At 47.4% G+C, this 57,671-nt stretch carries 48 protein-coding genes and 1 riboswitch (1 of these 49 cut by a window edge); of the genes, 28 read left to right on the top strand and 20 right to left on the bottom strand.

What is annotated here, in order from left to right:
* Positions 1-11 precede the first annotated feature (11 nt).
* Positions 12-2,096, bottom strand: a complete 2,085-nt coding sequence (locus tag AC5YBZ_RS13300) for a M13 family metallopeptidase (protein WP_494543019.1) — start codon at positions 2,094-2,096, stop codon at positions 12-14.
* Positions 2,097-2,367: 271 nt separating this feature from the next.
* Positions 2,368-2,922: a sugar O-acetyltransferase gene (locus AC5YBZ_RS13305; protein WP_494543020.1), complete on the bottom strand. Its 555-nt coding sequence runs from the start codon at positions 2,920-2,922 to the stop codon at positions 2,368-2,370.
* Between the two features lie 141 nt (positions 2,923-3,063).
* Here AC5YBZ_RS13305 and rsuA point away from each other — a divergent pair, with 141 nt between their 5' ends.
* On the top strand, positions 3,064-3,753 hold the full coding sequence (rsuA, locus tag AC5YBZ_RS13310; RefSeq protein WP_494521107.1) for a 16S rRNA pseudouridine(516) synthase RsuA: 690 nt from the start codon (positions 3,064-3,066) through the stop codon (positions 3,751-3,753).
* Positions 3,754-3,859: 106 nt separating this feature from the next.
* Here the strand turns inward: rsuA and AC5YBZ_RS13315 are convergent, their stop codons facing one another.
* Positions 3,860-4,297, bottom strand: a complete 438-nt coding sequence (locus AC5YBZ_RS13315; protein WP_494543021.1) for a DUF3069 domain-containing protein — start codon at positions 4,295-4,297, stop codon at positions 3,860-3,862.
* A 19-nt stretch (positions 4,298-4,316) separates the two neighbouring features.
* Positions 4,317-4,814 (bottom strand): phosphatase PAP2 family protein, encoded by a 498-nt coding sequence (locus AC5YBZ_RS13320; RefSeq protein WP_475517033.1) that lies wholly within the window; start codon positions 4,812-4,814, stop codon positions 4,317-4,319.
* Between the two features lie 406 nt (positions 4,815-5,220).
* On the opposite strand from AC5YBZ_RS13320, the gene queG reads away from it, so the two are divergent.
* Positions 5,221-6,447 carry a tRNA epoxyqueuosine(34) reductase QueG gene (queG, locus tag AC5YBZ_RS13325; RefSeq protein ID WP_494543727.1) on the top strand — a complete coding sequence of 409 codons (1,227 nt, stop codon included), beginning with the start codon at positions 5,221-5,223 and terminating at the stop codon, positions 6,445-6,447.
* Between the two features lie 46 nt (positions 6,448-6,493).
* On the opposite strand, the gene AC5YBZ_RS13330 is transcribed toward queG, so the two are convergent.
* The gene (locus AC5YBZ_RS13330; protein WP_110457480.1) at positions 6,494-6,706 is read right to left on the bottom strand and encodes a dodecin; all 213 of its coding nucleotides are present in this window, start codon (positions 6,704-6,706) and stop codon (positions 6,494-6,496) included.
* Between the two features lie 151 nt (positions 6,707-6,857).
* Between AC5YBZ_RS13330 and AC5YBZ_RS13335 the strand changes: the two genes are divergently transcribed.
* Positions 6,858-8,414: a glutamate synthase-related protein gene (locus AC5YBZ_RS13335; protein WP_494543022.1), complete on the top strand. Its 1,557-nt coding sequence runs from the start codon at positions 6,858-6,860 to the stop codon at positions 8,412-8,414.
* Between the two features lie 168 nt (positions 8,415-8,582).
* On the opposite strand, the gene AC5YBZ_RS13340 is transcribed toward AC5YBZ_RS13335, so the two are convergent.
* Both AC5YBZ_RS13340 and metE read right to left on the bottom strand, forming a co-directional pair.
* On the bottom strand, positions 8,583-9,116 hold the full coding sequence (locus AC5YBZ_RS13340; RefSeq protein ID WP_494543023.1) for a GlcG/HbpS family heme-binding protein: 534 nt from the start codon (positions 9,114-9,116) through the stop codon (positions 8,583-8,585).
* A 556-nt stretch (positions 9,117-9,672) separates the two neighbouring features.
* Positions 9,673-11,943 (bottom strand): 5-methyltetrahydropteroyltriglutamate--homocysteine S-methyltransferase, encoded by a 2,271-nt coding sequence (gene metE / locus AC5YBZ_RS13345; protein ID WP_494543728.1) that lies wholly within the window; start codon positions 11,941-11,943, stop codon positions 9,673-9,675.
* A gap of 205 nt (positions 11,944-12,148) precedes the next feature.
* Between metE and AC5YBZ_RS13350 the strand changes: the two genes are divergently transcribed.
* Complete coding sequence (locus AC5YBZ_RS13350; RefSeq protein ID WP_494543024.1) at positions 12,149-13,060, top strand: LysR substrate-binding domain-containing protein; 912 nt, start codon at positions 12,149-12,151, stop codon at positions 13,058-13,060.
* 91 nt (positions 13,061-13,151) lie between these two features.
* Here the strand turns inward: AC5YBZ_RS13350 and AC5YBZ_RS13355 are convergent, their stop codons facing one another.
* From AC5YBZ_RS13355 to AC5YBZ_RS13365, 3 genes are all read right to left on the bottom strand, one after another.
* Positions 13,152-13,880: an HDOD domain-containing protein gene (locus tag AC5YBZ_RS13355; RefSeq protein WP_475514633.1), complete on the bottom strand. Its 729-nt coding sequence runs from the start codon at positions 13,878-13,880 to the stop codon at positions 13,152-13,154.
* A gap of 423 nt (positions 13,881-14,303) precedes the next feature.
* Positions 14,304-14,915 (bottom strand): GDSL-type esterase/lipase family protein, encoded by a 612-nt coding sequence (locus AC5YBZ_RS13360; RefSeq protein ID WP_110457476.1) that lies wholly within the window; start codon positions 14,913-14,915, stop codon positions 14,304-14,306.
* A gap of 215 nt (positions 14,916-15,130) precedes the next feature.
* Positions 15,131-17,104: a TonB-dependent receptor gene (locus AC5YBZ_RS13365; RefSeq protein WP_494543025.1), complete on the bottom strand. Its 1,974-nt coding sequence runs from the start codon at positions 17,102-17,104 to the stop codon at positions 15,131-15,133.
* Positions 17,105-17,204: 100 nt separating this feature from the next.
* Positions 17,205-17,421, bottom strand: a riboswitch (cobalamin riboswitch).
* Between the two features lie 353 nt (positions 17,422-17,774).
* On the opposite strand from AC5YBZ_RS13365, the gene AC5YBZ_RS13370 reads away from it, so the two are divergent.
* Positions 17,775-19,943, top strand: a complete 2,169-nt coding sequence (locus AC5YBZ_RS13370) for a cation:dicarboxylate symporter family transporter (protein ID WP_494543026.1) — start codon at positions 17,775-17,777, stop codon at positions 19,941-19,943.
* 9 nt (positions 19,944-19,952) lie between these two features.
* On the opposite strand, the gene AC5YBZ_RS13375 is transcribed toward AC5YBZ_RS13370, so the two are convergent.
* Both AC5YBZ_RS13375 and AC5YBZ_RS13380 read right to left on the bottom strand, forming a co-directional pair.
* Positions 19,953-20,732, bottom strand: a complete 780-nt coding sequence (locus AC5YBZ_RS13375; protein WP_475514637.1) for a CLCA_X family protein — start codon at positions 20,730-20,732, stop codon at positions 19,953-19,955.
* Between the two features lie 106 nt (positions 20,733-20,838).
* The gene (locus tag AC5YBZ_RS13380) at positions 20,839-23,076 is read right to left on the bottom strand and encodes an acyl-CoA dehydrogenase (RefSeq protein ID WP_475514638.1); all 2,238 of its coding nucleotides are present in this window, start codon (positions 23,074-23,076) and stop codon (positions 20,839-20,841) included.
* Positions 23,077-23,527: 451 nt separating this feature from the next.
* Between AC5YBZ_RS13380 and AC5YBZ_RS13385 the strand changes: the two genes are divergently transcribed.
* The 3 genes from AC5YBZ_RS13385 to AC5YBZ_RS13395 are packed head-to-tail and all read left to right on the top strand — an operon-like array spanning position 23,528 to position 26,231.
* Positions 23,528-24,271, top strand: coding sequence for a (Fe-S)-binding protein (locus tag AC5YBZ_RS13385; RefSeq protein WP_475514639.1), 744 nt, complete (start codon positions 23,528-23,530; stop codon positions 24,269-24,271).
* Between the two features lie 9 nt (positions 24,272-24,280).
* Positions 24,281-25,660, top strand: coding sequence for a lactate utilization protein B (locus AC5YBZ_RS13390; RefSeq protein ID WP_475514640.1), 1,380 nt, complete (start codon positions 24,281-24,283; stop codon positions 25,658-25,660).
* A 1-nt stretch (position 25,661) separates the two neighbouring features.
* Positions 25,662-26,231, top strand: coding sequence for a LutC/YkgG family protein (locus AC5YBZ_RS13395; RefSeq protein WP_494543027.1), 570 nt, complete (start codon positions 25,662-25,664; stop codon positions 26,229-26,231).
* 148 nt (positions 26,232-26,379) lie between these two features.
* Here AC5YBZ_RS13395 and AC5YBZ_RS13400 read toward each other — a convergent pair whose 3' ends face one another.
* On the bottom strand, positions 26,380-27,273 hold the full coding sequence (locus AC5YBZ_RS13400; RefSeq protein WP_494523823.1) for a LysR family transcriptional regulator: 894 nt from the start codon (positions 27,271-27,273) through the stop codon (positions 26,380-26,382).
* A 242-nt stretch (positions 27,274-27,515) separates the two neighbouring features.
* On the opposite strand from AC5YBZ_RS13400, the gene ppiC reads away from it, so the two are divergent.
* The 4 genes from ppiC (at position 27,516) to AC5YBZ_RS13420 (ending at position 31,587) form a co-directional block, all read left to right on the top strand.
* Positions 27,516-27,794 (top strand): peptidylprolyl isomerase PpiC, encoded by a 279-nt coding sequence (gene ppiC / locus AC5YBZ_RS13405; protein WP_494521095.1) that lies wholly within the window; start codon positions 27,516-27,518, stop codon positions 27,792-27,794.
* A gap of 577 nt (positions 27,795-28,371) precedes the next feature.
* Complete coding sequence (mgtE, locus tag AC5YBZ_RS13410; RefSeq protein WP_494523824.1) at positions 28,372-29,727, top strand: magnesium transporter; 1,356 nt, start codon at positions 28,372-28,374, stop codon at positions 29,725-29,727.
* Between the two features lie 1,060 nt (positions 29,728-30,787).
* The gene (locus tag AC5YBZ_RS13415) at positions 30,788-31,129 is read left to right on the top strand and encodes a hypothetical protein (RefSeq protein ID WP_494543028.1); all 342 of its coding nucleotides are present in this window, start codon (positions 30,788-30,790) and stop codon (positions 31,127-31,129) included.
* A 20-nt stretch (positions 31,130-31,149) separates the two neighbouring features.
* Positions 31,150-31,587: a hypothetical protein gene (locus AC5YBZ_RS13420; protein ID WP_494543029.1), complete on the top strand. Its 438-nt coding sequence runs from the start codon at positions 31,150-31,152 to the stop codon at positions 31,585-31,587.
* A 236-nt stretch (positions 31,588-31,823) separates the two neighbouring features.
* On the opposite strand, the gene AC5YBZ_RS13425 is transcribed toward AC5YBZ_RS13420, so the two are convergent.
* Entirely contained in the window at positions 31,824-32,708 is an 885-nt protein-coding gene (locus tag AC5YBZ_RS13425) for a mechanosensitive ion channel family protein (protein WP_494523829.1), read from the bottom strand.
* A 136-nt stretch (positions 32,709-32,844) separates the two neighbouring features.
* Positions 32,845-34,104, bottom strand: a complete 1,260-nt coding sequence (locus AC5YBZ_RS13430) for a hypothetical protein (protein ID WP_494543030.1) — start codon at positions 34,102-34,104, stop codon at positions 32,845-32,847.
* Between the two features lie 491 nt (positions 34,105-34,595).
* On the opposite strand from AC5YBZ_RS13430, the gene AC5YBZ_RS13435 reads away from it, so the two are divergent.
* The 6 genes from AC5YBZ_RS13435 (at position 34,596) to AC5YBZ_RS13460 (ending at position 40,961) form a co-directional block, all read left to right on the top strand.
* Positions 34,596-34,772: a hypothetical protein gene (locus AC5YBZ_RS13435; protein WP_494523830.1), complete on the top strand. Its 177-nt coding sequence runs from the start codon at positions 34,596-34,598 to the stop codon at positions 34,770-34,772.
* A 3-nt stretch (positions 34,773-34,775) separates the two neighbouring features.
* Positions 34,776-36,272 (top strand): sodium/proline symporter PutP, encoded by a 1,497-nt coding sequence (putP, locus tag AC5YBZ_RS13440; protein ID WP_494523831.1) that lies wholly within the window; start codon positions 34,776-34,778, stop codon positions 36,270-36,272.
* A gap of 14 nt (positions 36,273-36,286) precedes the next feature.
* The gene (gene proB, locus AC5YBZ_RS13445; protein ID WP_494523832.1) at positions 36,287-37,384 is read left to right on the top strand and encodes a glutamate 5-kinase; all 1,098 of its coding nucleotides are present in this window, start codon (positions 36,287-36,289) and stop codon (positions 37,382-37,384) included.
* 2 nt (positions 37,385-37,386) lie between these two features.
* Entirely contained in the window at positions 37,387-38,634 is a 1,248-nt protein-coding gene (locus AC5YBZ_RS13450; protein WP_494521089.1) for a glutamate-5-semialdehyde dehydrogenase, read from the top strand.
* Complete coding sequence (proC, locus tag AC5YBZ_RS13455) at positions 38,612-39,589, top strand: pyrroline-5-carboxylate reductase (RefSeq protein ID WP_494521088.1); 978 nt, start codon at positions 38,612-38,614, stop codon at positions 39,587-39,589. The genes AC5YBZ_RS13450 and proC overlap by 23 nt, the downstream gene beginning before the upstream one ends.
* A gap of 481 nt (positions 39,590-40,070) precedes the next feature.
* Positions 40,071-40,961: a dienelactone hydrolase family protein gene (locus AC5YBZ_RS13460; RefSeq protein WP_494543031.1), complete on the top strand. Its 891-nt coding sequence runs from the start codon at positions 40,071-40,073 to the stop codon at positions 40,959-40,961.
* 86 nt (positions 40,962-41,047) lie between these two features.
* Here the strand turns inward: AC5YBZ_RS13460 and AC5YBZ_RS13465 are convergent, their stop codons facing one another.
* The 4 genes from AC5YBZ_RS13465 to AC5YBZ_RS13480 form a co-directional block, all read right to left on the bottom strand.
* Complete coding sequence (locus AC5YBZ_RS13465; protein ID WP_494523834.1) at positions 41,048-41,545, bottom strand: VF530 family protein; 498 nt, start codon at positions 41,543-41,545, stop codon at positions 41,048-41,050.
* A 195-nt stretch (positions 41,546-41,740) separates the two neighbouring features.
* Positions 41,741-42,421: an energy-coupling factor ABC transporter permease gene (locus AC5YBZ_RS13470; RefSeq protein WP_494543032.1), complete on the bottom strand. Its 681-nt coding sequence runs from the start codon at positions 42,419-42,421 to the stop codon at positions 41,741-41,743.
* Between the two features lie 97 nt (positions 42,422-42,518).
* Positions 42,519-43,721, bottom strand: coding sequence for a GGDEF domain-containing protein (locus tag AC5YBZ_RS13475; RefSeq protein WP_494523836.1), 1,203 nt, complete (start codon positions 43,719-43,721; stop codon positions 42,519-42,521).
* A 553-nt stretch (positions 43,722-44,274) separates the two neighbouring features.
* Positions 44,275-44,397, bottom strand: coding sequence for a hypothetical protein (locus AC5YBZ_RS13480; protein ID WP_494521083.1), 123 nt, complete (start codon positions 44,395-44,397; stop codon positions 44,275-44,277).
* Positions 44,398-45,432: 1,035 nt separating this feature from the next.
* On the opposite strand from AC5YBZ_RS13480, the gene AC5YBZ_RS13485 reads away from it, so the two are divergent.
* The 7 genes from AC5YBZ_RS13485 to AC5YBZ_RS13515 all read left to right on the top strand — a co-directional run bounded on the left by AC5YBZ_RS13485 (position 45,433) and on the right by AC5YBZ_RS13515 (position 55,088).
* A complete protein-coding gene (locus tag AC5YBZ_RS13485; protein ID WP_494523837.1) occupies positions 45,433-45,837 on the top strand; it encodes a GreA/GreB family elongation factor in 405 nt (134 codons plus the stop codon).
* Between the two features lie 812 nt (positions 45,838-46,649).
* Positions 46,650-47,099: a hypothetical protein gene (locus AC5YBZ_RS13490; protein ID WP_494543033.1), complete on the top strand. Its 450-nt coding sequence runs from the start codon at positions 46,650-46,652 to the stop codon at positions 47,097-47,099.
* Between the two features lie 342 nt (positions 47,100-47,441).
* The gene (locus tag AC5YBZ_RS13495; RefSeq protein WP_494523838.1) at positions 47,442-48,509 is read left to right on the top strand and encodes a PepSY-associated TM helix domain-containing protein; all 1,068 of its coding nucleotides are present in this window, start codon (positions 47,442-47,444) and stop codon (positions 48,507-48,509) included.
* 434 nt (positions 48,510-48,943) lie between these two features.
* On the top strand, positions 48,944-51,013 hold the full coding sequence (locus tag AC5YBZ_RS13500; protein WP_494543034.1) for a M13 family metallopeptidase: 2,070 nt from the start codon (positions 48,944-48,946) through the stop codon (positions 51,011-51,013).
* 488 nt (positions 51,014-51,501) lie between these two features.
* Positions 51,502-52,443 carry a TAXI family TRAP transporter solute-binding subunit gene (locus tag AC5YBZ_RS13505; RefSeq protein WP_494543035.1) on the top strand — a complete coding sequence of 314 codons (942 nt, stop codon included), beginning with the start codon at positions 51,502-51,504 and terminating at the stop codon, positions 52,441-52,443.
* 188 nt (positions 52,444-52,631) lie between these two features.
* Positions 52,632-54,578: a TRAP transporter permease gene (locus AC5YBZ_RS13510; protein WP_494523840.1), complete on the top strand. Its 1,947-nt coding sequence runs from the start codon at positions 52,632-52,634 to the stop codon at positions 54,576-54,578.
* A gap of 189 nt (positions 54,579-54,767) precedes the next feature.
* Positions 54,768-55,088, top strand: a complete 321-nt coding sequence (locus AC5YBZ_RS13515) for a DUF1840 domain-containing protein (protein ID WP_494523841.1) — start codon at positions 54,768-54,770, stop codon at positions 55,086-55,088.
* A 4-nt stretch (positions 55,089-55,092) separates the two neighbouring features.
* Here the strand turns inward: AC5YBZ_RS13515 and AC5YBZ_RS13520 are convergent, their stop codons facing one another.
* Positions 55,093-56,037, bottom strand: coding sequence for a LysR family transcriptional regulator (locus tag AC5YBZ_RS13520; protein WP_494521075.1), 945 nt, complete (start codon positions 56,035-56,037; stop codon positions 55,093-55,095).
* 135 nt (positions 56,038-56,172) lie between these two features.
* Between AC5YBZ_RS13520 and AC5YBZ_RS13525 the strand changes: the two genes are divergently transcribed.
* The 3 genes in view from AC5YBZ_RS13525 to purE are tightly spaced (at most 9 nt apart) and all read left to right on the top strand, a layout consistent with a single transcriptional unit that may run on beyond the window.
* Complete coding sequence (locus tag AC5YBZ_RS13525) at positions 56,173-56,433, top strand: hypothetical protein (RefSeq protein WP_494523842.1); 261 nt, start codon at positions 56,173-56,175, stop codon at positions 56,431-56,433.
* A gap of 1 nt (position 56,434) precedes the next feature.
* Entirely contained in the window at positions 56,435-57,367 is a 933-nt protein-coding gene (locus tag AC5YBZ_RS13530; protein WP_494521073.1) for a sodium-dependent bicarbonate transport family permease, read from the top strand.
* Positions 57,368-57,376: 9 nt separating this feature from the next.
* Positions 57,377-57,671, top strand: the 5' portion of a protein-coding gene (gene purE / locus AC5YBZ_RS13535) for a 5-(carboxyamino)imidazole ribonucleotide mutase (RefSeq protein WP_494521072.1). It continues 188 nt past the right edge of the window; the window shows 295 of its 483 coding nt (coding positions 1-295); the start codon lies at positions 57,377-57,379; its stop codon lies beyond the right edge, outside the window.

Genomic DNA, 57,671 nt, shown 5'->3' on the forward strand with positions numbered 1-57,671 from the left:
GCCTTACAGACTTACCAAATTTTCACCTGCTTTTCAGGCGCAATATACATAGCGTCGCCCTCTTTAACGTTAAAGGTGGTGTAAAACTCGGGCATGTTTGACAGTGCTCCTATCGCACGGAATTTAGCGGGTGAATGAGGATCGGTAGCCACTCGATTACGCATCGCTTCCTCTTTCATCTTAGCGCGCCAAATTTGGCTAAAGCCGATAAAGAAGCGCTCATCACCACTCAAGCCGTCAATAACCGGCGCTTCTTTGCCATCGAGTGACATCTTGTAAGCCTTGTAGGCGATGGTCACTCCCGACAGATCGCCAATGTTCTCACCCAGCGTCAACTCACCGTTGACTTTAAGGTCGTCGAACACCGCATAGTTATTGTACTGTTCGACTAAGGCTTTACCGCGCGCGGCAAACTCTTTTAAGTCTTGCTCTGTCCACCAATCACGCATGTTGCCTTCACCATCAAACTTAGCCCCTTGGTCATCGAAACCATGGCCCATTTCATGGCCAATTACAGCGCCAATGCCACCATAGTTAACCGCATCATCGGCCGCCATGTTAAAAAATGGCGGTTGTAAGATAGCCGCAGGGAAGACAATTTCATTCATCGTTGGATTGTAGTAAGCGTTAACGGTTTGCGGCGTCATGTGCCACTCCCACTTCCGAATCGCTGAGCCGAGTTTTTCTAGCTCTTTATCATGGCTTAAGGTACTGGCGCGCATGGCGTTACCCACTAAGTCATCACTTTTAATGGTCAGCTTAGTGTAATCTTCCCAGCGATCGGGATAGCCGATTTTAGGGTCAAATTTAGCCAACTTATCTTTAGCCGCCACTTTGGTGTCTGGACTCATCCAGCTTAAGTTTTCGATACTTTCGCCGTAGGCGCCGCGTAAGTTTTCAACCAAACCTTGCATGCGCTCTTTAGCTTCAGGAGTAAAGTGACGCTTAACGTACACCTTGCCGACAACTTCACCTAAGACTGAATTCACCGCGCCCACGCCGCGCTTCCAACGAGGCTCTTGTTCGGCTTGGCCATTAAGGGTCTTCGCGAAAAACTCAAAATTCTCTTTGTCGAGATCTAAGCTTAAATTACCGGCAAAATGGGTGAGGGTTTGCCAAGTCATATAGGTCTGCCATGTGGCTAAATCATTAGCCTTAAGCACCTCATTGAAACCTTCAATAAAGCTAGGTTGGTTAATGATAATGTCTGCTTGCTGGTCGGCACCTAAGGTTTTGAGGTAACCGTCCCAGTTGATGTCTGGTGCTAAGCTAGAGAGCTCAGCCACTTGATACAGGTTATAGGTCTTAGTGCTATCACGCGTTTCGACCACATCCCAATGACGGCTAGCGATTGCGGTTTCTAGGGCTAACACCTGTTCAGCGCTAGCTTTAGGATTAGGTAAGCCTGCCAACGTGAACATTTTTTCAATGTGTTCGACAAACGCCTGACGGATCTTAACGAAGCGCTCTGCCTCGTTAAAATAGTAATCTTTTTCTGGCAAGCTTAAGCCATACTGCCAAATATGGGTGGCATAACGGCTAGAATCTTTGGCGTCGATGTTGATGTAAAATGCTAGGGGTGTGCCCCCGCCAATCACTTGGCTATGGGCAAAATACTCGACTAATTCATTTTTATTTTGCAGTGCGGCAATCTTATCTAGTTCAGCCTGAATAGGCTTTATCCCTAATGCGTTTAAGGTGTCTGTGTCCATAAATGAGCGATACAGATCGGCCACTTTTTGCTCGTCACTGCCCGCGGTAAGATTAGGCGTTGCAGCCACTTCTTCAATAATGGCTTTAACGTCATCACGAGACTTTTCACGTAAATCATAAAAGGCGCCCGTGCTGGTACGGTCGCTTGGGATCTCGGTGTTATTGATCCAGGTGCCATTCACATATGAATAAAAGTCGTCTTGCGGACGAACCGATTTATCAAAGTTGACAAAGTCGATACCCGACGTCAGCGCCTGCTCAACGGCAACCGCGGCTTCTGTTTTGGCCATCTCTGGCGCACTAACTTCGACGTTATTGTTATTACAGGCGCTAAGGCCCACGATTAATGAGGCGCAAAGTCCGCCTACGAGCACTTTCTTCATCTGAATTCCTTGGTATTTGCTGATTGAATTATTGTTTTGTTGCTATTTATTGTTATGTCGCCATGTTGAACTGTACTTAGGTGACTATCACACTAGTATCTTGCGGCGCTTATCATCGAGTTCAAATGGGTTACTTGCTGCAAACCATACATGTTAAATTGTTTGGGCCAATGTAAACAAGTTAATCTCCCATTCTACTGACGTCATTGCACCACAGATATGTAACTAAAGGTTTCATATCACAGGTGCCATATAACCCATAACCCTGCCGTTAAAGCTGTTTAATCTCTCTCGCTGGATTGCCGCCGACAAGGGTTTTAGCCGCCACATCTTTGCTCACCACAGCCCCCGCGGCAATCACCGCCTCATTACCAATCGTCACCCCAGGGAGAATAATCGCCCCACCGCCAATCCACACTCGCTCACCAATATCAATCGCCTTAGCGGTTTCCCATCCCTGTAGGCGGCGCTCGGCATCCAGTGGGTGGCTGGCGGTGTAACACTGCACATTGGGCCCTAGCATAGTATTACGACCAATATAGATGGGGGCATTGTCTTGCAAGGTGACATTGGCATTAATAAACACCTCGTCGCTTAGGTGCACATTGACCCCGTAGCTGATAAAGAATGGAGATTGAATATGGGCGCTGGGGACAATATTGGGCAGCAGTTGCCTGTCGAGTTGGCCTGTGCGATTAGCCACCTGATTAAGTTGTTGCTGCTGTTGCCAAAACGCTTGTAATTGCGGTTCTAAGCAATAATATTCCTCGCCATTAATCATCTGAGTAAATGGACTATCAGCCAAGTCTGTAAGTGTTATTGTCATGGGTTATCCTTGCAAGCGTTAAATCTCGACATCATCGTAATGGTGGCTAGTGACGTCGAGCGAATTACTACGCTACCCCTTTCCCTTTGACGGCGCTAGCCTCATAATGTCTGCCATTATGATTTTATTGCCGAGTAACCTGTGCGTTTAGACAAATTTATCTGCGAGTCCACCTCTTTAACCCGCTCACTGGCCAAAAAAGCCCTGCATCGAGGCGATGTGACCTGCGATGGCACCATAGTCAAAGACTCCGGCTTTAAAGTGACTCCACACCATCAAATTTGCCTTAATGGTGAAGTCATCTCAGTGATTGGTCCTCGCTTTATCATGCTCAACAAGCCAGTCAATACCATCTGCTCTACCATAGATGAAGAGTACCCGTCGGTGCTGAGCCTTATCGATGTCGCCAAACCAGAAGAGCTGCACATTGCTGGTCGCTTAGATGTCGATACCACAGGGCTGGTACTGATCACCAGCGATGGCCAATGGTCACATAAAATCACCTCACCAAAAAAAGAGTGCGGTAAGCGCTATCTGGTTCAGCTGGCCGATCCAATTGGTGAAGCGCTCATTGCCGAGTTTGCCCAAGGCATAGCACTGAAAAATGAAGATGGCCTAACTAAACCTGCCACCTTAGAGATTATTGACCCGCAACAGGTGCGACTAACAATCACCGAAGGTAAGTATCATCAAGTCAAACGCATGTTTGCCGCTGTGGGCAATAAAGTTGTGGGCTTGCACCGCGAATGTGTCGGCCATATCGAACTGGACGAGGCGCTCGCACCTGGCGAGTGGCGCTACTTAACCGCCGCCGAAATCGCCTCGGTTTAACCGCTTATCCCGCCCTAAAAAAACGCCCATCATTAACCGCGTTAATGATGGGCGTTCATTTTCTCTTAGTGGCACTCACATGTCGCATCGTCATGGCGACACCTTATCACTCGCCGCCAATCACACTCTTGATGCTGTTGAGCAAGGCTCTGTCGGTACGCGCTTTTTTAAGCTTTTTAGCACTTTCTTTTAATGACGCATCCGATAAACGCGTAAAAATATTGTTGTACTCTTTTTCATCAATCGCTTCATCACTGTCTGCCAGCTCGGCAATATCTTGCGCCACACGACTCAGTTGCAACCAAGCGTTAGCGATATAAAAACCATGAAAATCGGCTTGCGGCAATAATGCACTGGCACTGGCTGGTAGGCCATCCCACACGGCTGCAAATTTTTGGTCTTTATCTTCAATCAATTCCTGACAAAGATTGGCATAAGCTGCCATCAAATTAGCCGGCACCTTATCCATAGGGATAACGCTATTGCAGACGTTTAACGCCACCTGTTGTGCCCGCTGTTGATAGGCTTGGCTCTGATAATTCATATGTTTGTAAACCCTTTAGTTAAAATGTCCCGCTGATATAAATGCCATAGTTATCTTTACCGGCAATCGGGCTGATGGTGATACCTTTATAGGGATCGGTAAAATAGAGTCCCGACACTATGCCAATCGCTGCGCCCGCTAACACATCTTCCAGATAGTGTTTATCACTCGCCACCCGGGTATAACCAACATAACCGGCAGCCACATAAGCCGGGATCGCCCACTGCCAACCATAGCGTTGCTGCACAAAAGTAGCCGCGGCAAAGGTATCGGCGGTGTGTCCAGAGGGAAAAGAATCATCGCCCGATCCATCTGGACGCTGTTTATCGATGGCATATTTTAAGCCTTCGACCGCCACACGCGAGACCACGCCGCTTTTAATCAGCTGCCAACTGCCCTGATAATCATCTTCAACGGCAATAGAGGCCCCTAAAGTGACCGCAGGTAACAACAGATGCAATACATCCCCCGACTGTTCAAGGCTAGATGCGCTGCAGTAAGATGAACTTAGCAGCATGACAATACTTGCGCATAATCGTTTCACTATAACTCGCTTAAAATAGATATCGGGAAAAGGCTGACTTTATACCTGTCGCGCAGACGAAAAGCAAAACTGAGTGCCATAAACCCCATATGAGTTGCCTGCCACGCTTCATCGACGCCCCCAATCGGTCCCCCACTAAGCTGCACTCAGTCATTTGCGCCCAATGATTTGTACCCAGTCGTTTGTACTTAGTCATTTATAACTAGTCATTTGTAACGAGTCTGTACGCCCAGTGCTACGCTACGACCTCACGCTACTGCTGATACTAATTCTGATACTAATTGCTGATTAAGCTTGTGAGCCACTCAAGGTGTTGCCACTGCGGCTTAACTGGTATTATGTGGCAGTTAGCCATCATCACTATGTCGATACCATTACCATGCAAACACAGCCAACAGCGCTATCTCAACTCAATAGCAGCCAACTGCAACAACTTGCCATCAAGATAAAGCAGTGGGGCAAAGCGCTCGGATTTGCACAAATAGGCATTACCGATACCGACTTAACCCAAGAAGAGCCCAAGCTACAAGCATGGCTCGACAAGGGGTATCACGCACAGATGCACTACATGCAGGCCCACGGGATGATGCGAGCCCGCCCGCAAGAACTCCACCCCGGCACCTTAAGAGTTATCTCGGCGAGAATGGATTATCTGCCACCAGAAGCTGGCTTTGCTACCCATTTACGCGACCCGAATATGGCCTATATTTCTCGTTATGCCGGAGGCCGTGATTACCATAAGATGATCCGTAATCGGCTCAAAAAATTGGGTCAACAGATTGAGGCAGAATTAACCAGTTTAGGCATGGAAAAACCCAACTTTCGTCCTTTTGTCGATTCAGCCCCTATTCTTGAGCGACCATTAGCCGAGAAGGCGGGCATTGGTTGGACGGGAAAACACAGCTTATTGCTCAATCATCAGGCCGGCAGCTGGTTCTTCTTAGGCGAACTGCTTATTGATCTGCCGCTGCCGATAGATGTGCCCATTCAGGCCGATTGCCAAACCTGCGTCGCCTGTATCAAATCGTGCCCCACCAATGCCATAGTTGAACCCTATGTTGTCGATGGCGGGCGCTGTATCTCTTACCTAACCATCGAACTGCAGGGCGCGATCCCAATCGAATTTCGGCCGCTGATCGGCAACCGTATCTACGGCTGTGACGACTGCCAACTGGTGTGCCCCGTCAATGCGCAGGCACCATTGACCCAAGAGAGTGACTTTCACACTCGCGACCCACTTAAACACCCGCAATTGCTCACACTGTTTGCTTGGAGTGAAGCCGAGTTTTTACGTTACACCGAAGGCAGTGCCATTCGCCGTATTGGCCATAAGCGCTGGCTTCGTAACATTGCCGTGGCGCTGGGCAATGCGCCGCATTCGGATGCCATTATGGCCGCGCTGCAGCACAGACGTATAAGCGATGAGGTCGATGAGATGGTAATAGAACATATTGACTGGGCGTTAATGCAGCAGCAGACAAAAGCCAACCCACCCGCCGATGAGACCAGCACATTAGCGGTACAAATGGTCGCCGCGCAGCACCCTAACCGCAAGACCCAGCGTGTGGTCCGCACCATTGAAAAAGGCTTACCAAGAGATGCGTAAGCCTTAATATGAGCCTTGGCGCAAACCACCTATCGCCTGCTTTCCTTTATCTGTCAGTATCTAAGGTAAAACCCACCTTAACCGTGACTTGCCAATGGGCAATGAGCCCCTCCTCTAAATGGCCACGGGTCTCAACCACCTCAAACCAACGTAAATGATGTAACGACTGACTCGCTTCGGCGATGGCATTCTTTATCGCTTCATCGGAACTGATGGGTGAAGATCCGACAAGCTCGATGATCTTATAGGTGTGACTCATAATGATTCTCCCAAGTTAGTTGGTCGTCTACTTTGAGTATAGAAAGCTTTTTTACCTCTGCGCGTAAAAAGCCCACTATCGGCATTAATGGCAAAAATCTCCTAGACTGAAGGCAATCAAATCGCCGTAGTTCATCTGCATAGGAGCTCGAATGGACAAGCCAATTATTGCTGACAACAAACCCAAGAAGGTCGAATTAACCCAAGGTAAAGAATACTTTTTTTGTGTCTGTGGCCGCTCTAGCAACCAGCCATTTTGCGATGATTCCCACCAAGGCAGCGGCTTTGAGCCAAAAGCATTTACGGCAAAACAAGATGGCGACGCCTACCTTTGCGCCTGCAAGCACACAGGTAATGCCCCTTTTTGCGACGGCAGTCATAAGCAATTTACCCAAGAGCAAGTCGGCACAGAAGGCCCAGGCATCTCCGCGGCGCCCAGCAATGATGAGATGCCAAGCGCCATCGCCACAGCAGAAGAGCCCAGCGTCGCCCTCATCCACCAGCTAGCCAGAGAAGGACTAAGCACACTGGGACATCACGGCCCTATAGTCGCCATGGGGGTGCCGCGCCAACAGTTGCCCCATTGGGACGATATCCAAATAATGACCGCGCAGATGGCAACAAAACCGTTATTTGAAGATGAGAAGGTACACACAGAGCTTATCATCGGGCCCGAAGCACGTAAGCCGCTGCAACTCAGCATCCCCTTATTGGTCTCTGATATGAGTTTTGGCGCCCTATCTGAAGAGGCGAAAATCGCCTTAGCCAAAGGTGCAGAGCTTGCAGGAACAGGCATCTGCTCTGGTGAAGGGGGCATGTTACCTGCCGAGCAAGCGGCCAACTCACGTTATTTTTATGAATTGGCTAGCGCCAAATTTGGTTATAAAGAGGCGCTATTACACTCGATTCAGGCATTTCATTTTAAAGGGGGCCAAGGCGCTAAAACCGGTACTGGCGGCCACCTACCTGGCATCAAAAATCAGGGAAAGATTGCCGAAGTGCGAGGGATAAAAGCCGGTGAAGATGCCATCTCGCCACCGACTTTTCACGACCTGCGCACGGTCAGCGACTTCAAACGTTTTGCCGATCGCGTACGTGAGCTCAGTGGCGGCGTGCCTATCGGCTTTAAACTGAGCGCCAACCATATCGAGCAAGATATCCAGTTTGCCCTCGACGCCAGCGCCGACTACATCATCTTAGATGGTCGTGGTGGTGGCACAGGCGCCGCACCACAAATATTTCGCGACCACATCAGTGTCCCAACCATCCCGGCACTTGCTCGGGCGCGTCGCTATTTAGACAGCCAGGGCGCTAGCGGGCGCGTCACCTTGATTATCACTGGCGGCCTTCGATTGCCGATGGACTTTGTTAAAGCCATGGCCTTGGGCGCCGACGGCGTCGCTATCGCAAACAGCGCGATGCAATCCATTGGCTGCGTAGCCGCGCGAATTTGTAATACCAATAACTGCCCAGCAGGTATCGCCACCCAAAATGCCTCTCTACGCCAGCGGCTTAATATCGACACCTCAGCGCGGCAACTGGCCAACTTTCTTGCCGCCTCAACTGAGCTGATGCAGGTGATGGCGCGCGCCTGTGGTCATCATCACCTAAGTGATTTTAATCCTAATGACTTAGCCACATGGCATAGAGAGATGGCGCAGCTATCGGGCATCAACTACGCCGGTATCATGCCGATTAATGACAACTGAGCTAGGCTGAGTGATGGGCAAAAAAGAGGTGAGCCGCTTAACGACTCACCTTCATGCGGTATCTTATGTAAAGCATTGAATTAAAATACTAATACAGCAAATCCAACTCTAAAAAACTCATTCCAAACAATTAAGCCAGAAACAACAGAGCTCGAAAATTCAACCGACCTAGTTAACTGCCGCCAGCGCTTTTAAACCCGCTTCGGCGATGCGCACATCTTCACTGCCGTGGGCACCGCCCACGCCAATGCCGCCAACAACGACATCATTAATATAGATGGGGATGCCGCCGTCCATTGCTAAAATATTTTCATCCAAATACCTGATATCTTCAGGAATGGTGCCCTCTTTAATCCCTTTGGCAATCACAGCGGTCGGTCTTTTTTGCGAGTTAGCCGTGTAGGCCTTTTTATAACTGGCACGAATGGTGTGAACCCCAGCTTGATGATCTCTAAGCACGGCTAAGGTTTGTCCAGATCTATCGACCACAGTGATAGACACCGCCAATTGATCTTGTTGAGCTTGTAAAAATGCAAAATTAACTATCTCTTGCGCCATTTTTCCAGTTAAAACTGGCAGCATAGTAACTTGCTCGGGCTTATTTGCAGCACGTTCATCTTGGTGGGCTTGCGCCGAGTCAGCATGCCCAGTAAAGGAGACGGTTGAAGCCGCAAACGCAGCCGACACTAATAATTTGTTCATGTTTCACCCTACATTTGAATTGACGAATAACGATAGGAATATGGACGAAAGCCAAGTAATTAAGCGAAGTCTAACGCAATAAGATTTAATTTAATACCTTGATATAATTTGATTTAGTTCAGTATTAGATTTTAAATAAATTGCAATAGGTGCTGTGATGTGTGCTTTGATACGGTCATATCATTTAATGATCAAGCAACTGCTATACAACTTAAGCCGCTTTTATAAGCCAGCCAGATATCGCCATTTGCCAATCAAGCGAATGCTATGGCGCTAAACGATTTCCCTGCCGTGTTATTGTGTTATCGAGAAGCACTTATCGGGTCAATCCCTTTACAGCACACACAGATGATAGCCTCGGCAGATGGACGCTTTCATAAATAGCCCTTACTTCTTACTTCTTACTTCCTAACCTCTTAATCTCTTGCCCACCATGAATGACACTTGCTGCGCATCATTTTTGCAAAAAAATAGGTGGCTCACTTAAAGCCACCTATCTTACCCGGTCATTTATTGCACGAACATTGACATCCAAGACAACATCAAGCTCATCACATTAACCCAGTCTGCGTCTTAGCTCCTGCGTGGCCGTCACCATATTTTGCAACGCAGGTTCAACTTCATCCCAAGTGCGCGTCTTGAGCCCACAATCTGGATTAACCCACAATTGGCGAACAGGAATTTTAGTCACCGCCTTGTCAATAAGCGCAACCATCTGCTCGACGCTGGGGATATTCGGGCTATGGATATCATACACGCCTGGGCCTATCTCGTTGGGATAGTCGAAATCTTCGAAGGCATTGAGCAACTCCATATTTGAGCGCGAAGTTTCAATGGTGATCACATCGGCGTCCATGGCAGCAATCGATGCGATGGTGGCATTAAACTCGCTGTAACACATATGGGTGTGGATCTGGGTGTCATCCTTAACGCCGGCGGCGCTGAGTTTAAAGGCGTTTACAGCCCAATCTAAGTAGGTTTGCCACTGTGATTGTTTCAGCGGCAACCCTTCGCGAAATGCCGGCTCATCGATCTGGATAATCTTAATCCCCGCGTTTTGCAGATCAACCACTTCATCACGGATGGCCAAGGCCAGTTGGTTCGCGATCACCTCGCGGCTAATATCTTCGCGGGCAAATGACCAATGTAAGATGGTTACCGGGCCAGTCAGCATCCCTTTGACGGGTTTATCAGTCAGCGATTGGGCATAGGTGGCCCAGTCTAATGTCATCGGCTTAGGCCGTGAGACATCACCATAAATTAAGGGCGGTTTAACACAACGTGAGCCGTAACTTTGCACCCAGCCAAATTGGGTAAAACCGACGCCATCTAACTGTTCACCAAAATATTCCACCATGTCGTTACGTTCGGCTTCACCATGAACCAACACATCGATACCCAGTTTCAACTGCCTTTGTATGGTGTCGCGAGTAACACCTTGCAACTGGGCAATATACGCCGCTTCGGTCAACTCACCTTTACGCCAGCGACTGCGCAGTCCTCGTATGGCTGGGGTTTGTGGAAACGAGCCTATGGTCGTGGTCGGCAGTAAAGGCAAGCGCAGGCGCCGCTGTTGCAATACTTGCCGCTGGGCAAAACTGCTTTGGCGCTCAAAATCGCGAGTGGTTAATCCAGCGACGCGCTCATTCACCTGCGAATTAGCCGCCTGCTGTCTGGCCTCGCGGCGCGCGCGGCAGCGCTGGGCTGTAGCCAAAGCTGGCTCTGAGTCTGGCTCGAGTAATAGGGTACGCAGCTGGCTAAGCTCATTGAGTTTTTGTTTGGCAAAACTGAGCTGCTGACGCAGCGCTGTATCAAGCTCGGTTTCCACATCAAGATCCACCGGGCTATGCAGTAACGAGCAAGACGGCGCTAACCAGATCTGCTTGCCTAAATCGGCCACCACAGGGGCAATATCTGCGGCAATCTTATCTAACTCGGCCGCCCAGACATTACGACCGTTAATCACCCCTAGGCTCAATATTTGCTCGGGCTGTAAACTGCCCGCAAACAACGATAACTGCTCTGGCGCACTGACTAAATCCAGATGAATACCCGCCACCGCTAAATTCGCAATTAGCCCATGGTGATGTGCCACCGAGCCATAATAACTGGCCAGTAACAGCTTAACCTGCGCGCGGCTCAATGAGGCATAGGTTGCGGTGAAGGGCGCTTGCCACTCAGGCGTTAACTCTAATGCTAAGATGGGTTCATCAAGCTGCACCCATGTCACCCCTTGGGCTTTAAAGCGAGCAAGGATCGCCTGATAAACCTCAATCAATTGGGGTAACAAACTCAACTTATCAAATGCTTGCCCCTCGCATTTTGCCAAGTAGAGGTAAGACAGTGGCCCAAGCAACACAGGTTTCACCTGATGACCCAAGGCTTTGGCCTGCTCCACCTCATCAAACAACTGTTCATAGGCAATACTGAACGTTTGATTTTGACTCAGCTCGGGCACGATATAGTGATAATTACTATTAAAATACTTTTTCATTTGCGAGGCGCTGCTGGCTGTACCTGTTGGGGCGCGCCCTCGTGCCACTCTAAATAGGGTATCTAAATCCACCTTGTCGCCATCACGATGGCGAGCTGGAATAGCATTAATGGTGGCGCTTAAGGTAAGCACCTGATCGTAGTAGGCAAAGTCACCTACTGGCAGCAAACTCACTCCCGCATCGGCCTGCCACTGCCAATGAGTTTGCCGTAAAGTGCTGGCCACCTCATGCAGCGCCGCTGGCGTGATCTCTTGGCGCCAATATTGCTCTAACGCAAATTTAAGTTCACGCTGACGCCCAATTCTAGGAAAACCTAATGACGCGATATTGATAGTTTGCATACTGATACCCTTCTAAATGAGATAAGCCAACGAGTGATGACCCCTACACCGACATCACAACTCAAGCTTGATTAACCATAAATACGCCACAAGCAAAACAGGCGTCTGGACGTCTAGAAGTTTATTGTGTTAATCTGTTGGTTCGCAATGGAATTGATTTCAACCCCAACATGAGCAAGATTCATCTGAGGTAAAAATGATAGAGCTTAGGCATTTACGAACATTAGTTGCACTCAAGGAAAGTGGCAGTCTTGCTGGGGCTGCAGAGAAACGCTTTGTCACCCAATCGGCTTTATCCCATCAAATCAAAGAGCTGGAAACTCGGATTAACTCAACCATCTTTATCCGTAAGAGCAAGCCGCTGTCGTTTACTCAGGAGGGAGCGCGGCTACTGCACCTAGCCGAAGAGATATTGCCTAAGGTGACAGAGACCGAACTTGATCTTAAAAATGGTCTCAATAGTGACAATACCGATCTGTTTGTGGGGATTGAATGTCACAGCTGTTTTCGCTGGTTAATGCCGGTTATCACTGAGTTTAATGCCAGCTTTCCCCACAGTAATTTAGAGCTATCGAGCCGGCACCTATTTGATTCGCTAACGGCACTCAAGCGGGGGGAATTAGATGTGGTACTGACGTCAGATCCTATTCCAGATCATGATATTACCTATCAGCACTTATTTGATTTTGAAGTAAAACTTATTTGTGCCGCCGATCATCCCCTAGCAACGCAGCCCTTTGTCAGCCCAGCTCATTTAGCTCAGCAAACCTTGCTCACCTACCCTGTGCCGCCCGAACGTTTAGACATTTACCGCCACTTTATGGAGCCTGCGGGCGTACCTATCGCTAAACAAATTCGATGCGATCTCACCTCCATGCTACTGCAACGCATCGCCTGTAAAGATGGCGTCTCCGCCCTCCCCACATGGTCGATTAACCAAGCCCACGGCTTGTCACTTAGCGCGCTACCATTAGGCCGCGACGGCTTAAAACGCCCGCTATTTGGGGCCTATCGCCGAAGCAGTAGCAAAACTCGAGTGGCGCAACACTGGTTGCAGTTAGTGGCTAGCGAAGGGATGGTAAAACAAGAAGATGCAATAATGGCTTAGCTGATATGATGATGCCCATTTAGACACTAAAAACCTATTTTTTACTAAAAAAAACAGGTTTTTAGAGTTTATGATTAACAATCGATAATGATTAAAGTGGCTTGAGCAACTGATTACGCATCGCCAATACTCGGCGTAAAATCAGGCCGGGTGAGTCACTGTTACGTGTCTGACGTAAGTTGTGCGCGATCATAAACTCTTGACGTAATTCCTCATCTAAATCGAGTGACTCAAAAGCATCGAGGGTGAGGGTCTGTTTATGATTATCAATAATCGATTTAATGATAGACAGGGGTAGAGACTGTTCCGATTCAGCGTTTAAATACGCAAAGGCGGTTAAGGCGACAATTTCGCCAAACACGCTAAACAGCGCCAAGGTTTGCACTTCATCAGGGTCAATATTCACCCCTTCCATTTGGTGTAAACTGTCGACCGATTCTGCTGCAATGCTTTCGGTGAGTGTCCAGTAACCCGTCACCAACTTTTTATACAGCTGAGGCAACTCATCGAGTCGCTCTTTGAGATAGAAAGTAAATGCGTAACGATAAATGTTAATTTGGCCTAAACGAACCAAGGCATCTTTGAGGGAACGGTTTTTAACGGCGGCAGCACAGGGGGCGGCGGCCGCATTGCTGCGGTACAGCATGTGAGCTGCTAATGCAGGATCGGAGGAGACAATATCAATGACATTACGAATATCGCCGTCGGCAATAATGGCTTTTTTTAACGGGATAAGAATACCACGGCGACCAATGACCTGCTCTTCATTGCCGATAATCGCACGTACTTGAGTGAATACTTGATGCTCAAGATCTGTCATGAGAAGTTATTAACCTGATTAATCGTTGTGGCAAATCGCCAATTGTTACCATCGAATTTACCCATAAAACGCCCGCTGCGGTCAAGTCGATTTGCCACAAAACACTACTTTAACGCAAATAAATCGATAAAGCAGAGCACGTCAGCCATAAAATCCTATTATGCAGCGCGTCATAGCGCTACGAAGTTACAAGCCACTAACAAGCGTTACAATTTGGAACGCAAAATAACCTCAGTTCGAGGTAATAAAGGCATTTAAAATGGCTTTTTATCCCGCTAATTGCAGGGTATTGACGTGTAAGAGACTCCCTATATAGCGGTAAATAGCTTTTATGAGTAAAACTCATGATAAGTTTGAGATGAAATCATAATGAGTAATAAGCAATAAGCAAAATTGACTACTTACAATCTCAACATCACCCACTCAAATAGCTCCCGCCTGCTGTAAACGTTGATGCAGATGCTCAGCCAACTGACGATAACCGGCATTATTGAGATGAATCGCATCAGATTTTAGCTCGCTCGATTTAAGTAATTCTGCCAGTTTGTCTTCAATAAGGAGTAAGCCATATTGCTCACTTAAACGCTTGTAGAGACTAGCAGGTGTCAGCCAAATCCCTTTTTGAGGCACAGCAATTAAAACAATGGCAATATCACGCTGCTGGGCTTGCTCAATCATTTGCGCTAAATTTCGCTCAACTTGCTGCTCACTCATATTACGTAAAAAATCGTTGCCGCCTTCCAGCAATAACACTAAATGAGGTTGGGTGGCATCTAACACCTGTGCAAATCGCTGCGCCCCTTCGCCGCTGGTTTCGCCAGAAATGCCAGCATTGACCACCTCAAGGCCGGTTAAGTTAGCCAGAACACTGGGATAATCGGCTCCGGCACTGGCGCCTACGCCTTGGGTGAGGCTGTCGCCAAAGGCCAAAATACGCCCATGCTGCGGTAATGTTGCTAACGTCTCGCCCTTTTGAGGCAGTAGCCAGGCCAGCAACACGATGGCGATACCCAAGAGTAGCCATTTTAATTTCATCTTTTAACTCCTTGTTTATCGCTTTGCCACTCACAAGACTAACCTGTAATGATTAAGTCTGGCTTAATCAATTTAAGGAGCTGTTAAGCCTGAACCTCACGAGTAATGCTAGCGCTAGCATTACTTACGATAAAATTGCGGTCATAAAAAAGCCAATCAGCAAACCTGATTGGCCTTATCTTACTTTAAGTCACCTGGCGTGCACGCATTACCGCTTAAAAGCGGTAGCTCGCGGTTAAACGCAGCGCGCGGCCAGTCCCCGAGTAATAACCGTTGCCCCATGCACTGTAATAACCTGCGCTAACATACTCTTCATCAAGCAGATTATCGACTCGCAAGCTGGCTAACCACGAGCCGCGAGTATAGTTAAGCGCGACATTGGTGAGCAGGTAATCCGCTAGCTTAGGATCAACATTGGCGTTATCGCCCTCGATAAAGCGCTCCCCCGTATACAGACCTTCAACAAACAGTTGCACATGTTCACTGATATCGTAACTGATATAGCCACGACCCGAATGCTTCGCCACCCAAGAGAGTGACTTACCATCATTAACGCCATCGGTAAATTCGGCATCAATGTAGTTATATTCAAGCCCCAGCAGCACCTGCTGCATAACTTGCCAATCCCAATCTAAACTGACACCATAACGACGTGATGCATCGGCGTTCACGTTAGCACCAGGGAAACTGCCGCCAGTTGGGGTGTCGGCGCTAGGGTCGAATACGATTTCATCTTCTAGATCGAGGCGATAGGCACTCACTCGCAGTATTTGCTGCGCTAGCGTCCAGTCCCACCCCGCTTCATAAGAACGGCCAGTTTGCGGCTTAAGCCCCTTCACATTGGCCGGGGTATAGGCTTGCTCATCAACCTTGGCAAAGCGGAAATTGTCGTCGGCGCGCAGGTAAAAACGCTGAGCGTCCGTGGGGCGATAGTTAATCCCAAGTTCAAATGCGTGGGCATCCTGATCCAGCTCAATGCCGTTAGCATAGGCGCTGGGGTCACGCAGATCGTCGGTCACCTCAGCATAACGACCACCCACAATGTAACTCACACTTTGAGTCAGAGGCACTGTGGCTTGCACATAGGCACTGGCCTGCTTTTGCACGTTTTCACGGCCACTGCTAAACACTGACTCACCGCGGCTTAAATCGAGCCCGGTCACTAGGGTTAACGGGCCGTTTTCAGTAGTAAAGTTAGCAGTCGCCTTAGGGTTAAACTCTAGTAATGAGCGGGTATCGCGGCGGTTACTGCCCCAGTTATTGAGCCCTGTGATTAAGGTGTCGGCATAATTGATATCCGCCCCAAGCTCCCATTGCTGATTGAGTTGACGCTGGTAGCCCGAACGCAGCGCCGTGGTCATCTCATGCAGATAACTGTCATAGGCACCTAGTGCGCTGGCATCTGATTGGCGTGGATCTTGTTCAATCTGCTCGAGGGTTAATGCGCCAGCCAATTCTCGACGGTTGTCATAGTAACTGCTTTCGGCAAAAAAGTGCTGCGCATCGTCTTGATACTGCAAGCGCCCTAATAACGATGAGGTTTCATTCGCGTTATGGTCGCGATAGTTATCCCCTTGGTTATAACTGGCCGCACCATAAAAACGCCAATTAGCATTTATCGCCCCTGACACATCAACGTTACCTTCATAGGTATCAAAACTGCCCCCTGAAAGCTGCACGCTGCCACCACTGCCCTGTGGCGCTTTGGTGATGATGTTAATCACACCACCCACCGCCTGATCGCCATATAGCACCCCCGCACTCCCAGACATGATCTCGATACGCTCAACTTGATTAAGGGCAATGGCGCTAATGCTTGGGGCGGCAATGTCGATATTGTTTAGTCGACGTCCATCAATCAAAATCAAGGTATTACTCGCCGCTTGGCTAGCACTAAAGCCCCGCAGTGCAAATACGGCTCCGGTGTTTGAATCGGAAATCTGTATACCGCTTTGACCGCGTAACACTTCGGTTAAACTCGTTGCGCCACTCATCTCAATCGCGGCGGCATCAATCACATTGACGTTAGCGGCAATATTGAGAGGGGTACTGACATTGCGACCAATAACGGTAATGGTGTCGTCGATATTGATTTGCGCAGAGGTGGCATTTTGCGCCGTCACTGAAAACGCAGAAAAACTAAATAAACCGCCAATTAACAGGGCGATAGCTGTAGGTTGTGTACCCATTTACCTTTAACTCCTAAAAGGGAAACGGGGCAAGAGGTCACGACTTCACGCCGCCGAATAGGCGATATGAGGTCGCATTTCGAGATCTGCCCGCCGAAATCTCAAAATCACCTTAAGGGCCGGTCTCCGGACTGAGGATAGGTATAAACCCAAACTGCGGTTGATACGACAAGACTGAGTTTTTTTAACGCTTAGTTATAGCAAGCGCACCCAGCTTTCACCTTTCACCGTTGCGGGGGCAGTGCCAGATTTTCACAGGCTTCCCGATTATCCCATTGCGACTGACGCAACTGGGCACCACAAAAGATTGACTCGAATTTGGTTACCTATAATGGCAATGCACAACTGTTATTCCATACAAAGTGGCATCGCCGTCAAGACCGCGGGCATTATAGACGTCTAAACGGATAAAAGTCTAACAAAGCATGTTAAGTCAGTGTCATACAAATCACCGCTCACATCTGCATACGACAGTAAGTCGTTTCGCCATTGACGTTAGTAATGATAGTTTTTAACACAAATAAATCACCATACTGACAATAATCACTGTTAACCCTTTATCCTCCCTTGCTACAGACCCTATAATAAACAACCAGTAAGCGATTATTTACCCACCAGTCATTGTCGTCATCTAGCCTGGCGTTATCGACTACTCAAATGGAATCAACCTGTGCTAACAAAACTGCGCGCGATGCAAAGCTCCACCCAGATGATAGTGGCCATGTTTATAGGCTTTGGCGTGGGCTTGTTTTTTGGCGAGTCCGTCGGCTGGCTCAGTAATATTGGCACCAGCGTCATTCTGTTAATGCAGATGACGGTGCTGCCCTTTATTTTGGTTTCTCTCATTGGCGGTATCGGCAAACTTAAGCGCACCACCGCCAGTTTAATTTTTAGCCGCGCTGGCGTCATCATGTTACTGCTGTGGCTTATGGGCTTAGTGCTGGTGGCCCTCATGCCGCTGTCATTTCCTTTTGTTGAAACGGCCTCTTTTTTCAGCACCAGCATTGTCGAGCCCACGACTCCTATCGATTACTTTAAGCTGTATATTCCGGCCAACCCGTTTGAGTCGATGGCGGCGGGCTATGTGCCTGCTATGGTGGTATTCAGTATCGCCATGGGGCTGGCGCTCATTGGCATGGAGGGCGAAAACAAACAGCTTATCATCACCTTTATGCATACCTGTAGCGAGATATTCTCTAAGATCACTCAGGCGCTGGTACGGGTCTTGCCGATAGGCATTTTTGCCATGTCAGCCTCGGCGGCGGGCACTATGGGAGTCGATGAATTTGCCAGTATGCAGGTGTATCTCATCAGTTATTTTGTGCTTTGTTTACTGCTCACTTTCTGGCTGTTGCCGTGGATCATCGCCTCACTCACCCCAGTGACCTATACCCAGGCGCTGCGCATCGCGAAATCGAGCGTGGTCACCGCATTCGCGACCGGCAATATTTTTATCGTGATCCCTGTGATTGTCGACGAATGTAAGCAGATCATGCGCGAACATGAAAGTCTCAGCGATGACGCCGAAACCCTAATTGAAATTTTGGTGCCCATCGCCTTTACCTTTCCCAATATCGGTAAACTGACGGTCATTTTGTTTGTGCTGTTTGCCGGCTGGTTTAACGGCACTCCGGTGGACATTAGCGAGCTTCCGTCATTGTCGATTAGCGGTCTGCTCTCTTTGTTTGGTAGCGTCTATGTCGCCATTCCTTTTATGTTGGACTTACTGCATCTGCCGCAAGATCTGTTTCAACTGTTTGTGATGTCAGGCTTTATTACCGGAAAATTTAACTCTATAGCCGCCGTTATGTACCTATTTGCCTTAACACTACTCACGGTATCCCTGTTTGAGCGGCGTTTAAGACTGCGCCCACCACAACTGCTGAAATTAAGTATTGGCGTCGTCGTAGGAGTCGCCTTGACCTTAGTGGTGAGCCGAGTGGGTATGGGCATGTTGATCCACAGCCCTGATGTCACCAGCGGCGTGATTGCCAATATGCAGGTGGCCGATAAAGTGCCGACTATCGTTAAAAAACAGTTTCCTGTCCTAGGCAAAACGCCAAGCGCCCCAATCGCCAATGTGCAAACTATCCGCCAACGCGGAGTATTAAAGGTGGGTTACATCCCCAGCAATGTGCCTTTTAGCTACTATAATAATGCCGCCCAACTAGTGGGATTTGACAGCGCAATGGCCAGTAAACTCGCCGAAGACTTAGGGGTAAAAGTGGAGTTTATTCCTTTTCATAAAGATCACTTGGCCGAGTCACTCAAGGCGGGGTTTTTCGATATTGCCATGTCAGGCTTAGCCATGGATATCAACCAAATGGATGAGCTGAGTTATGTTGACCCTGTGCTCAAATTAAATTTAGCTATCGCCACCAAAGACCATAAGGTCAACAGTTTTAAACGCAAACAATCGATTTTAGCGCTGCAAAATACCACCATCGCCTATGTAGAGCACAGTGACATTATCGAAGAAGCCAAGGCCAACTACCCCAACCTCACCTTTGTTAAAATCGACGGTTATAAAACCTTTTTTAGGCAGAAATCCGATAAATATGATGCGGTAGTCATCAGCGCCGAAGCCGGTTCAGCTTGGACCTTATTCTTCCCCGGTTACGGCATTGCCTTGCTCGAAAGTAAGGTGCAATACCCGGTGGCTTATGCGGTAGCCCAAGACAATCAATCACTACTCAATTACGTCAATAACTGGCAGAAGCTACGCAAAGTCGATGGCCACCAGCAGCGGCTGTATAACTATTGGATGCTAGGCCAAGGCGCCATAGAAGATAAACCGCGCTGGTCTATCATTCGTGATGTCTTACATTGGGTCGAGTAATGAACGGCCTTATTGGCGCGCTAATGCTTCGCCTAGAGGTTCAAAATAGTTAAGCAATTGCTGAAAAATCTGCTCGCGGTGCACCAGATCAGGATAGCCTCCGCTGTTCGCGAGATCTGAATTTAAGGTTTCATCGACTAAGTAGGGGTTGTCGACCTCTGGATGGCTCTCAATACAGGCTTCAAAGGCCCGTGCCATCAACTCGGTTGGCTTAGCAAAATAGTAGCGCTGATACTGTTTATCTAAGGCAACGGCACGGGTCACAAAGTCGTGGCTGTCTTGGCCATCGGGACTTAATAAACAGGTTTGAAATACATGGGCTAAGCGCTGATTTAGCGGGTGGTTAATCGGCTCGACATCGGCTAACCAACAACTACTGGCAAAGGCGATACCAGCGGTGCGCACCTGATAGGCTTTCGGCGCAATATAATGGTCAAAGGCATGCCAAAACTCATGGGCAAGCGCCCCCGCGCCAGCATTTTTTGCCAGCGCTAACTCTCGGTGAGCTGGCATATAATGGGCTTGAACGCCCATTTGACCACCAGTGCCAAAGGCTAAGTTAAGGCTTTGGCGCAGCCCCATTGCGCAAGGCGGCAGCTTGAGCATAAAGGCCAGATCGGCAAAGGCATCAAAGATCAAATTGGCCGCCTTATGCTTTTCGTCGGTCTCAACCCAACTGCCAAGGCGAATATGATTAAGGCCAAAGACCTCTTTAATGTCATTAAAGCTGACCTGTTCACCACCGCGGTAATCGGGCCCTCGCCTTCGATAGGCTTTACGGCTTAACACTGAATATCCTTCAAATAAAAATCAAATTGTAACAGCGATAGCGCCCAGTAAAAAGCCGCCCTAGTGGCGGCTTGGTATTAATGGCATGACAGCTTATAACAAGCCATTAATTTGCTAATTTCAACTCGACTCTGTCATCGACTAGGTTCATGTTGAAATCAAACTCATCGACACGGATCGCGCGCTCACGCTTGAGGTTATAATCTTGCAGCTGCTTATGTTCACCCGGGGTGATAACACCGGCATCAAGCGCGGCATCTAAGGTTAAGGCAAACTTCACGCCGCTTTTAAAGGTGCGTTGTTTCAAGCCCTTTTTCACCTTAGCCAGTAGCGGCAAACAAGCAATCTTGGCTAAATAAGCCTGCTCGTTAATGTAGTTACCATCGCCCGCTACAGGTTTAACTAGATGGGTTAATTGACGCTTAAAGCCAGTATTTAACTGCGCCTGATGAGCCAACTCGCGCACGAGGTCATCATTGATTTTCCTCATCTTAGGTGAGTATGTCACTGTGATGAGTTTCATCAATTGACGCGTCGGCGCCGATGGGAAGTTATCGAGGAAATCCAGCAAGGCTTTTTCTGCATTGCACAAGGCCCAGCGGGTCGCGTAATGGAAATACGGCGCGGCCTCAGCGCGGCTCGCGGCAGACACCTTCTGCTCGTAATAACGGATAGCAGCCATTGCCGCATACAGGTAGCTCATGACATCGCCCAAACGGGCAGACAACATCTCAGCCTGCTTGAGCTTGCCACCCAATACCAGTAACGAGAAATCGGCATACACCGCCAGCTTAGAGGCGAGCTTATGAACCGACTTTTCATATTCAATCACCTCACCCAAACCGGATGTCGCATTAGCTGTAAAAGGCAGCAAACCAAGACGGAAGGCGCGCAAGCTATTGTTAACGCTATAACCCACCGTTTGTCTAAATATACGATTAAAGGTCTTATCGGCATCGGCGGCATCGCTATGAATCGACTCCACCATGCTTTGCAAATGGGGATGACAGCGCATCACACCTTGACCAAAAATCATCAAGTTACGAGTAAGAATATTGGCACCTTCAACCGTAATCGCGATAGGCTGCGCCACATAACCTGACGCTAGGGTATTTTGTGGGCCACGCTGAATCGCTTTACCCGCCTGAATATCCATCGCCGAGTTCAATACATCACGGCCGATCTCGGTCATATGGTATTTGGCTATAGCGGTAACAACCGATGGTTTTAGCCCAAGGCCTAGGCCTTCGGTGGTCAATACACGCATCGCCTCTTGCAGATAGGTTTTACCCGCGATATCGGCCAGCTTCTCTTGAATACCCTCAAACTGACCAATGGATAGACCAAACTGCTCACGCACCGCGGCGTATTCAGCCGACGACTTAAATGCCGCCTGACTGACTGACACCCCAAGTGCGGGTAATGAAATACCACGCCCAGCGCCCAAACACGCCACTAGCATCTGCCAACCACGGCCGATATTTTGTTGGCCACCGATGATAAATTCCATCGGAATAAATACGTTCTCGCCGCGAGTCGTGCCGTTATAAAAACGGCATCCCATAGGATCATGACGATTACCCAGCTGCACGCCCGGATGCGACTTAGGAATAAGCGCACAAGTGATCCCGAGCATCTCTTTACCGCCGAGTAACCCTTGGGGATCATGCACCTTAAACGCCAAGCCTAATACCGAGGCGATAGGTGCCAGGGTGATGTAGCGTTTATCCCAAGTAACCGACAAGCCTAAGACTTGCTCGCCTTGGTACTCGCCCATAGTGACAGTACCGACGTCCGGGATCCCGCCCGCATCCGATCCCGCTTCAGGGCTCGTTAAGGCAAAACAGGGGATCTCTTGACCATTAGCAAGGCGTGGCAACCAGTAATCGCGCTGCGCATCGGTGCCGTAATGCATTAATAATTCGCCAGGGCCTAATGAGTTAGGCACCATCACGGTAACCGCAACCGCAGAGCTTTTAGCGGCAATGGTGGCCACAATGGTCGAATTAGCATAAGGACTAAATTCCAGCCCGCCATAGGCCTTAGGAATGATTAGAGAGAAAAACTTATTCTCTTTTAAAAAGTTAAGAATATTATCTGGCAGGTGAGTGCTATTTTGCAGCGCGAAATCATCGACCATTTCGATCAACTGCTGCACAGGGCCATCGAGAAACGCTTGCTCATCGGCAGACAGGCTGACCGCAGGTACAGCGCGCAGGGCGTCGAAATCTGGCACACCTTGGTAGATAGACCCTTCTAGCCACACATCCCCCGCATCGAGCGCCTCTTGTTCTGTAGTAGAAATACTCGGCAGTACTTTTTTAAATTTTGTTCTTATACTCATCTTCAGACTCATCCGACCATTTAATTTGTGTGCATTACGTCACAAAATTCGAAGGAGATCAAACATTCTGAGAACAAAAAAAGCCTTTATTTAACAGTTACAAGCGACGACGACGATTAAATATATGCCTTTTCAAAAAGTTACAGCTGTACGCTTAAATAAAAAAATTTAAACAGTCGTTTTATATTGTCGTTTGAAAACACCATTTATTGACCTAGCACATAGAAATTTTACCAATAAAAACAGTCGAACATAGACTGTTTCATTTATGAAAAAATGCCGTTTTATATTTACTAAATTAGCACTACTTATTGTAAGGATATACGCTTAAATTATCGGCACGAACAATTCCTGCAAGATGGGAAAGATTCATTGCTTGTGTAACGGCAACTCGAGCATCTCCTTGCCAGTACATAGGTTCCCATGCAGTCACTGAATAAGAGAGCGCTTCATGAAGATAGCACTGTTTATACCCTGTCTGGTTAATCAAATGATGCCCCACGTTGGTATCGCCACCGTTGAACTATTGGAAAAACTAGGTCATCAGGTGATCTTACCTAAAGGGCAAACCTGCTGCGGCCAACCAATGACTAACTCGGGTTGCTTTGACGAGGCTAAAAAAACCACCCTCAAACTGCTTAACGCCTTTAAAGGCGTCGAGTGCGATGCCATCGTCTGCCCCGCCGCTTCCTGCTTAGTGGCCGCAAAAGAAAATTTCCACGAATTTGACAGCAGCCCAGAAGCCCAAGCTGTGATCAACAAACTGTATGAATTGACTGAGTTTCTTCACGATGTAGCGCCTATCGGTGCCTTTAACAAGCCGTTTAACCACAAGATCAGCCTACAACTGAGCTGCCACGGCATACGTATGCTCGACTTAGCCACTCCAAGTGAACAGATGGGGCCACGCATGAACAAAGTGGAAGCGGTACTTAAGGACATCCCTAATATTGAAATCGTCTACCCAGGCCGTCACGACGAATGCTGCGGCTTTGGTGGTACGTTTGCCGTCGATGAAGGCGCGGTATCAGCCAAGATGGGCAAAGATAAGGCGCAAGCACACGCTGAAACGGGGGCTAAATACGCAGTAGGATTCGATCCCTCATGCTTGTTACATCTAGATGGCATGATCAGGCGCCAACAGCTGCCAATCGAAACCTTACATATCGCCCAAGTTATTAACGCCGCGCTTTAGGAGTACATTATGTCTACGAGTCATACTACCGCCTCGCATGCGAAAAAAGCCGAAATATTTTGCCAAGATGAACCTCGCGTCGATTGGCACTCTAAAGCGTTATGGACACTGAGAGAAAAGCGCGATCGCGCCGCCGGTAGCCTACCCGAATGGGAACAACTGCGTCAGTTAGGGTCTGAGCTTAAGTTGCACACCCTTACCCATTTGGGCCAATACCTAGAAGAGTTTGAAAAAAACTGCCAAGCCAATGGCATTCAGGTGCACTGGGCTAAAGATGGTGTGGAACACAATCAGATAGTGCATAAGATTTTGGCCGAAAAGCAGGTCAAAAAACTAGTCAAATCAAAGTCGATGCTCACCGAAGAGTGTCACTTAAACCCCTACCTTGAAAGCCATGGCATTGAGGTGATCGACACCGACTTAGGCGAGCGCATTATTCAGCTTGCCAAGCAACCACCGTCACACATTGTGGTACCTGCTATCCACCTTAAAAAAGAGGAAGTGGGCGACCTATTTCATGACAAACTCGGCACCGATGCTGGCGCATCAGACCCACTTTACTTAACCCGAGCGGCCCGTGCTCACCTGCGTGAACAATTCCTGTCAGCCGATGCGGCCATGACAGGGGTGAACATGGCCATTGCCGATAAAGGCGCAGTGGTGGTGTGCACTAACGAAGGTAACGCCGATATGGGCGCTAACCTGCCGAAGTTGCAGCTGCACTCTATGGGTATCGATAAGGTGGTTCCCGATCTCGACAGCGCCGCCGTGCTACTACGCACCTTAGCACGCAATGCCACCGGCCAACCTGTCACCACCTACAGCTCATTCTACCGTGGACCACAGACTGACGGTGAGATGCACGTGATCATCGTCGACAACGGTCGCACCAAGATGCTGCAGGATAAAATTTTAGCCGAAGCACTAAAATGTATCCGTTGTGGTGGCTGCTTAAATACCTGTCCAGTGTATCGTCGCTCGGGTGGCTTTAGCTATAACTACACTATTCCCGGCCCTATTGGTATTGCCGTCGGCTCACAACATGACGCCACCAACTCTATGCCTTGGGCGTGTACCTTGTGTGGCAGCTGTACGTATGTCTGCCCCACTAAGGTGCCACTGGATAAGATTATTCACCACCATCGTCGCCTCAAAGCGCAAGCGAAGCAGCTGCCTTACGGCAAGAGCAGCTACATGCCACTTGTAGGTAACTTTATGGCCAGCGAAACCATGCTCAACTGTTCAATGAGCGTTGCTCGCACCGCACTGCGGATCTTACCTGGTGCCCTATTAAAGCCTTTCTCAGGGGCATGGGGTAAATACCGCGAATTACCGGTCGCGCCAAACTCCAGTTTCGAAGCCTGGTTTAACAAAAATAGAGGTCAGTAATATGTCAAGCAAACAATCTATCCTGCAGGCGCTCAAAACCGTTGCGGTTGAGCCACAAGCGATGCCGAATATCGATGTGAGCCCCCGTATTGACGACGTTATTGGCCAGTTTGAAACCAATCTTGCCACTGTAGCGGGCACACTGCATCGCCGCGCTGGACTCGAAGGCTTACAGGCTAAAGTGGATGAGCTGATAGCCCAAGGCTTACAGGTGATCTCGACGGTGGAGGGGATCAAAGGTAATCGCGCTGTCCCTGATACCGCCCACGAGCTCAAAGATATCGATTATGCGGTGATCCCAGGCGATCTGGCCGTCGCCGAAAATGGCGCTATTTGGGTTAATAACAAAAACCTAGGCCATCGCGTGACCCCCTTTATCTGCGAAAACCTGTTCTTAGTGGTCGAAGCCGACAAAGTGGTCGCCAATATGCACCAAGCCATCAAAAAGATTGGTTTAGATGCGGGTGAGTTTGGCGTGTTTATCGCGGGTCCATCGAAAACCGCCGATATTGAACAAGCCTTAGTGGTGGGTGCACATGGGGCATGCAGTTTGAATGTCTATCTAGTTTAAGACCGCGGCGCGATGCGCCTCTGGGCTTAAATTAACAATTATCGGGTCAGCAATTGACCTTCGAGCCAGCTGCCATCGACGCCTTGTCGGTGGCAGTTTTTTTATTTACTCGCGCTTTAATCAACTATCCATTTAATCAACTAGCCGTTTAATCAAACAGCTTGCTGGCCTTATCTTGCATAAATTCAATAAACAGTTTGACCTTTAATGGTTGCTGACTGCGTTGATGATACAGCAGGGAAATGCGCCGCTGCTCGCCACGCCAGTCGGGCAACACCCGCTGCAATGCTCCGCAGGCTAATTCGGGTTTCACAAATAGCGATGGACCATACAAGATGCCGCCATCATCCACAGCAGCCTTGACCGCCCCATGCAGATCGCCAAGGGTCAACTTAGCCGGGCCTTCATAGTAAAAATCCTCTCCCTCGATATGTTTAAGTGACCAGTTAAACAGCGGCCACACTTTTATCAAGCGATGTGCAGGCAATTGCACCGGATGAGTAATTCTAGGGGCTTGGTTCAAATAACCGCTTGAGGCAAACAAACCATAATCGAGCACTCCAAGCGATTTCGATACCCAAGAAGAGTCCGGCTGCGCGCCGCCAACAATAGCGACATCGACCCCTTCATCAATCAAATCTATGCTGCCGTTATCTTGGGTTATGTGCAGTTGAATATCGGGATAGGCTTTGGAAAACGCGTTAATCGTCTCGATAAAGATCATCGACACAATGGACACAGGCGCGGCGATACGTAAGGTGCCCTCGGGTTTATCTAGGCGCGCTTCGGCGCAGCTATCAAACTGGGCCACCACGTTTTGGTAGCGAGCAAATAGCGCGCTACCCTCTTCGGTCAAACGTAATTTACGCGTACTGCGCATAATGAGCTGAGTATCGAGCAGGGCCTCTAGCTTGGTCAGTTTACGACTGACGGTCGACACTGGCATGCCTAATTCTTTAGCCACTTGAGAAAAACCGCCTGCATTGACTAAATGCACAAACAGATGAATAAGTTGCAGCTCTGTACCAACACAACGCACCATCGAGGCCAACCTTACGCTATAACATCATAATGTGGCGCGCATTATAGCAAATTCACTCGCGCCACACAGCATTGCAACGTGTCTGTGACGAATGCACCTGCGGTCATATTCTCTACGGGTAATATTAAGGCGATGAATATCGCGGCGGTCATTGCTATAATTGCGCCACAAAACCGCAGCCAATTTGACTTTAAAGCCACAGTGGCTGGCGTTATCCTTTTGAATACAGATGAGTTTACATCATGGCAAGAACCGCAGCAGCGTTACACATTTTGGTCAAACACAAAGAGCAAGCCGAAGCGATCATGCAGCAACTGGCTAAAGGCGCTAAGTTTGATCTGCTGGCAAAGAAACACTCCACATGTCCGTCGGGCAAGAAAGGCGGCAGTTTAGGCGAGTTTAAACAAGGCCAAATGGTGCCTCCCTTCGATAAAGTCTGCTTCTCGGGTGAGCTTATTACGCCCCATCTGGTTAAAACCAAATTTGGTTGGCATGTAGTGAAAGTGCTATATAGGACATAAATTAACCAGCCAAATTGCTGGCAATGCTCACGTTACCAAGGTGCTTTCCCGTACTTAATCTCTGGTCACGCAGACTTCATCGCTCGGCAATCTCAACCCGCTGGCGACTATCAATGTGGCGTCAATTGTCCGTAAATCATGTTTGTCAGACATCTCTATGGGCGCTGGCGCGCCCATTAATCCAATATTAACGCTAGTAATCTCCCTCTGCTGATATTCACGCTAAAAATCACCGTCTAAGCCAAGGTGGCTGGGGCTTACAACCTCAACTTAATTGGCATAAAAACGAGCAATAGGGTATGGTATTTCAAATAATTAGCTTAACTACCTTGCTCAGCATTAGCCAGAGACACTCTTTCATCACAGCTATGTCCTGCGCGGCAACTCACGTGCGAGTCATAAATAGGTCACCATCTAGGTCAACACGATAAACGGTAACCATTACGCTATAGGTTACCCTTCAACTAGACTCACATAATGGCGACGGCACTAAACTCTGTAGCAAAGTAATTTTACCGACCTCGCAATGAAAACTGGATTTTAGCGCGACATTTACCCCCCACAGGAACAGGTCTCTATGACGCAAAAATTTCATCATCTGATCAACTCTCTCGATCAGGCTATGACGCAAAATGATAATGAAACAATACAGACCATATTAGCCAACGCATCGGCCGCCGAAGTGGCCCGCGTGATTGAATCCTTGCCACAAAAAGAACGTCTCACCTTGTGGCCCATGGTCCCCACTGCACTCTACGGCAAAATATTATTAGAGCTACACCCAGAGCTACGCCGTCCGTTGATTTCACAAACAGATGAAGATGAGCTTATCGCTAGCCTCAGCGCCATGCAGATGGATGAATTAGCCGATATCGACAGCGACTTACCCATCACAGTGATCTCGGCCATGGTGCAAGCCATGGACTCACAACGCCGCGAACGTTATGAGCAAGTCAAACACTATCCCGACGAAACCGCTGGCGGCTTAATGGATGTAGACATCACTGCCGTGCGCGCCGATGTCTCGATAAAAGCCGCCCTGCGATACCTGCGCCGCCTAAGGCAACGTGAAGGCACCTTACCCGATCACCTTGACAGTTTAATGGTGGTTGACCGTAACAACATATTGCTCGGTATCGTGCCGTTAAGTCAGCTAGTCTCTAACGAACTTGACCTTAGCGTGCGACAAGTGATGCTCACCGAAGTCACCAGCTTTACCCCATTTACCTCTGACACTGTTGTAGCGCAGGTGTTTAAAGATAAAGACCTTATTTCTGCCCCCGTGGTTGATGAGCAACATAAGCTTATCGGCCGTATTACCGTCGATGACGTCATTGATGTTATCCAAGAGGAGGCCGATAAAGAGGTCTTTTCACGCGCGGGCTTAAACAACCATCCCGATATGTTCGCTCCTGTGCTTCAAAGTTCGGCGCGGCGTGCTATCTGGTTAGGCATCAACTTGTTAACCGCCTTTTTAGCCGCTTGGGTCATCGGCCTATTTGAAGCGTCAATTGAAAAAATTGTCGCCCTCGCCGTGTTGATGCCCGTGGTCGCAAGCATGGGAGGAGTTGCTGGCAGTCAAACCCTCACCATGGTGACTCGCGGCTTGGCGCTCAATCAGGTTAACAGCAAAAATATGCTTAAACTGATTGGCCATGAGTTTAGTATCGGCCTATTAAACGGCATGCTGTGGGCTGCTATTGTCTCCATCATCGCCTTTCAATGGTTTGGCGATTGGCAGTTGGGCTTGGTCTTTGGTTCGGCGATGATTATCGTCTTGCTGGCTGGCGTTTTGGCGGGCACTACCATTCCGCCACTGCTTCGCAAAATGGGGGTTGACCCCGCACTCGCCGGCGGCGTGGTGTTAACCACAGTCACCGATGTTGTTGGCTTTTTTGCCTTCCTCGGATTAGCGACGATCGTGATATTGTAGGTGATGTCACCTCACCTTGGGATGAAGGTTTGGCATTTTTTAAAGTTTGCTTGAGCAGCGTTATACTGAATTTTCACTTATTGATTGGCTTTGAAAGCACACTTTCATGGCTGTTAATTGCCTGCCGCAGGTGCAGTGCATGGATGCGCAAATGTCGTGATCACATGGATGTGACGGAGCGACCTAATGTGTAATCGCTCTTTTGGCTCGGTGAGTGAAGCATAGCTTCGTGCTTATGAACGAGAGACAGGGATTGTCGAACTGGCTTTTAGATAGGGATATCGTTGTGAGCCGTCCATGGACGCTCCACGGCGGCATCTGACCTCCATGGATGGAGGGAATGCCAAAAAATGTAAGGAACATTTTTAGCCATGCCGCCAAGGGCCAAAACCGCGCTTACACCTATCTCTAACGCTTCTTCGATTGGACTTCATTTGATACGAATAGTCAGTTAAAGGCTAAGAAGCTTTTGCCCCAAAGTGTGCTGGTCTTGGAATGAAGAACGATGACATTTGTTTGAGTAGCGGCTGGCTGTATTTTCATTTATTGAAAGTGTTTGAAGGTCGAAACTTCACTGTTATTAATCGCCTGTCCGGCGGGGAATGTGCAAGCGCTCTTTTGGCTCGCCGCAAGCACGTCCGTGTGGGCTCTGCGAAATCATCCATGATTTCGAAGGCCAAAACCGCGCTTACACCTCTACCTAACGCCTCTTCGATTGGACTTCATTTGATACGACTAGTGAGTTAAAGGCTAACGTACTTTTGCCCCAAAGCGAGTTACATTCGGTAAGCTACTTAGGTAAATAACCTGTTAATTGGCCTAGCTTCACTAATCCATTTATAGGCACTAACGGCCTTGCTTTCTGCAAGGCCTTTGTATCAATGCGCATTTTTCGATTAAGTGTGCTCGTTTTTTCTTCGCCACCCTGATAGGGTGCTTATTAATCAATAGCTTTGCCAAATTGCGGCTTAGATAATAGGTTTATTAAATGTGCATGCGCGTTTTACCAAATATACGCGCATGCACACTATACAAACGTTATGTTTAAAGGGAGTATATATTGAGCATTTCTGAAAAATCACCTTCTCCACAAGAATTTCTTATTGAAACGCCACTATATGAAATTGTTTCATATGATGAAGTTGATTATGAAAAAGGGAGGAAACTATTTTATTTTGATGAGACGTTTGACTCTTATTGTCCTGAATGCAACTCTCATAGTATTTTTGAGCGCTATTGGCAATATTCTAAAAGCATAAACTACACCCCTGACAGTTGGGTTGACTATGGTGTTTTTTCAATAGAAATTCAGTGTTCAAGGGATAAAGAACATAGGCAGTTATTTCTTTTTAAAGCTATAAATGCCCGACAATTCAAAAAATTGGACAACTACCCTCAATAGCAGAATTGAACTTATTTGATGTGAAAAAATACTCTAAAGTTTTAGATAAACAGTACTTTAGTGAACTAACTAAAGCAATAGGTCTGGCTTCACATGGAGTTGGTGTTGGATCTTTTGTTTATCTAAGAAGAATTTTTGAGTTACTCATTGAAGAGTCTCACTTAAAAGTAAGTAAGCAAGAATCTTGGGATGAAGACGCTTACAAACGAGCAAGAATGAATGAAAAAATAGAAATGCTAAGTAGTGATCTCCCAACATTCTTAGTAGAAAATAAATCAATGTATTCAATTTTAAGCAAAGGTATTCACGAGTTAAGTGAAAATAACTGTCTTAAGGCATTCCCTGTAATTAAAATAGGGATAGAGATTGTTCTCGATGAGAAAATTGAAAAAATGAATAAACGAAAAAAGTTAGCTGAAGCCCAGAAAGCTCTAGCTGCATTGAGTAGTTCAATTTAAACATAAAAAACTGTTTAATAAGGATTACCTCTGCACGAAAGGCATGCTGCAGGCAATTGGTTGCTATAAAGGTTAACGCTACCATCAATAAATAAAAACCAACTCGACTAAATGCTACAAGCAAAAAATGCCTACACCTTCATTCGAAGACCAACACACTTTTGTCCAAAAATAATTTAGCTTTTAATACCCAGAATGAAACCTAGTGGGGAGTCGCTTAGATCACCACGCAAAACCTACTTATGGGTATCCGCAACAACTGCCGAGCGTTGCAAGCTAATGACTCCATCGAGGTGAATATCTCGCTGCGGATAGGCAATGACAATCTCATGCTCGTCAAACAGTTGATAAATTCGAAAGCGAATATCGCTGCGGATCTTACGAATATCGGCTTCAGAATTAGCACACAACCAAAATATACCATCGAAAATTAACGCATTATCACCAAAATCTTCAAATATGGCAATGGGCGCTGGAGACTTTAAAATATCATCACGTTCATCGAGTGCCTGCTTAATCAAGCGCGCCACTAGCGTCACATCGACGCCATAAGAGACCCCGACCCGCACCGTCGAGCGGGCGTTGTTGTCGATTAAGGTCCAATTGGTGACCGTGTTTTCCAGCAAGTGGCTATTGGGCACTAACATATGCACCCCGTCGCTGCGGCGGATAAGCGTTGAGCGGGTATTGATGCTCTCTACCACTCCTTTGGTTTCGCCTATCTCTAAAAAATCACCGATACGGATCGGCCGCTCCCACATTAAAATCCAACCGCTGATAAAGTTATTAATGATATTTTGCGCGCCAAAGCCCACACCAATCGCGACGGCGCCAGAGACAAAGGCAAAGGCTTTGATGGGGATATTAAGGATCTCGAGACTGGTGACTAAGATAACCGCGATGGCCAACACCAAATAGATGCGCGAAAACAGATGCACCGCATCGGGTGCCACCTTACGTGATAATAATGATCGCCGGATCAATTTACCAATACGGGTAACCACAAACCAGGCTAACAGCAGCAGCAATGGCACCTGTAGTACCTGCGAAACGGTAATGGGTGAGCCATCATAGGTAAATAACACAAAAGAGAGTAACTCGTTAATACTTTGCCAGCTCATCGGTGTCCCCAAGTAATGGTAATGAATACTTGAGTATAACAGCCTGATTTGAAACTGGTGTTTCAAATCAGGCTAACAAAGCGGAAACCATAAGCTGAGTGGCTGGCCCAATATATTCTTGCCGCTCACTGTGAGTTTATGTTGCGGTGAGCGGCTTAATCACCTTATGTTCAATCACCGTCGATAAGATAAACATCACGAGGTAACCGCTGCCCAGCGCGAGGATCACTGCCACCACATTGTCGGTTAAACGGGTGTAGCCATAGTAGCTGCCAATCAAGGCTAATATGCCGCTTATTCGAATGAATAAACTGTGTAAAAACAACCCGCGCGCCTTGATATAGGCCAGCTGATAGCCATTGAGCATCATAAAAATAAAGAACATTGAAAAGTGCATCAACACCGGGGCCGCCTTGCTATAGGATGCCGGAAACAGCGTATCGACCAGCCATTGGCCACATAGCAGCATCGACAAGAAAAAGCTCAGCGAGACCAGTATCGACACCTTATACACCCAGCGCTTGATCAGGCGCACTTGTTCAACTTGCTGCTGGCGAACACACACCGCCAGTTCGGGTAACACAAATCGATAAATAGGAAATACAAACAACAAGGTTAAATAGGCAATCACAGGCCGAACCACCACCTGAAAGTCGCCTAACTCATCGACACTAAAGTGGCCGATGGTGAGCAATACAGTAATGTAGATCATAAACAGGCTGGCGCCCGCCTCTAGCGCCGAGGTAAAACTTTTTTGCATAAAGTTTTTCAGGCTTGGGGTCATGCTAACCGACCCTAGTGGTGTAGTAGCAATAAGTTTGCGACGCCTAACAAACATATAGCCTGCCACCGCTAGCGATGACAACATCAAGCTGTAAAACAGCGAGGCGATGGCGCTCTGGCGCAGTAGGTAATAACAGATCATAAACGCCACCACCTGCCCTAAGGGCTCTAACCAGGTGACCTTATTTGAAATGTTGTACATACGGTACATGGCAATTTGATTGGTAAAATAGACCTTAAGGCCCATCCCTAAAATAATGCCCACCAGATGAAAATAGGCCACATCGATATGCAATTTATGCTTGATATAGGGCAGCACCACTCCCCAAGTCAGTAGTACCATCACTATTAAGCTGTATCGAAATAGGTTAGTGATATCTTTATCGTTTTGGGTTTGCGAGTAGCTCACCACCATAGAGGCGCGAAAACCTGTCATCAAAATTAACGACAGCGAAATAATATCAACCACAGTGTGGTACAACGCCAAATCGGCTTTAACCACCCATTGCGCTAACCAAATTTTAAATCCAAATCCAATCGCAATACTGACAAGTGTCGCCCAAATCCCAGCAACAAAAGCGCTTTTCACACGCTCAATGGGAGCTAACTGCATGATATCCTCTGACTATGGCGGCGCTGCAACGTTTGATGAATGGCTAACCATCTTGCCAAACCCACTTAAGTACAGCCAACTCAAAAAGGCCTGATGATGAGGCGACTCGCCAATCGGCTTGGCGAGAACATTAATTAAAAACAACGCATAAAAGTGACACAAAAAACATCCCAAAAAAGTCACGCGGTATTTTAGCAAACAACGACTTAGCAAAACGTGAGCTGGCTAAACCCTCGAAAAATAAGTTATCCCTAAAAGCACCAACCATACCGACCGACACAGCACCGCCACTAAATCAGCCCCCAAATTAATTACCATTCAAACAATGTAAAACCCTCTGAGTAAGTCCAAGCTGCTGAAAAATTAGCTCATAACTGGAATCTTTAACTTCAATAGTGTTAAGATAGTTAGACCACTAACTATTAGCACTCTAACTACTTGGCGTGCAGCTAGTGTTACTTAACCACACTATTTATGCTCAGGAGGGCACAATGTCGTCAGACAATGCAGCGGAAGAAAATCTCATTACCACCATTTGGCAGAAGGCAAAAACTACATTAAAGGAGGGAGTCGAATTGATGTGTTTGATCGCGATTTTAAGCACCTATCTCTTTGTCATGTTGAAACCTAACGGGATTCATAATAACAAAGCGTTAGGAGGCCAATAATCCATGCATTACCTCACTTATGTATCGCTGGCCATCTATTTTATTGCCATGCTCAGCATCGGGTTATTCGCGTATAAACGCTCTACCAGTGACGTTTCGGGCTACATTCTCGGTGGCCGAAAAGTCAGCCCTCAGGTAACCGCTCTTTCGGCGGGTGCCTCTGATATGAGTGGTTGGATGTTGATGGGTCTGCCAGGGGCGATGTTTTTGGTTGGTTTTGAAACTATTTACATTGCACTTGGACTCTTACTCGGTGCGCTTGTTAACTACTTAATTGTTGCACCTAAGCTTAGGGTTTACACCGAAGTGGCGGGCGATGCGTTAACCATCCCTGAGTTTTTTGCCAAGCGATTTCATGATCCCAGCAGTAATATTCGTATTATTGCTGCCATCATTATCGTGATCTTCTTTACCCTCTATACCTCAGCCGGTTTAGTGGCGGGCGGAAAACTGTTTGAGTCGGCCTTTGATGTTCAGTATGAGTTTGGCCTTATCATTACCTTAGGTGTGGTGGTCTCTTATACCCTGCTGGGGGGCTTTTTAGCCGTCAGTCTAACTGACTTTGTTCAGGGGTGTATCATGTTTGTCGCATTGATTTTGGTGCCCGTTGTGGCCTACCAAGAGTTCACCACTGCCGATAATATGATGAATTTTGCCTATGAATCGATCCCTCATTTTGGTGAAGCGATGCAAAATATCACCTTACTTGGGTTGATATCTAGCCTATCTTGGGGTTTGGGCTACTTCGGTCAACCACATATTATTGTGCGCTTTATGGCGATTCGCTCGGTATCAGACATTAAAGTCGCTAAGCGAATTGGTATGAGCTGGATGACAGTTACCATCATTGGTGCCTTAGCGACAGGCCTTATCGGTATTGCCTATGCGAACAAGTTTCAGTTAAAACTTACCGATCCTGAAACCATCTTTATTGTCTTTTCAGAGATCTTGTTCCATCCAATGATCAGTGGCTTCCTGTTAGCCGCTATCCTAGCCGCGATCATGAGTACCATCTCATCGCAGCTGTTGGTGTCATCAAGTTCACTTACGGAAGACATTTATCGTGTGGCATCAAAAAAAGAAGCAACCGAAGAAGAGATGGTCAAAATGGGCCGATTCGGTGTAGCCGGTGTTGCTATCGTCGCCAGCTTATTGGCCATGGATCGCTCTAACAGCATCTTGTCGTTAGTTAGTAATGCCTGGGCAGGGTTTGGTGCCGCCTTTGGTCCACTCATCCTGTTTAGCTTGCACAAAGAGGGCTTAACCTATAAAGCCGCCATTGCCGGTATCGTTTCGGGTGCCGCTACCGTACTGTTTTGGATTTATGCGCCAGTACTTGCCGATGGCCAAGCCTTAAGCAGCGTCATGTATGAAATGCTTCCAGGCTTTATAGTCAGTAGTTTGGTTATCTGGATCACTAGCATCTTCTCTAAAGATCCTTGCCATAAAACGGTGAAGACCTTCAATAAAGCCGGACGCGTGCTAGCAGAAGAAAGATAATTGGGAGAGGCAACATGGCAGATTTACACTGGAAACGCATTGTCGTTAAAGTGGGTAGTGCCTTAATTGCACCCCACAAACAAGGCTGTAGCAGCCACTATCTATTGGGTATCGCGCAGTTTATTGCAAACTGCCGCGCCAATGGATGCGAGGTGGTATTGGTTTCATCAGGTTCAGTCGCCGCAGGCTGGCATCGATTTAATGGCATAGATAAGCCGTCGGTATCGGTAAAAAAAGCGATGGCCGCTGCGGGGCAAGCAGACATGATGGCAACGTGGGATAAGTTATTCGACTTTCCCACCGCACAGCTGTTAGTGACCCATGGCGATTTACGTAATCGTGAGCGCTACATCAGCATTAAAAATACCATCTTTAGTTTATTGGATCATGGCTTGCTGCCTATCATCAACGAGAACGATGCAGTGACCACCGACAAGTTAAAAGTCGGTGATAACGACAACCTCTCGGCGATGGTGGCCGCCGCAGCCGACGCTGATGCGCTGATCATCTGTTCCGATGTAAAGGGCTTGTACACCAAAAACCCGAACATCCACGACGATGCCAAGCTGATAAAACAGGTCAGCGACATCAATGACAATATCTATTCGATGGCAGGCGGCGCCACCAGTGACGTAGGTACTGGTGGCATGCGCACCAAAATTGAAGCTGCAGAAAAGGCCATCTCTCACGGCATCGAAACCGTGATAGTTAATGGCTTTGACGGCGACACCTTTACCCAACTGCTTAAAGGGCAAAATCCCGGGACATTATTTACCCCGTTTGAACACCCAATGCAGGAACATCTGCACTGGATGACCCATACCTCGCAAGCACAAGGTGAACTAATCGTCGAAAATGATTTCGATGGAAACTTAGACCAACATACACCGCTGACCAGCGACGATGTAGTTGCCGTAACAGGTAACTTTTCCGTCGGGGATACGGTATTAGTGCGCAAAGGCGATGGCACTAAACTGGCGAAAGCCCGATCCAACTACAGCAGTTGTCTACTGAATTTTATTGCGGAACAAGAAGATCGCGAGTTTGCTAATGATGTCCAGCAAAAAACTGGCGCGATCATTTCCGACAAAAATATCGCCATATTGGAGTAAATATGAGCTTAATTAAAACCTTATCTCAAGATGCCGCGTTAGCAGCACAAACCCTTGCGGTGCTTGATGAACAGTTAAAAAATACCGTGCTATTGGATATGGCACGCGCTATTCGTGCCCACAGTTATGAGATCCTCAGCGCCAACATGATTGATCTGGCTAACGCCGATGCCGACAAACTTGGCGCCGCTATGATAGACAGATTAAGCCTCAACCCAGAGCGGGTGGAGGCCATGGCCGAAGGCATTGAAACCATTGCCTCACTGCCCGACCCTATCGGTGCTGAGCGCGACATGGGCAAGCGTCCCAATGGCTTAAATATCCGTAAAATGCGCGTGCCACTCGGGGTGGTTTGCATGATCTATGAGGCGCGTCCGAATGTGACTGCCGATGCCGGAGCCTTATGTTTTAAATCGGGCAATGCCGTTGTACTGCGTGGCGGTAAAGAGGCGCTGCAAACCAGTAAGGTGATCGCCTCAATTATGCAAACGGTATTGACTCATTATGGCTTGCCGCCTGCGTTGATTACCGTGGTGCCCGACCCCGATCGCGCCCTGATGTTAGAGTTGATGCAACAACGCGATTATATCGATGTCATTATCCCTCGGGGCGGCGAAGGCTTAATTAACTTTGTCACCGACAACAGTAAAATACCTGTCATTCAGCATTTTAAAGGTGTTTGTCATCTGTATGTCGATAAAGATGCCGACCTTGATAGTGCCTTAGCCTTACTGCTTAACGGTAAGACCCAGCGCACCGGGGTGTGCAACGCCTTAGAAGGCCTACTGGTCCACAAAGAGATTGCCGCCGAGTTTTTACCTAAAGTGGCCTCAGCCTTAGCAGAACATAAGGTAACCATTAATGCCTGTGAACATGCCAGCCCACACTTTGACGCGTGCCAAGTGATAGATGAGCAAGATTTTGGTCAAGAATACTTAGATCTTGAAATCGCCATTCGCCAGGTGAATGACTTCGAGCAGGCTATCGACCATATTAGACGTTTTGGTAGCCACCACACCGAGGTGATCAGCACCCAAAATGAGCTCACAGCCGCCCGTTTTCAGCGAACAGTCGATGCCTCTGTGGTTATGGTTAACGCCTCTTCTCGCTTCTCTGACGGCGGCGAACTCGGCTTGGGTGCCGAGATAGGCATTGCCACCACCAAGCTGCATGCCTATGGCCCCATGGGCATTGAATCATTGACCACTGAAAAGTATTTAGTCAGCGGTGACGGACAAATACGCGCATAACCCCTTCGACTCGGCAATCGCTCATCAATTAAAGATAGATTGCCGAGTCGCTATCACCGCATCGACATCCCAGCTACAAACATCAATAACATACCTCAAGGAGACCGTTATCTTTAATCAGGACTCACCCTTAGACCCACAATTGCGTATTGCCTTCATCGGTGGCGGTAATATGGCCAAAGCCATCATTGCCGGTCTACTCAAGCATGGTCACTCCAGTCAACACATCTTGGTATGCGCACCGACTCAGGCTACGCGCAGCGAAATGGTGGAGCAGTTTAATGTGCGCGTGCATCAAGACAACAGTACCGCTGCTGCATTCGCTGACGTGATTATCTTGGCGGTTAAACCCTTTATTGTGCCGCTAGTGTGCGAAGAGTTAGCCCCGGTAATTGCACAGCATAATGGCGATAAGCTCGTCATTTCGATTGCCGCAGGCGTGAAACAAAACACCATTAGCGCTAAGCTTGACGATCATCAACGGGTGATCTGCGCCATGCCAAACTTGCCCACCGCCATAGGTAAAGGGTTAACCGGCCTATACGCTCCTAAACCTAGCTTGCAAGCCGATCTCGATACCGCCGACCACCTGATGCGCGCCGTTGGTGACACCGTTTGGCTGCAAGAGGAAAGCCAAATGTCGACCATAGTGGCAACCGCTGGCAGTTCACCAGCGTACTTTTTTCTGTTTTTAGAAGCGATGGAAAAAGCCGCCATTAACCAAGGCTTACCTCAGGCGACAGCCACTAAAGCCGTGTTGCAAAGTGCCATGGGCGCCATTGCTATGGCGATGGACAGCCAATACGATTTTGCCACGCTGCGCCGCCAAGTGACCTCGCCAAAAGGCACCACAGAGCAAGCCATACTGGCGTTTCAGCACGGTGAGCTTGATGCATTAGTCGCTAATGCGATGGACTCTGCCGCCGATCGCGCTAAAGAGCTCTCTCTGGGGTAAACACCGAGAAAGGCTCACCGCTCATCTTATCGCGGCAAGATAATCGACGGGGCACAAGTGCTTAACGCTTATGCCCTTTTGCTATCACGCGGCGACCAACCTAAGCCCCTATTTCGCTGTTAAACAACTCTATTACGCAGTGAAACAGCAGTGCTCTGGACTCAATGCTTCCTTTATCACAGCCCGTTTATACACGGTTAATAACATCTATTTTCTCGCGGCGTGACCTCAGCGGGCCCAATTAACCGAATGTCAGCGACTAAACCACTAAGTCCTAAGTCCTAAATCCTTAAATCCTTAAGCCACGCTGATCATGCTACTAGGTTTGAAAGCCACCTAAGCTGCAACTATCTTAATAACTGACACTAGGTCGATAACGTGCTTAATCACTGATCTTAGAATTATTTCGAAAACGTAATGGTTAGCCACTATTTATCGCATCAACTGGATTGCCTAATAACAAAAGAGGAAGGGAAGCATAATGGCTCAGCAACCACTTAATCATATCCCCCAAGAAGCTTTCGATTGGTACGACGAATACGCCCATGGCGTGATTGATAGACGCACCTTTATGAAAAAACTGGCCACACTCGTTGCAGTAGGTTATTCAATGACCTTGCTCACCTCGGCATTATTACCCAATTATGCCTTAGCAGAGCAGGTCTCATTTAATGACCCGGACATTAAAGCCAGCTACCAAGAGTTTGACTCACCTAACGGCCATGGCAAAGGCCGCGGCTATTTAGCGGTGCCAACGCAGCTACAGGGGCCGCTGTCCGTGGTATTAGTGGTGCACGAAAACCGAGGCCTTAACCCCTATGTTAAAGATGTTGCGCGGCGCTTAGCCAAAGCAGGCTTTTTGGCCTTTGCCCCCGATGCACTATTTCCCCTTGGGGGTTACCCGGGTAACGACGATGAAGGTAGAACCATGCAAAGCACATTAGCTAAGGATAAGATTCAGCATGATTTTGTCGCTGCAGCGCGCTTCTTAAAATCTCATCCATTAAGCAATAGTCAACTCGGTGCGGTGGGCTTCTGTTTTGGTGGCTATATGGTCAATTATTTAGCGGCGGTGGACAGTCAATTATTGGCCGCCGGAGTGCCCTTTTATGGCACCCCTGCCACACCTGAGCTGCGCAGTAATATCAAGGCGCCCTTACTTATCCAACTGGCAGAACACGATGACAGGGTTAATCAAACTTGGCCTGAGTATGAGCAAGATTTAAAGCGTATTAACGCCAACTATCAGATGTTTACTTACCCCAATACCCAGCACGGCTTCCATAATGACTCGACTCAGCGTTACGATGAACAAAATGCCGAACTGGCATGGAGTCGCACCTTAAGCTTTTTTAAACAGCATCTCAGCTAAAGAGCACCTTTACTAAAAACGATGCTTATAAGATCAAAAAAGGCGAATGGTAAGCCATTCGCCTTTGTTTATCGCCACAATAGCAATCACTTCCCCCAAGGATTATTGGGATCTTGTGATGGCGCTGGGCGATTATGACCCGAACGCTTATTTTGTGCATAGGCATCTTGAGCGCGTGGTTTATCTTTACCGTATTGAGGCCGCGTCTTATTTTGCTTCATCGCCTCATAATCGGCAGTGGCTTTAACGCGCATTTCCTCAATTAACTCAATCGTTAACTCTTGTGGCTTACGAGGCACAATGCCATCGGCAAAGCCACGCTCTCTAGGCTTGAGTTCAAATTGCGCTGCATCACCTTTAGGCATGCGCTTAAAACGATACAGGTAAAAGCTTTCAACCCGCTCTCTGGCCCACTCAGTTTTTTTCAAAAACTTAAGGCAAGCCGCCATATTAGGATTGGTATTAAAACATTCTAAGCGCAACGCCGCGTATAAAATTTTCCAATCATAAAAATCGACGAGTTCAGTGACCATGGTTTCTAAACCTAGGCCATGTAATGGGTTGTTTTGCTGCTGTTCAATCATGGAATTTCCAACGACCGCCATTGCGGTGTCTACAGTATTTGCTGCCAAGCTTGTGCTCAAGCAGCAGTGAATTAGGGTGTTCGAGTACAGTCGATATGCATCGCCTTAAAACCGGCGCACGCCTATATAATTTACTCGCTATGATACCAATAAATCGTCCTGTAGACCCAACAAATATTACCGCTTAAGCCGTAACTAAAAATAATGCTTGTCTGAGTAGTCATATAACCATTGTGGGCGATACACCACCATCATGGTCACTGCCATACCATTGAGTAGCGCTTCAGGAAAACCCAGCAAGGGAATTAACAGCAAATAGTTATCTACCAAGTAATCCCATGGGTAATCACCACTTAACCATAGCCAAGCAGACCAAGCCCCCATATGAAACACCATAGAGAGCAAGCCATTAATAAAAGCCGCGCAAAAAATATAGATAAACAGATGATGCGGTAAATATTGATACACCATGCTGTAAACGGCATAGCAAAGAAACAGGGGCAAGGCGACGGCAACCAATGTATAAATTGCAAAATCAAAAGGTTGCTTTAAAATAAAGGTGGCAAAAAACAGTACAGGTAATAGTGCTATGACCGTTGCCAGACGCCAGCCAAACATTAGCATAAGGGTGACGAGACCTAAAAAATGCAGGTGGATGCCAGCGGTAATACTGGCATCGAGTAACCATAATCCATTAATGGCAAAGGTGGTTAATAACAACCGTGATTGCAACGCTTTATCGTTGATCAGCGTCTTTATATCGGCGCTGGGCCAAATCGCCCATAACCAAATGAGCAGTAGCGATAGCGAGAACAACTGGGCACCGCCTAAATGCCAATTGATATCGCTGAGTCGCTGCAGTAAAAACTCCGTCATGCTCTCTCCAATTAGCACTAGGCTTTATCTTAAATTGGTGTACGTAATCAATTAGCTCCTTGGCGCAATACTGCTCAGTATATTATGGCTGACATGGTTAAGCGCACACCTGATTACGGCCTTTTTTCTTGGCCTTATACAAGGCTTTATCGGCCTGCTTCATGCATTGCTCAAAATTTTGATCACCGAGGTGCTCGGCTAGCCCAATTGATACCGTGACACTGACAATACGCTGTTTATCGACCGCTTTTTTATTACGATTTTTGCTCGCATGGCTATTCTGATTAGCTTTTCGCTTAGTTTCTCTGAGCACAATGTCGTAATCTTCTATCGATTGCCTCACCGCATCGAGATGTTCAATTACCTGTTTAGCTTGCTTATTAGCAAACACAATAGTGAACTCTTCACCACCATAGCGAAATGCCTTACCGCCGCCAGTGACCTGCGACAGTTTTACCGCCACCAACTTAAGCACTTGATCGCCCACATCGTGGCCATAAGTATCGTTAAACTTCTTAAAGTGGTCTATGTCGACCATTGCGACTGTGTATTTTCGACCTAAAGACAAACTGAGATTAAACAGAGCTCGACGCGAAGGTAAGCCGGTGAGCTCATCGCGATACGCCAAAAAATAAGAGTCAAACAGTACAGTCAATAACAGGAACACGGCGATCATATTGAGCTGCACCGCCAACGACTGCCAATCAGCAGCGTAATAATGCATCAGCCATACAATAAACGTCAGCCCAAGACTCGTATGCACTAAGTTACTGTCTTTAATCAGCTTAAACAACATGACCGCGCCAGCTAAGAATACCGGTAATGTGGCTAAGCCATTGGCAGACAAGAAAGACAGATAGCGTTCACGCACCTGCTGCGCCATCTCTGGAGAATGCTCCAGTAGAGTTAACCATAAATAAGCCGCTAAAAAGCTTAATGTAATAATGCCAAGACGTACCAAAGTATGGATACTGAGCAAACCACGGTCTTTGATGAAACAGAATGCCGCAGTGATGACCCCGCCGCCAATAAACACCCATTGATAAGCCTCTCGACTGAGCAGTCCGTGCTGATTTATCCCATAAAACAGCAATAATAAGGTGGCAATATAACTGAGGCGGCTACGATTAAATTGCAGCGCGATCAGCGCCGCAATAGCAAGTAACCAATATGGCATCACCTGTATGGTATCGAGCCAGCCCACCCAGCGAGCACTAAAATAATCGATGGCGCCCAATAACAGGCCAGTAAGCAATAACGGGGCAAGCAGATAGCGGCAAGAGTGATAAAAATGACTCAAAATTTCTCCAATAATCACCATATTCAACATAGGTAATACAGGCAGGTCGTCAATAGATGCCTGTAAAAATGTTGCGGTCCAATCCAAGGCAGCAAAATAAACAAACTGAACGATGCAACTGACTCAAAGCGACCGTTTTGACGTGGCGCTAAAGTACTGCAGCCAGCATTTAATACAAATACCCGCGTGAAATGAGATAGCACACTAACGCAACTGACAATCTCATGGCTTAATAAAAATTGCGCCAAAATTTGAACCAGTATAATCAAAGAGTGAGATTTTTAATGCGTTTAGCCTCACCTCTTGAGCATTGCGAGGCGATTTGACAACCATTATCTCTGGATCACCTAGGGTATTTAATAGCCAAGTTCAGCGGAGTCGGAGAGGATTAAGATGCGAAGTAGGGCAATTAATAATTGCCTACTTCATTAGGCGTTAAAAAGCATTAATTGGCAAAGCGAAAAACAAAAAGGCCAGCAGTATCTGCCAGCCTCTATCCTACAATCGTTGCCAGTGACTAGGTGTCACGTGCACAACGCTAATACCATCTTGGTTACTTAATCTTGTCAAACATACCTTTGTTGGCTTTCTTCGCCAATTTATCGTTGCGTTTTTCTTTAGCCGTTTTTAAAGGTTGTTTCTTGTTCTCTTTACCGCTTTTATGTTCTTTACTCATTTTTAGCTCCAGTGTTTACTGGGGCATCTTAGCTAGGGCTAACCGTTCACAGCTTAGTCATTTTAACGAGCGTTTGATGTCCTGAAGTAAACGTAAGTTACTTGCTCAATATGCAATACACACTATTAATACAACGCATTAATTTAATTAGTTAAAATTGGTGTGATGTCAGCTTCCTACCTGTGCATTAAGACCCCTCCATACTAGCACTAAACTCAGCGATAAAAACCAGTGATTCATTAGAATAAGTTAAGCTAATCCTAGATGTTACAGTTCTAAGGACGATACCATTAAATCGCTTTCACGCCCTCTAGACTGTCGATTCCTCAGGTAGATAGTTAATCAAAAATGATAAGTTATCGATAGCTGAATGAAACGCTAGCCCCTTTACATACCTCTGGGGTTCAACCTAATCCTAGACCTTGTCATTTATCATTCAGCAAACTGCCGCTAAAAAATGGACCATACTCTTTATTTCAGCAGGTATTAATACTACTCATTAAACTTTTTTATTTATAACTATCATACTAATTGCTTAACAAAATAAAAAAACACACGATAAAATGATCAGGCTTGCTTTATTTTTTTAGTTGGCCTAATGTATAGGTCAGTTCATTAAAAACGAACGACCATTATAAAAATCGCTCTAAAACTTAGCTATTACACTAGGTGAAAATTGCAACTCGCAATTAATGAGTAGTGAGTAAATAGTTTTAGAATGGCATTTATCACAGAGGCTAACTTAGATAAATGCTAGTAACATTAAGCGTACAACCCCATTTATTAACAGCGACTGGAGATGTAAAACCTATGTTTACCGATACATTTTCATCACTATTCTCCCAGAAAAAGTGCGCCCCAATTCTAAGCTGCAACTTTTTCGTGCTAACGCGCTTCTCACTTATATTCCCAGTATAAGCCGGGCGCTGCTTGCGCTCGGCAAAATCACTAAATAAAAAATATTAATATCGATATAAGCTGACAAACTTACACCTCGAATTAATCTTTTCTCACTTTTAACCTACTAGAGGAAATATGATTACTTCATTTATTAAAAATGTATTTCAGACATTAACATTAAAAACTGAATCTTATTATTTACAGAATAGCTTTAATGCATCTTTGCGCCCCACAGCACTGGCTGGTGTTATTGCAAAATTAGATGATCTTCAAGATAACGCTTCAAGCGATAAAATTGGTGTCGGGTGCCAAGTCAGCCTTGTGAATATGCAAGACCAACAAGAATATCAAATAGAACTGGTCTACCCGCCCAAACACAAGCCCAGCGCAGGACGTTTTTCAGTTATTTCTGATTTAGGCGCCAGTTTACTGGGGCAGTCTAAAGGGGAGATGGCTCAAGTTAATATTTTAGGCAAACCAGTGCTCTTTATGATCACCCAGGTAAGTAGTAACAAGAAAACCCGCACGACTTTACACTAAAGCATGCTCAGCTCCGTGGCATCATGCTTATTTTACTCGCTGTTGGTGGCGGCTGGTGGCGAACGTCGATAACCCAAAGCACAAGGCTTAGGCTGACATGCTCATGTAGAAGGAGATGTTATTTTGAAGGCATTTATTGGCCGTGAAGATTAATCTAACTTGATAAATCATTAAGCCGTTAACCGCATTTTGGGGCGACATTTACTCAATAGCATGGCAGCGCTTTTAACGTAAGCGCCCAAAAATATCACCAGAAGCGATAGAAATTGTATGACGCTTCAGTGAGGTTAACTCTTAAATATCAAATGGATTAATGTATATAACGCCTCAATTTAAGCTGGAAATAATAATTGAGCCCAAGCGATCAAAATCGAATAACGGCGCGGTATTTGATGGCGAATTAAACGTTGGAGTCGATATCCATGAGTAAAGAAAAGGCAAAGAAAGCGCCACAACGCTCATTAAAAGAGAAACGTAAAGATAAACGCGAGCGCCAAAAATCGTCCGATTAGTTTATCGCTGCAAGCATGAAAGTCATGTTTAAGGCATACGCCTCTTTGAAATGATAAGTCATCGGAGCCTAACAGATCATTGAGCAGTGACCGTTAGGCTCCTTTTTAATGTTTGTACTATACCCGTTTTACCTTCAGCAACTCCCCTCACCTGTCACATTGAGTAAATAAGCAAAATAACCCAGATACGTCTTTTTAATGCATAGCCTCTGCGAATGTTAAGTTGTCTATACTCATTGAGGCTCATACAGCACAGGTTCGAATGAGCATGTAGATATCTTACTCACCGGAGCAAATAAAATGAAAAATCTGTTAATTATCTTATTGGGTACCTTATTGAGTGGCACGATTGTAGCTAAAGACAGGCTTGAAGTTTATCAGGATTATGAACTGGGCAGCGAGATCATTGCCATCACCACAGTGCGTATCGACCCTAATATGGGCGACGTCTACTTAGCGGGTCTGCGCGATAGCTGGGTGAAAGCGGCTAACATTCAAAAAGAACTGGGTTACATTAAAGACTGGAAAATTTATGGCAGCGATCTTCCCACCAGTGGTGATTTTAATATGTTGTTAGTGGTCACCTTCGAAAATGCCAGCGACTTGGAACCCAACAAACAAAAGTACGATGCTTTCATGAAAAAATGGACTAAAGCAGATAAAAAAATGTCTGAAGAGATCTCTGCAAAATACCCCGAGGTCAGAACCCTCACCGGCGAATATCGAATGCGAGAGATCATTCTCAAGTGATCCTACGCTCAGGACTTAAGCATGAAGATTATCAGGCTTAAGTTACCGTCTCAGACGATGGCAATCATATCGTTCACTCCTTCGCTTACTAATAATCCACTGCGGCTTATGACCGCAATACGTTAGCTGCAGTGGCGCGCCTTATAATTTGTGAACTCAACCGCACGACTTTACATTTATTTAATTGAACTTCTTGTTGAGAGTAATTATCATTCTCATAAATAATTTTAAGTTTACGTATTGGCTTAACCATAAAAGCAATCTTGCTTTTTATGATCGCCACGTAACATTAATCACGGAGAATCTGCCAGCAATATCGCTGCGTAGAGTGAGAAGATCAATATGAATCTAGTACCAGCATTAAAGTGGTTCCATAATTGGGTCGGTTTTTGTGTCAGCATCACCATGCTACTCGTATTAACCACTGGAGTGTATTTAGGCAGCGTCGATATCATTAAGCGGCTCGATAACCACGGGCAGACATTTATGCCCTTATCCACTGAGCAGAAAGCCGCTGCTCTGCAGTCGCTATTTGAACGTTACCCTGACATGACCACGGTACGCTTTCCTACCGAGTACAAACCCTATATTCAAGCATCGATGCGCGGCAAGTCTATCGCGTTCGATAATCAGCTCAATGAGCTGTCTGTCAGTGCCTCTGCCGACATTCCCTTTTACAGCACTATTTTTTGGTTACATCGTAACTTTTTACTCGGCGATGTAGGTAAGTACACTAACGCTTGGGCATCACTGCTGGGCGGCGCAATCACCTTGGTCGGTATTTATCTGTGGTGGCGTGTGCGCAAGTCGTTTCGACTCAAGCAGAGTATTCCGCGTAACACTCGCTCCAGCAGCTTGGTAAAAAGCCATATACAACTGGGATTATTTATTTCTGTCCCGCTATTTATTTTGTGCATTAGCGGCTTTTTAATTACTTACAAAGGGCTGTGGATCGATGCAGTAAAATCAGCGCCATCATCGGATATACCATATCCGGTTAGCCAACAAAGTGACTGGCTGAGCCAGCTGAATAACGCCCAGCAATTTTGGCCTGAATCTCAGTTGGTCGCCGTGAGTAAGCCGCGTAACAACAAGACACCCGAGCTCATCTACAGCATACGCTTTGATAGCCACAGCGATGTCTGGTTACGTGAAGCCGACCAAATCAGTATGAATTATCAGCAAGGTATCATTCAGACTGCACTCAAACACAGCGACAGACCACTTTCGGGTCAAATAGCAACGTTTGTTAGACCACTGCATGATGCGCTCAATATGCCACTGAGCTATGTGGTGCTGATCACCTTAGTATCCGGTGTCGGCACACTGATCTTATCGTTTAGTTTAGTAACCTTTTGTCGACGCACCTTTAAACGTAAGCGCAGTTACGCACTTAATCTCCAGCATTAATGGTTAGCCAGTAACCCCCTTAGGCTCAGATAGCCGCCCGCTATCTGAGCTTTATGCACGCCATATCCCACAATTATTTCACTGACGCAGCAAAATGGCCCATCAGGGGTATGAGTTTGGTATCGCCCACGGACATGAAGGTCTCTATCAATCTCTATCAATCTGCAAATCTTGTCTTGGCCAATAGCACGTTAAGGCTCAGTAGAATAATTCATAAGGTGAGGTAACATATCCCCTAAGCGCTCCAGCCCAGTTCCAACCCAAGAGTCCCTCTTAGCTTAACCTCCCAATAACCTCCTCAGCCCCCCCCTTGGCCCCGTGTTTTTGTCGGTTAAAACTTTGCTAACAATTATACGGTTGACATTTTTTGACAGTCTTACAAGATAAACAACATCAATCAACAAGCTACCACCAGCAAGGAAGAATATAAAACAATGAAAAAATCCTTAATAGCCATCGCATTGGCCAGCACTTTTCTTAGTGGCTGTGGCACATCTGATGTAAATACCAGCGATGTAAAAAGTGAAGTCACCACCCCAAGCAAGCAAGCCGAACTGGGCAGCTTTGGGGTCGATTTAACCGCGCGCAACTTAGCCGTTAAACCTGGCGATGACTTCTTTATGTATGCCAGCGGCACTTGGTACGACAACTACCAGATGCCAGCCGATAAGACTCGTTATGGTGCATTTACCGCATTAGCCGAGCGCAGCGAGAAACAGGTCAAAGAGATCATCGATGATATTGCCGCTCGCGATAACCTTAACGCCGAAGAGCAACTAATTGCCGATTTCTATAACGCCTATATGGATACCGATACCATCAACAAACGTGGCATCACCCCTATCCAGCCCACCTTAGATAGCATTGCGGCTATTGATTCTACCGACGATTTAACCACCCTATTTGGTCAGTCTTGGCTTATCGGCAGCACCTCACCCATTGGTGGTGGGATGTGGTTTAATCGCCTCGACCCTAACCAATATGAGATGTCCATTGGCGCTGGCGGCTTAGGTTTACCCGATCGCTCTTACTATTTAGAAGATAGCGAACGCTTCGTTAATATCCGCAAGGCCTATGTGACTCATATTGCCGACATGCTGGCTTTTGCTGGCATCAAAGATGGCCAAGCGCGCGCCGAGGCGATTTTAGCGTTAGAAACCAAGATGGCCGAAGGCCAATGGCCCAGAGAGAAGCGCCGCAACCGTGATTTGACCCTCAATCAAATTAAACGCGAGGATTTAAGTAAACAATATCCAGGTTTTAACTGGGATCGCTATTTTGCCCAAACCGGCTACCAAGTCCCGCAGCTGAATATTTCTCAGCCTGAGCCAGTTAACGCCATGATCGCCTTAATTAATAATGAGGATTTGGCTAGCTGGCGTGATTACCTCACCTTCCACACCATCAGTAACAATGCTGAATTATTGTCGGAAGATATCTACGCCACCAGTTTCGATTTTTATGGTAAAACCTTAAGCGGTCAGCAAGAGCCTCGCCCACGTTGGAAGCGCGCTGTAGAGCAGATGTCTGGCACACAGTCACTGGGCTTTGCTATCGGTAAAGTGTACGTGGCGCGCTACTTCCCTGAGTCATCGAAGCAACAGATGGCGCAATTAGTAGAGAACCTACGCACTGCTTTAGGTGAGCGCATCGATGGGCTCGACTGGATGGGCGACGAAACCAAAGTCAACGCCCACGCCAAACTCAAAGCCTTTACCCCCAAGATTGGCTATCCCGACGTATGGCAAGAGTTTGATGGTTTAATCCTAAGTCGCACCGACTTAGTCAGCAACATCACCAATCTCAGAGAGTTTTTTAGAGCCGATAGCGTCGCTAAAGAGCTAGAAAAAACTGACCGTAACCGCTGGGGCATGACACCACAACGCGTTAACGCCTACTACAATAGCTCGTTTAACGAAATTGTTTTCCCTGCGGCCATCTTACAGCCACCGTTTTTTGATCCTAACGCCGATCCTGCGGTTAACTATGGCGGTATTGGCGCCGTTATTGGTCACGAAATGGGACATGGCTTCGATGACCAAGGCTCAAAGTCTGATGCGAATGGCATTCAACGTAACTGGTGGACAGATCAAGACCGCGCCGCCTTTGATTCCAAAGCCGATCGTCTTGCTGAGCAATACAGTCAATACGAACCGCTTCCTGATAACTTCGTCAATGGCCGCAATAGCCTAGGGGAAAACATCGGCGACGTGGGCGGTTTATCCATGGCCTATCATGCTTATAAGCTCAGTCTCAACGGCAAAGAAGCTCCAATTATAGATGGTCTCACGGGCGATCAACGCTTCTTCTTGGCTTGGGCGCAGGTGTGGAAAGAAAAACGCACCGAGCAGAGCATGCTCAACCAACTGCGCGGTGGCACTCACGCCCCGGGCCGTTATCGCGCGCTCGCGCCACGTAACCATGATGCATGGTACAAGGCGTTCGACGTGCAACCTGGCGATGCGTTATACCTCAGCGAAGAAGAGCGCGTGCGCATTTGGTGATCCAAACAAGATAAGCGTGAACTAAGTGATAGCTAAGTAATTACCGAGCAATATCGCTTATTGACCACGCAACTAAACTAAAATGCCAGTCACTGTGACTGGCATTTTTATAGCTTACATGTCTATTCCTGCCCAACTTTACCCGCATCAACGCCTCACTGATCTCGAAAATAACCTTAACATCATCTGCACTACCGCACAGACTTTAGCCAGCCACAGCCCAGTAACTTGACATCAATCACGTATTAACTGACTATCAACAACACTAAAAACTCAAAAGCATTACCAATTAAAATACTTCTTGCAACAAAGAAGCAAAGTTATCGTCTAATATATTCACGCTGACAACCTTGGAGCATCAGGTGCGTGAACGACAGATAAGCTATCGTTGAACCAACAAATAAAACCACAAGAATAATATAACAATAAGATTTAAAACAATTTTATTGCAGTCACATTCACTGTTTGATAGAAAAAGGGAAACGACTATGATTAATCGCGTCTTAGCACTCGCTCTACTGCTTATGCTGCCAACGGCACTTCATGCCGAAAACTACTCCATCGGAACTGGCGGCCAAAGCGGTATTTACTATCCCTTTGGTGGCGCATTAGCCAAAGTATGGTCTGAACATGTTGACGATGTTAATGTGAAAGCCGAAGTCACCGCCGCCTCGGTAGAGAACACCATTAAAGTGGTTCGAGGCGATATGATTGCCGGCATCGCCATGGGCAATGTGGTTCTTGATGCCTACAAAGGTGAAGGTAAATTTAAGAGCGCTATGCCGGTCAATACCTTGTTTGCGCTGTATCCCAACCTAGTACATGCCATCAGCCTCAAAAAATCGGGCATCACCTCACTAAACCAATTAAAAGGTAAGCGTATCTCGTTAGGGGCGCCAGCCAGTGGCACCGCCGTAACCTCTGCAGCATTGCTCGAATCGATGGGCATTGATATCAAAAACGATATCGATGCGGTTTATCTTAACTACTCAGAAACCACTAACGCCTTAGCCAATGGTCAAATCGATGCTGGCTTTATTGTCGGCGGCCAAGGGGTGGGCGCGGTAACCCAAGTGGCTCTGACCCATGATATCAATCTTATCCCGATCACTGATGAGCAAAGTGCGGCTTTCATGGCGCAATACCCAGCCTACAGCAGCTACACTATCCCTGAAAGTGTCTACAACAAGGTAGGGGCCGTCCCCACATTAAGTGTGTGGAACGTATTGGTTGTGAGCGCTACGATGAGCGATGAAATGGCGTTTAACTTAACCAAAGCGGCATTCGAAAACATGGGCGAAGTACGTAAAGTGGTTAAAGTGGCCGAAGCGACTACACCTGAAAATGCATTTCGCCTAAAGGGAGTGCCACTGCACCCTGGCGCGCAGCAATATTTCGATTCAATTGCTAAGGATGCCAGCGCGAAGTAACCCGCAGGGCATCACTGAGCTGATGCACCGCGCATTTACCCCGCGAAACTGATGTATCTAACATTGGCATCACTAACAAAGGCAACTACACAGTTGCCTTTGTCAGCTTATATCAGTAGCCAGTAACATGATTTTCAGGCTAAGCCGCGGCGGAGCCGTCAACATTCCCGTTTGATAAAGGATTTTTTATGAGTGCAGTTGAACACAATGCATCTGCCGATCGAAGTAACTCACCTCTCGTGAACGATAGACAGATGCCATTTGAGCGCATTGTGACACTCTTTGGCTATGGGATCCTCGCCATTGCTGTCACACTCTCGGCATTTCAGATCTGGCAAGGCATTACCTCGACAATATCGGCCACCTACTTTCGCCCTATCCACCTCACCTGGGTGTTGGTGCTGATTTTTTTACATTACCCACTGATTGCTAACCGCTATAGCAAGCTCTATCTCCCAGGGCGTGCAATCGATCTCGTGCTGTGCGCTGCCACCGTCTTTGCCGGTTATCGTCTGTGGATATTTGATTACAACGATATCGATCATCTACTGTATGGCTTGGGCAGCGCCGATCTTATTGCGGGCTGCGCCTTGCTGGGATTATTGATGGAGGGCTGTCGCCGCACAGTAGGCCCTGTCATGGTATTGATAGCACTGCTCTTTCTCAGTTATAGCGCTTTTGGGGATATGCTACCTGGCGCGTTAGCGACTAAGGCCTATTCGTTACAAGAGCTGATCCAGTTTCAGATTTACTCCGCCAATGGCGTGTTCGGCTCCGCCTTAGGGATCGCCGCCACCACAGTGTTTATCTTTGTGTTGTTTGGCGCGTTTTTAGAGGTGACAGGCGCCGGTAAGTTTTTTATCGATCTGGCTTTTTCGATTGCCGGTAAATACCGCGGTGGCCCGGCAAAAGCCGCGGTGTTAGCATCAGCTGGATTAGGCTCCATTTCAGGTTCGGCCATCGCCAATACTGTTACCACAGGTTCGGTCACGATTCCCATGATGAAAAAACTCGGCTATACCCCGGAGCAATCGGCAGGGATTGAGGCCGCAGCCTCCACGGGTGGGCAAATCATGCCTCCTATCATGGGCGCTGGCGCCTTTGTTATGGCGCAGTTTACTGGCGTGCCTTACAGCGACATCATGTTAGCCTCGATAGCACCGGCTATCTTGTACTTTTTCTGTACCTTGCTCTATGTGCATCTGATGGCCTGTAAGCTCAACTTGCAGGCTCAAAGCCGCACCGAAGCGGTGATCACCGTCATGAAAGATGGCGCCCATCACCTTATCCCTTTAGTGCTGATCACAGTGCTGCTGATGCTGGCGTATTCACCGCTACTGGTGGGCGTGGCAGGTTGCGCGGCAATCTTATTAACCGCAGGGCTGCGTAAACATAGCCGCATCGGCTTACGAAAATTTATCTCAGGCATGAAAAACGGAGCGCTATTGGCGCTACCGATCTCGGTGGCTTGTGGCGCGGCGGGGATCATAGTAGGCGTTGTCGGCCAAACCGGTATTGGCTTGCAGTTTACCCAGTTTGTAATGGATTTTTCCGGTGGCTATATGTTGATAGCGCTAGGGCTGGTCAGCATTGTGGCCTTAGTGCTGGGGATGGGCTTACCGGTAACGGCGGCTTATATCGTACTGGCCGTGATGGCCGTGCCTATGCTGGGCGACTTTGGCTTACCGCTATTGACCGCCCATCTGATTGTATTTTGGCTGTCACAGACCTCCAATGTCACCCCACCTATCGCATTGGCGGCCTTCGCCGGGGCCGGGGTGGCAAACGCCAACCCAATGAAGTCGTCGGTAGAAGCGTTTAAGTTAGCCGGCGGCCTGTTTATCATCCCCATCATGATGGCTTATACCGATCTGCTTAATCCCGATGTTAGCTGGCTAGGCTTTCTATTTGCGATAGCACAAACCAGCACCATCATAGTCGCATTGGCTATCGCTATCGAAGGCTATATGCTGCGCAGGCTGACCCTAATAGAGCGATTAGTGGCCCTGTTTATCGTCCCCTTAGTGCTATTTAATCCATTTAATTTAGGCATAGCTGGTGTCGCAGCATTACTGGTATTGCTAGCCATACAGTGGCAAAGCCGCGATGTGATTGAGCGTTCAGATAATCACTAGGTGCCTATGCTTAGCGCGACAAGGCTGTCGTCAGCCAGCCTTGTCGCGATACCTACCTACGCCACAATAATCTGCTTCAATAGTTTTCCCATGATAAGTACCGATTTAGGTAGTCGGCTCATGATTAAGGCATCATACTGAAAGTTAACCTACTATCACCAATCATCCGCCACACTTAAGGGGTTTGCCATGTTGGTTACATTTAAGACAAAGTACTATTCAGATATCACCATGTTTGGCGATGTTGCGACCCGTTTATTACAAATGATGGGCCACAGCACCACAGTGCCCGGCGCGATTTTGGCCGCTGACGTGCCTGCTGCATTACAAAAATTATCGGCCGCCGTGACGGCACTGCCAGCCGCTACCGAAGCGACTCGCGCGCAGCACGATGCCGATAAGGAGCAAGATGAAGATGCCCCAGATGTCAGCCTGCGTCACCGCGCCTTGCCGCTTATCGAATTACTCAAGGCGGCGCAAGCATCCCAAGACAACGTCATGTGGGAGTAACACCTTAAATCGGCTCGCAACGGGCCAATTCGGTTAGCAGCATTTCACGCCCCTCACTCTGTACATGGGATAAAAAGGCCTGCGCTATCGCCGAGGGCCGTTTCGATTTTAGCCACAAAAAATACCAGTTGGAGTTGATAGGCAAAGATTTCACCCGCAACTGTGCCAGCCCCATATGGCCACCAAACGTGAGGGTGTGGGCCGATAAGATACTCACTCCTAAACCAGACATCACCGAATGTTTAATGGCTTCGTTACTCTCAATGGTCATCTTCACATTGAGCTTAACGCCCTGTTGATTCATGAAATTTTCAATAGCTAAACGGGTACCTGAGCCGTTCTCACGCATTAAAAAAGGCGCATCACATAATTGAGCTAACGACACCTCAGCCTGCTGCACCAGCGGGTGTTGCTCATGGGCTATGGCAACCAACGGGTTATTAAAAAACTCGATACTCTCGGTATTTAGATCGCCCGGAGGATGACTAAACACATAAAAATCATCAATACCTTGTTTAAGGCGTTCGATGATCTGCTGACGGTTGCCCACATTTAATTGCACGCTGACATTGGGGTAACGCTCACAGAAGGGGCCTAATAAGTGTGGAATAAAATATTTAGCCGTAGTCACCACCGCCAAACGAAGTGTTCCCGACTTTAACTCCCCCATGTCAGACAATGACATCTCTAAACGAGAAAAACTGTCTAATACCTCGGTGGCAGTTTTCACCACCTCTAACCCTGCTTCGGTAAACACCACTTTTCTGCCCACGATGTTATACAAGGCCAGCCCGATTACATCGGCCAGTTTTTTTAATTGCATCGAGATTGTCGGCTGAGTCAGGTGCAATTGCTGCGCGGCGCCACTGACGCTGCCGCTATCATATACCGCTAACAAAATTTCCATCTGCCGCAGCGTGCCCAAATGAGCTTGTAATCTGAGTGACATGATTGCCCCTTGTATAGATTCTTATCTATATATTAACCAATAAATATCTATTTTTATATATAACCTATTTTTGGCAAGATCACCGCATAAATTTAGTCGCCGAAATCTATCGGCTGCAAAACAAGCGAGGATAGGATGAAACAGATCATTGAGCAGATACGTCAGGACCGCGCGCTGTTATTTAGTTTACTCGTTGCCACAGGAGTGGGCGCACTTGGCGGTGTGGCTAGCATGCAGGGTCACAATGGTGGCGGACTGCTCCTGTCTGCAGGCGCGGTTTTCACCCTGTGCACTGTCACTCTTTTCAATCGACTCACTTCATCATCGCGCCTCCAACGTCAGCCTCTGACATCAACAACGCAGGTCAACATCACATCTGACTTAAGCAGACGCTAATATGCAACTCGACATTACTATCGCTTTTTTCATCTTAGGAGCGTTAGCCACATTGTTAAAATCCAATGTGCAATTTCCTAAGGCACTCTATCAAACTCTGACCCTGTTTTTATTAATCGCCATCGGCCTAAAAGGTGGCGTAGCGCTAGCCAAACATGGCTCTAGCGCACTATTACCCCAGTCGATGTGGGTCATCGCAATGGGATTAATATTACCCCTTATCGCCTTTCCCATTTTACGCTTTATCGGCCAGCTTAATCGCGCCGATAGCGCCTCGATTGCGGCCCATTATGGCTCGGTGAGCATTGGTACCTATGCGGTCGCGGTGGCATTTTTAGAATCGCAAAATATCAGTTATGAAGCCTATTTCCCGCTGTTTGTGGTGTTACTGGAGATCCCAGCGATTGCCGTCGGGATCGCCCTTGCCCAAGAAAAAGGCCAGCAGGTAAAGTGGCGCGTGTTACTGCATGAAGTGTTTTGTAATCAAAGCTTAATCCTACTTGTGGGGGCGCTGGTTATTGGCTACTGGGGCGCCGACCGAATAGGCTCTATCACGCCGCTGTTCTTTGACCTGTTCCATGGTGTCTTGGCGCTGTTCTTATTAGAGATGGGGATGATGGCGGCCAGTCGAATTCAGGCGCTAAAACAGATGGGCAGCTTTATTCTGGCATTTGGCGTGGCCATGCCCTTAATTGGCGGCTTTATCGGCTGTTTACTGGGGCTCTATTTAGGGCTGTCCAATGGCGGCGCTATCTTATTGGCCACCTTAGGCGCCAGCGCATCTTATATTGCGGTGCCTGCGGCGATGCGCGTTGCCATTCCCCAGGCCGACCATAGCCTGTCTGTCACCTACTCGTTAGCGATCACCTTCCCGTTCAACGTATTGGTTGGCATCCCCACTTACGCACTATTTACACATTGGTTAACAACTTAAGAGGCAGCAATGACACAAGCTAAAGTCGCCATAATTATGGGCTCACAGAGTGATTGGCCCACCATGAAAAATGCAACCTCAGTGCTCGATGCACTAAAGATAAGCTATCACACTCAAGTGGTATCGGCGCATCGTACCCCTGAGCGTCTGGTCGAATTTAGCCATAATGCGGCTAAAGAGGGCATAGAGGTGATCATTGCCGGCGCTGGCGGCGCCGCACATCTACCCGGCATGACTGCCGCGATGACCCACCTGCCCGTAATTGCGGTGCCGGTGTCGAGCAAATCCTTAAAAGGGATGGACA

It is taken from the genome of Shewanella sp. 553 (genome assembly GCF_059338375.1).

Bases quoted from the DNA above. Each gene is read 5' to 3' on its own strand.
- AC5YBZ_RS13380 (WP_475514638.1), bottom strand. From the start codon at position 23,076: ATGAGTATAAGAACAAAATTTAAAAAAGTACTGCCGAGTATTTCTACT.
- AC5YBZ_RS13425 (WP_494523829.1), bottom strand. From the start codon at position 32,708: ATGAGCTGGCAAAGTATTAACGAGTTACTCTCTTTTGTGTTATTTACC.
- AC5YBZ_RS13355 (WP_475514633.1), bottom strand. From the start codon at position 13,880: ATGACAGATCTTGAGCATCAAGTATTCACTCAAGTACGTGCGATTATC.
- AC5YBZ_RS13330 (WP_110457480.1), bottom strand. From the start codon at position 6,706: ATGAGTCACACCTATAAGATCATCGAGCTTGTCGGATCTTCACCCATC.
- AC5YBZ_RS13320 (WP_475517033.1), bottom strand. From the start codon at position 4,814: ATGCTGCTAAGTTCATCTTACTGCAGCGCATCTAGCCTTGAACAGTCG.
- AC5YBZ_RS13300 (WP_494543019.1), bottom strand. From the start codon at position 2,096: ATGAAGAAAGTGCTCGTAGGCGGACTTTGCGCCTCATTAATCGTGGGC.
- AC5YBZ_RS13510 (WP_494523840.1), top strand. From the start codon at position 52,632: ATGAGTGCAGTTGAACACAATGCATCTGCCGATCGAAGTAACTCACCT.
- AC5YBZ_RS13365 (WP_494543025.1), bottom strand. From the start codon at position 17,104: ATGGGTACACAACCTACAGCTATCGCCCTGTTAATTGGCGGTTTATTT.
- putP (WP_494523831.1), top strand. From the start codon at position 34,776: ATGCATTACCTCACTTATGTATCGCTGGCCATCTATTTTATTGCCATG.
- AC5YBZ_RS13480 (WP_494521083.1), bottom strand. From the start codon at position 44,397: ATGAGTAAAGAACATAAAAGCGGTAAAGAGAACAAGAAACAACCTTTA.
- AC5YBZ_RS13500 (WP_494543034.1), top strand. From the start codon at position 48,944: ATGAAAAAATCCTTAATAGCCATCGCATTGGCCAGCACTTTTCTTAGT.
- AC5YBZ_RS13390 (WP_475514640.1), top strand. From the start codon at position 24,281: ATGTCTACGAGTCATACTACCGCCTCGCATGCGAAAAAAGCCGAAATA.
- AC5YBZ_RS13525 (WP_494523842.1), top strand. From the start codon at position 56,173: ATGAAACAGATCATTGAGCAGATACGTCAGGACCGCGCGCTGTTATTT.
- AC5YBZ_RS13470 (WP_494543032.1), bottom strand. From the start codon at position 42,421: ATGACGGAGTTTTTACTGCAGCGACTCAGCGATATCAATTGGCATTTA.
- AC5YBZ_RS13515 (WP_494523841.1), top strand. From the start codon at position 54,768: ATGTTGGTTACATTTAAGACAAAGTACTATTCAGATATCACCATGTTT.
- AC5YBZ_RS13465 (WP_494523834.1), bottom strand. From the start codon at position 41,545: ATGATTGAACAGCAGCAAAACAACCCATTACATGGCCTAGGTTTAGAA.
- AC5YBZ_RS13400 (WP_494523823.1), bottom strand. From the start codon at position 27,273: ATGGTGCGTTGTGTTGGTACAGAGCTGCAACTTATTCATCTGTTTGTG.
- AC5YBZ_RS13450 (WP_494521089.1), top strand. From the start codon at position 37,387: ATGAGCTTAATTAAAACCTTATCTCAAGATGCCGCGTTAGCAGCACAA.
- AC5YBZ_RS13315 (WP_494543021.1), bottom strand. From the start codon at position 4,297: ATGAATTATCAGAGCCAAGCCTATCAACAGCGGGCACAACAGGTGGCG.
- AC5YBZ_RS13490 (WP_494543033.1), top strand. From the start codon at position 46,650: ATGAAAAATCTGTTAATTATCTTATTGGGTACCTTATTGAGTGGCACG.
- AC5YBZ_RS13495 (WP_494523838.1), top strand. From the start codon at position 47,442: ATGAATCTAGTACCAGCATTAAAGTGGTTCCATAATTGGGTCGGTTTT.
- AC5YBZ_RS13395 (WP_494543027.1), top strand. From the start codon at position 25,662: ATGTCAAGCAAACAATCTATCCTGCAGGCGCTCAAAACCGTTGCGGTT.
- ppiC (WP_494521095.1), top strand. From the start codon at position 27,516: ATGGCAAGAACCGCAGCAGCGTTACACATTTTGGTCAAACACAAAGAG.
- AC5YBZ_RS13520 (WP_494521075.1), bottom strand. From the start codon at position 56,037: ATGTCACTCAGATTACAAGCTCATTTGGGCACGCTGCGGCAGATGGAA.
- proB (WP_494523832.1), top strand. From the start codon at position 36,287: ATGGCAGATTTACACTGGAAACGCATTGTCGTTAAAGTGGGTAGTGCC.
- AC5YBZ_RS13530 (WP_494521073.1), top strand. From the start codon at position 56,435: ATGCAACTCGACATTACTATCGCTTTTTTCATCTTAGGAGCGTTAGCC.
- AC5YBZ_RS13350 (WP_494543024.1), top strand. From the start codon at position 12,149: ATGATAGAGCTTAGGCATTTACGAACATTAGTTGCACTCAAGGAAAGT.
- AC5YBZ_RS13460 (WP_494543031.1), top strand. From the start codon at position 40,071: ATGGCTCAGCAACCACTTAATCATATCCCCCAAGAAGCTTTCGATTGG.
- mgtE (WP_494523824.1), top strand. From the start codon at position 28,372: ATGACGCAAAAATTTCATCATCTGATCAACTCTCTCGATCAGGCTATG.
- queG (WP_494543727.1), top strand. From the start codon at position 5,221: ATGCAAACACAGCCAACAGCGCTATCTCAACTCAATAGCAGCCAACTG.
- AC5YBZ_RS13435 (WP_494523830.1), top strand. From the start codon at position 34,596: ATGTCGTCAGACAATGCAGCGGAAGAAAATCTCATTACCACCATTTGG.
- AC5YBZ_RS13505 (WP_494543035.1), top strand. From the start codon at position 51,502: ATGATTAATCGCGTCTTAGCACTCGCTCTACTGCTTATGCTGCCAACG.
- AC5YBZ_RS13385 (WP_475514639.1), top strand. From the start codon at position 23,528: ATGAAGATAGCACTGTTTATACCCTGTCTGGTTAATCAAATGATGCCC.
- AC5YBZ_RS13340 (WP_494543023.1), bottom strand. From the start codon at position 9,116: ATGAACAAATTATTAGTGTCGGCTGCGTTTGCGGCTTCAACCGTCTCC.
- AC5YBZ_RS13360 (WP_110457476.1), bottom strand. From the start codon at position 14,915: ATGAAATTAAAATGGCTACTCTTGGGTATCGCCATCGTGTTGCTGGCC.
- AC5YBZ_RS13305 (WP_494543020.1), bottom strand. From the start codon at position 2,922: ATGACAATAACACTTACAGACTTGGCTGATAGTCCATTTACTCAGATG.
- AC5YBZ_RS13335 (WP_494543022.1), top strand. From the start codon at position 6,858: ATGGACAAGCCAATTATTGCTGACAACAAACCCAAGAAGGTCGAATTA.
- AC5YBZ_RS13485 (WP_494523837.1), top strand. From the start codon at position 45,433: ATGATTACTTCATTTATTAAAAATGTATTTCAGACATTAACATTAAAA.
- AC5YBZ_RS13430 (WP_494543030.1), bottom strand. From the start codon at position 34,104: ATGCAGTTAGCTCCCATTGAGCGTGTGAAAAGCGCTTTTGTTGCTGGG.